Annotated in this window: 53 protein-coding genes (1 of these 53 only partly in view); 36 read left to right on the top strand and 17 right to left on the bottom strand. The window is 57.2% G+C overall.

The features are described from left to right. From ileS to RCH93_RS05780, 16 genes are all read left to right on the top strand, one after another. On the top strand, positions 1–991 hold the final stretch of the coding sequence (ileS, locus tag RCH93_RS05855; protein ID WP_306547393.1) for an isoleucine--tRNA ligase. Its footprint begins 1,820 nt before the window's first position; only the last 991 of its 2,811 coding nucleotides appear in the window; its start codon lies beyond the left edge, outside the window; it ends in the stop codon at positions 989–991. Beyond that, positions 988–1,488 (top strand): signal peptidase II, encoded by a 501-nt coding sequence (lspA, locus tag RCH93_RS05850; protein ID WP_306547392.1) that lies wholly within the window; start codon positions 988–990, stop codon positions 1,486–1,488. The genes ileS and lspA overlap by 4 nt, the downstream gene beginning before the upstream one ends. A gap of 20 nt (positions 1,489–1,508) precedes the next feature. Further along, complete coding sequence (gene fabD / locus RCH93_RS05845) at positions 1,509–2,456, top strand: ACP S-malonyltransferase (protein ID WP_306547391.1); 948 nt, start codon at positions 1,509–1,511, stop codon at positions 2,454–2,456. A gap of 145 nt (positions 2,457–2,601) precedes the next feature. Next, entirely contained in the window at positions 2,602–3,951 is a 1,350-nt protein-coding gene (ffh, locus tag RCH93_RS05840; protein ID WP_306547390.1) for a signal recognition particle protein, read from the top strand. A 75-nt stretch (positions 3,952–4,026) separates the two neighbouring features. Then, entirely contained in the window at positions 4,027–4,284 is a 258-nt protein-coding gene (gene rpsP / locus RCH93_RS05835; protein ID WP_306547389.1) for a 30S ribosomal protein S16, read from the top strand. Next, positions 4,285–4,515 (top strand): KH domain-containing protein, encoded by a 231-nt coding sequence (locus RCH93_RS05830; protein ID WP_306547388.1) that lies wholly within the window; start codon positions 4,285–4,287, stop codon positions 4,513–4,515. Continuing rightward, the gene (gene rimM, locus RCH93_RS05825; protein ID WP_306547387.1) at positions 4,515–5,054 is read left to right on the top strand and encodes a ribosome maturation factor RimM; all 540 of its coding nucleotides are present in this window, start codon (positions 4,515–4,517) and stop codon (positions 5,052–5,054) included. Before RCH93_RS05830 ends, rimM begins: the two co-directional genes overlap by 1 nt. A 16-nt stretch (positions 5,055–5,070) precedes the next feature. Further along, entirely contained in the window at positions 5,071–5,853 is a 783-nt protein-coding gene (gene trmD / locus RCH93_RS05820) for a tRNA (guanosine(37)-N1)-methyltransferase TrmD (RefSeq protein ID WP_306547386.1), read from the top strand. After that, positions 5,843–6,457 (top strand): RNA methyltransferase, encoded by a 615-nt coding sequence (locus RCH93_RS05815; RefSeq protein ID WP_306547385.1) that lies wholly within the window; start codon positions 5,843–5,845, stop codon positions 6,455–6,457. The genes trmD and RCH93_RS05815 overlap by 11 nt, the downstream gene beginning before the upstream one ends. Positions 6,458–6,554: 97 nt before the next feature. Continuing rightward, complete coding sequence (gene rplS, locus RCH93_RS05810) at positions 6,555–6,902, top strand: 50S ribosomal protein L19 (protein ID WP_306547384.1); 348 nt, start codon at positions 6,555–6,557, stop codon at positions 6,900–6,902. A gap of 171 nt (positions 6,903–7,073) precedes the next feature. After that, a complete protein-coding gene (locus tag RCH93_RS05805) occupies positions 7,074–7,784 on the top strand; it encodes a ribonuclease HII (RefSeq protein ID WP_306547383.1) in 711 nt (236 codons plus the stop codon). Between the two features lie 36 nt (positions 7,785–7,820). Next, complete coding sequence (locus tag RCH93_RS05800) at positions 7,821–8,204, top strand: YraN family protein (RefSeq protein WP_306547382.1); 384 nt, start codon at positions 7,821–7,823, stop codon at positions 8,202–8,204. 8 nt (positions 8,205–8,212) lie between these two features. Then, a complete protein-coding gene (gene pdxA, locus RCH93_RS05795; RefSeq protein WP_306547381.1) occupies positions 8,213–9,235 on the top strand; it encodes a 4-hydroxythreonine-4-phosphate dehydrogenase PdxA in 1,023 nt (340 codons plus the stop codon). Further along, a complete protein-coding gene (tmk, locus tag RCH93_RS05790) occupies positions 9,232–9,852 on the top strand; it encodes a dTMP kinase (protein ID WP_306547380.1) in 621 nt (206 codons plus the stop codon). The genes pdxA and tmk overlap by 4 nt, the downstream gene beginning before the upstream one ends. Next, positions 9,840–11,594, top strand: a complete 1,755-nt coding sequence (locus RCH93_RS05785; RefSeq protein WP_306547379.1) for a tetratricopeptide repeat protein — start codon at positions 9,840–9,842, stop codon at positions 11,592–11,594. Before tmk ends, RCH93_RS05785 begins: the two co-directional genes overlap by 13 nt. Next, positions 11,594–12,403 (top strand): hypothetical protein, encoded by an 810-nt coding sequence (locus RCH93_RS05780; RefSeq protein WP_306547378.1) that lies wholly within the window; start codon positions 11,594–11,596, stop codon positions 12,401–12,403. Before RCH93_RS05785 ends, RCH93_RS05780 begins: the two co-directional genes overlap by 1 nt. A gap of 3 nt (positions 12,404–12,406) precedes the next feature. On the opposite strand, the gene RCH93_RS05775 is transcribed toward RCH93_RS05780, so the two are convergent. Then, complete coding sequence (locus RCH93_RS05775) at positions 12,407–13,795, bottom strand: AMIN domain-containing protein (protein ID WP_306547377.1); 1,389 nt, start codon at positions 13,793–13,795, stop codon at positions 12,407–12,409. A 242-nt stretch (positions 13,796–14,037) separates the two neighbouring features. On the opposite strand from RCH93_RS05775, the gene RCH93_RS05770 reads away from it, so the two are divergent. From RCH93_RS05770 to RCH93_RS05755, 4 genes are all read left to right on the top strand, one after another. Further along, positions 14,038–16,590, top strand: coding sequence for a TIGR03960 family B12-binding radical SAM protein (locus RCH93_RS05770; RefSeq protein WP_306547376.1), 2,553 nt, complete (start codon positions 14,038–14,040; stop codon positions 16,588–16,590). A gap of 153 nt (positions 16,591–16,743) precedes the next feature. Further along, positions 16,744–18,087 (top strand): TrpB-like pyridoxal phosphate-dependent enzyme, encoded by a 1,344-nt coding sequence (locus RCH93_RS05765; protein ID WP_306547375.1) that lies wholly within the window; start codon positions 16,744–16,746, stop codon positions 18,085–18,087. After that, positions 18,080–19,390, top strand: coding sequence for a D-alanyl-D-alanine carboxypeptidase/D-alanyl-D-alanine-endopeptidase (locus RCH93_RS05760; protein ID WP_306547374.1), 1,311 nt, complete (start codon positions 18,080–18,082; stop codon positions 19,388–19,390). The genes RCH93_RS05765 and RCH93_RS05760 overlap by 8 nt, the downstream gene beginning before the upstream one ends. Before the next feature lie 104 nt (positions 19,391–19,494). Beyond that, on the top strand, positions 19,495–20,436 hold the full coding sequence (locus RCH93_RS05755) for a DnaJ C-terminal domain-containing protein (protein ID WP_306547373.1): 942 nt from the start codon (positions 19,495–19,497) through the stop codon (positions 20,434–20,436). A 133-nt stretch (positions 20,437–20,569) separates the two neighbouring features. Here the strand turns inward: RCH93_RS05755 and RCH93_RS05750 are convergent, their stop codons facing one another. The 5 genes from RCH93_RS05750 to RCH93_RS05730 form a co-directional block, all read right to left on the bottom strand. Beyond that, entirely contained in the window at positions 20,570–20,860 is a 291-nt protein-coding gene (locus RCH93_RS05750; RefSeq protein WP_306547372.1) for a hypothetical protein, read from the bottom strand. A gap of 20 nt (positions 20,861–20,880) precedes the next feature. Continuing rightward, on the bottom strand, positions 20,881–22,059 hold the full coding sequence (locus tag RCH93_RS05745; RefSeq protein WP_306547371.1) for a PLP-dependent aminotransferase family protein: 1,179 nt from the start codon (positions 22,057–22,059) through the stop codon (positions 20,881–20,883). A 114-nt stretch (positions 22,060–22,173) separates the two neighbouring features. Next, on the bottom strand, positions 22,174–22,944 hold the full coding sequence (trpA, locus tag RCH93_RS05740; RefSeq protein WP_306547370.1) for a tryptophan synthase subunit alpha: 771 nt from the start codon (positions 22,942–22,944) through the stop codon (positions 22,174–22,176). Positions 22,945–22,998: 54 nt separating this feature from the next. Beyond that, entirely contained in the window at positions 22,999–24,225 is a 1,227-nt protein-coding gene (gene trpB, locus RCH93_RS05735) for a tryptophan synthase subunit beta (protein ID WP_306547369.1), read from the bottom strand. A 147-nt stretch (positions 24,226–24,372) separates the two neighbouring features. Beyond that, positions 24,373–25,965 (bottom strand): hypothetical protein, encoded by a 1,593-nt coding sequence (locus RCH93_RS05730; protein WP_306547368.1) that lies wholly within the window; start codon positions 25,963–25,965, stop codon positions 24,373–24,375. A 162-nt stretch (positions 25,966–26,127) separates the two neighbouring features. Between RCH93_RS05730 and RCH93_RS05725 the strand changes: the two genes are divergently transcribed. The 4 genes from RCH93_RS05725 to RCH93_RS05710 all read left to right on the top strand — a co-directional run bounded on the left by RCH93_RS05725 (position 26,128) and on the right by RCH93_RS05710 (position 31,335). After that, positions 26,128–27,222, top strand: a complete 1,095-nt coding sequence (locus tag RCH93_RS05725) for a cyclic nucleotide-binding domain-containing protein (RefSeq protein WP_306547367.1) — start codon at positions 26,128–26,130, stop codon at positions 27,220–27,222. Between the two features lie 585 nt (positions 27,223–27,807). Next, positions 27,808–28,464 carry a succinate dehydrogenase cytochrome b subunit gene (locus tag RCH93_RS05720; protein ID WP_306547366.1) on the top strand — a complete coding sequence of 219 codons (657 nt, stop codon included), beginning with the start codon at positions 27,808–27,810 and terminating at the stop codon, positions 28,462–28,464. A 112-nt stretch (positions 28,465–28,576) separates the two neighbouring features. After that, the gene (locus RCH93_RS05715) at positions 28,577–30,502 is read left to right on the top strand and encodes a fumarate reductase/succinate dehydrogenase flavoprotein subunit (protein ID WP_306547365.1); all 1,926 of its coding nucleotides are present in this window, start codon (positions 28,577–28,579) and stop codon (positions 30,500–30,502) included. Positions 30,503–30,570: 68 nt separating this feature from the next. Then, the gene (locus RCH93_RS05710; RefSeq protein WP_306547364.1) at positions 30,571–31,335 is read left to right on the top strand and encodes a succinate dehydrogenase/fumarate reductase iron-sulfur subunit; all 765 of its coding nucleotides are present in this window, start codon (positions 30,571–30,573) and stop codon (positions 31,333–31,335) included. Positions 31,336–31,416: 81 nt separating this feature from the next. Here the strand turns inward: RCH93_RS05710 and RCH93_RS05705 are convergent, their stop codons facing one another. After that, on the bottom strand, positions 31,417–31,674 hold the full coding sequence (locus RCH93_RS05705; protein ID WP_306547363.1) for a hypothetical protein: 258 nt from the start codon (positions 31,672–31,674) through the stop codon (positions 31,417–31,419). A 78-nt stretch (positions 31,675–31,752) separates the two neighbouring features. Here RCH93_RS05705 and RCH93_RS05700 point away from each other — a divergent pair, with 78 nt between their 5' ends. The 6 genes from RCH93_RS05700 to RCH93_RS05675 all read left to right on the top strand — a co-directional run bounded on the left by RCH93_RS05700 (position 31,753) and on the right by RCH93_RS05675 (position 39,050). Next, entirely contained in the window at positions 31,753–32,760 is a 1,008-nt protein-coding gene (locus tag RCH93_RS05700; RefSeq protein ID WP_306547362.1) for a TRAP transporter substrate-binding protein, read from the top strand. Positions 32,761–32,838: 78 nt separating this feature from the next. Next, positions 32,839–33,483 carry a TRAP transporter small permease gene (locus RCH93_RS05695; RefSeq protein ID WP_306547361.1) on the top strand — a complete coding sequence of 215 codons (645 nt, stop codon included), beginning with the start codon at positions 32,839–32,841 and terminating at the stop codon, positions 33,481–33,483. Next, entirely contained in the window at positions 33,480–34,763 is a 1,284-nt protein-coding gene (locus RCH93_RS05690) for a TRAP transporter large permease (RefSeq protein WP_306547360.1), read from the top strand. Before RCH93_RS05695 ends, RCH93_RS05690 begins: the two co-directional genes overlap by 4 nt. 95 nt (positions 34,764–34,858) lie before the next feature. After that, complete coding sequence (locus RCH93_RS05685) at positions 34,859–35,890, top strand: KamA family radical SAM protein (protein ID WP_306547359.1); 1,032 nt, start codon at positions 34,859–34,861, stop codon at positions 35,888–35,890. Positions 35,891–36,056: 166 nt separating this feature from the next. Then, positions 36,057–37,640 (top strand): GGDEF domain-containing protein, encoded by a 1,584-nt coding sequence (locus tag RCH93_RS05680; protein WP_306547358.1) that lies wholly within the window; start codon positions 36,057–36,059, stop codon positions 37,638–37,640. A gap of 495 nt (positions 37,641–38,135) precedes the next feature. Then, positions 38,136–39,050 carry a CoA ester lyase gene (locus RCH93_RS05675; RefSeq protein WP_306547357.1) on the top strand — a complete coding sequence of 305 codons (915 nt, stop codon included), beginning with the start codon at positions 38,136–38,138 and terminating at the stop codon, positions 39,048–39,050. A 106-nt stretch (positions 39,051–39,156) separates the two neighbouring features. Here RCH93_RS05675 and RCH93_RS05670 read toward each other — a convergent pair whose 3' ends face one another. The 7 genes from RCH93_RS05670 to RCH93_RS05640 all read right to left on the bottom strand — a co-directional run bounded on the left by RCH93_RS05670 (position 39,157) and on the right by RCH93_RS05640 (position 49,255). After that, on the bottom strand, positions 39,157–41,142 hold the full coding sequence (locus RCH93_RS05670) for a pyruvate carboxylase subunit B (RefSeq protein WP_306547356.1): 1,986 nt from the start codon (positions 41,140–41,142) through the stop codon (positions 39,157–39,159). A 54-nt stretch (positions 41,143–41,196) separates the two neighbouring features. Beyond that, on the bottom strand, positions 41,197–41,391 hold the full coding sequence (locus tag RCH93_RS05665) for a hypothetical protein (RefSeq protein WP_306547355.1): 195 nt from the start codon (positions 41,389–41,391) through the stop codon (positions 41,197–41,199). Positions 41,392–41,451: 60 nt separating this feature from the next. Continuing rightward, entirely contained in the window at positions 41,452–43,002 is a 1,551-nt protein-coding gene (locus RCH93_RS05660; protein ID WP_306547354.1) for an acyl-CoA carboxylase subunit beta, read from the bottom strand. Positions 43,003–43,106: 104 nt separating this feature from the next. After that, entirely contained in the window at positions 43,107–43,982 is an 876-nt protein-coding gene (gene sucD / locus RCH93_RS05655; RefSeq protein ID WP_306547353.1) for a succinate--CoA ligase subunit alpha, read from the bottom strand. Positions 43,983–44,147: 165 nt separating this feature from the next. Continuing rightward, the gene (sucC, locus tag RCH93_RS05650; RefSeq protein WP_306547352.1) at positions 44,148–45,305 is read right to left on the bottom strand and encodes an ADP-forming succinate--CoA ligase subunit beta; all 1,158 of its coding nucleotides are present in this window, start codon (positions 45,303–45,305) and stop codon (positions 44,148–44,150) included. Positions 45,306–46,385: 1,080 nt separating this feature from the next. Further along, positions 46,386–47,357, bottom strand: a complete 972-nt coding sequence (locus RCH93_RS05645; protein ID WP_306547351.1) for a hypothetical protein — start codon at positions 47,355–47,357, stop codon at positions 46,386–46,388. A gap of 92 nt (positions 47,358–47,449) precedes the next feature. Beyond that, positions 47,450–49,255 (bottom strand): extracellular solute-binding protein, encoded by a 1,806-nt coding sequence (locus RCH93_RS05640; protein ID WP_306547350.1) that lies wholly within the window; start codon positions 49,253–49,255, stop codon positions 47,450–47,452. 288 nt (positions 49,256–49,543) lie between these two features. Here RCH93_RS05640 and RCH93_RS05635 point away from each other — a divergent pair, with 288 nt between their 5' ends. The 5 genes from RCH93_RS05635 (at position 49,544) to RCH93_RS05615 (ending at position 54,169) form a co-directional block, all read left to right on the top strand. Further along, positions 49,544–50,830, top strand: a complete 1,287-nt coding sequence (locus tag RCH93_RS05635; protein WP_306547349.1) for a 3-isopropylmalate dehydratase large subunit — start codon at positions 49,544–49,546, stop codon at positions 50,828–50,830. Positions 50,831–50,993: 163 nt separating this feature from the next. After that, positions 50,994–51,521 carry a 3-isopropylmalate dehydratase small subunit 2 gene (locus tag RCH93_RS05630; RefSeq protein ID WP_306547348.1) on the top strand — a complete coding sequence of 176 codons (528 nt, stop codon included), beginning with the start codon at positions 50,994–50,996 and terminating at the stop codon, positions 51,519–51,521. Continuing rightward, positions 51,518–51,691, top strand: a complete 174-nt coding sequence (locus RCH93_RS05625; RefSeq protein WP_306547347.1) for a hypothetical protein — start codon at positions 51,518–51,520, stop codon at positions 51,689–51,691. Before RCH93_RS05630 ends, RCH93_RS05625 begins: the two co-directional genes overlap by 4 nt. A 107-nt stretch (positions 51,692–51,798) precedes the next feature. After that, entirely contained in the window at positions 51,799–52,230 is a 432-nt protein-coding gene (locus RCH93_RS05620) for a hotdog fold thioesterase (protein ID WP_306547346.1), read from the top strand. A 163-nt stretch (positions 52,231–52,393) separates the two neighbouring features. Beyond that, a complete protein-coding gene (locus RCH93_RS05615; protein ID WP_306547345.1) occupies positions 52,394–54,169 on the top strand; it encodes a M3 family oligoendopeptidase in 1,776 nt (591 codons plus the stop codon). A 74-nt stretch (positions 54,170–54,243) separates the two neighbouring features. On the opposite strand, the gene RCH93_RS05610 is transcribed toward RCH93_RS05615, so the two are convergent. From RCH93_RS05610 to rsmI, 3 genes are read right to left on the bottom strand one after another with little or no spacing between them, the layout of a single operon-like run. Continuing rightward, entirely contained in the window at positions 54,244–55,182 is a 939-nt protein-coding gene (locus RCH93_RS05610; protein WP_306547344.1) for a DMT family transporter, read from the bottom strand. After that, positions 55,179–55,994, bottom strand: a complete 816-nt coding sequence (locus tag RCH93_RS05605; protein WP_306547343.1) for an inositol monophosphatase family protein — start codon at positions 55,992–55,994, stop codon at positions 55,179–55,181. The genes RCH93_RS05610 and RCH93_RS05605 overlap by 4 nt, the downstream gene beginning before the upstream one ends. A gap of 25 nt (positions 55,995–56,019) precedes the next feature. Beyond that, positions 56,020–56,922 (bottom strand): 16S rRNA (cytidine(1402)-2'-O)-methyltransferase, encoded by a 903-nt coding sequence (rsmI, locus tag RCH93_RS05600; protein ID WP_306547342.1) that lies wholly within the window; start codon positions 56,920–56,922, stop codon positions 56,020–56,022. Between the two features lie 143 nt (positions 56,923–57,065). On the opposite strand from rsmI, the gene RCH93_RS05595 reads away from it, so the two are divergent. After that, positions 57,066–57,393 (top strand): hypothetical protein (locus RCH93_RS05595; RefSeq protein WP_306547341.1); only part of this gene is annotated, 328 nt, incomplete at its 3' end.

The following is a 57,393-nucleotide window of genomic DNA, read 5'->3' as shown; positions in this document are numbered from 1 at the left end:
CAACGTTGTTGCGCCGCAGGAGGTGATTGATCAGTACGGGGCCGAGGTGCTGCGTCTGTGGGTGGCCAGCGAAAATTACCAGGACGACGTCAAGGTCTCGGACGAGATTCTCAGGCACGTCTCCGACGCCTACCGCAAGATGCGCAACACCCTGCGGTTTCTGCTGAGCAATCTCTATGATTTTGATCCGGCCAAGGACAGCGTTGCCCCTTCTGCCCTGCAGGAGATGGATCGTTGGGCCCTGACCAAGTTTGCCGAACTGAGCGGGCGCATCACCAGCGCCTACGAGCGCTACGAATTCCACGCGGTCTATCATGGCCTGCACAATTTCTGCGGGGCCACCATCTCCAGCTTATACATGGACGTGCTCAAGGATCGGCTCTACTGCTCTGCCCCAGCCGGGCCGGAGCGCCGCGCCGCCCAGACCGTGATTTACCGGATTCTTGACGGACTGTTGCGCCTGATGTCGCCGATCCTCTGTTTCACCACCGCCGAGGCCTGGGAGCATCTCCATGACCTGCCCCAGGACGCGCCCCTGGAACGATCCATCTTCTTTGCCGATTTCGCGCCTGTGGCCGACATTGTTGAAGACGAGGCGTTTCAGGGCCGCTGGGACAAACTGCTGATCCTGCGCTCCGCCATTACCCGCGTGCTCGAAGGCGCGCGTCGCGACAAGGTCATTGGTTTGTCCCTGGATGCGGAGGTGGTGATCAAGGTCAACGGCGAATGGGCCGATTTTCTCTCTGGCAGCCTGGAACAGTTGCGCGAACTCTGCATCGTTTCCGGTCTGCGTCTGACCCGAGATGGAGAGGACGGGAACCTCGCCTTTGTCGAGGCCGAAGCCCTGCCGGGCGTGGAGATTGCGGTCGGGCCCGCGCCGGGCGTCAAGTGCGAGCGGTGTTGGACCATTGCCACCTCGGTTGGCGACGATCAGGAGCACCCCGCGCTCTGCGCCCGTTGCGCTGCGGTGGTTCGGCAGCTGACGGCATGAGTCGCCGCCTCCTGATGTCGGCTTTTTTCCCGGTGATCCTTGCGGTTGTCGCTATCGATCAGGCAACCAAGGTATGGATCATGCGCCATTTTTCCCTGTATGAGAGCAAGGTGGTGATTGCCGATCTGTTCAATCTCACCTACCTGACCAACAACGGCGCCGCGTTCAGCATCCTGGCCGGGCAACCGGCGGTGTGGCGGCAGCTTTTTTTTATCGGGGCCGCCGGCGCAGCCCTGGTGTTCATCTGGATCGCACAGCGGAGTTTTGGCCGCAACAGCGTTGTGTACAGTTTGTCCTTGGCCTTGATCGCCGGCGGGGCCATCGGCAACCTTATTGATCGGATTCGGTACGGATTTGTGGTCGATTTTCTCGATGTTTACGTTGGCGCCCATCACTGGCCGGCGTTTAACATCGCCGATTCCGCAATCACCATTGGCGTCATTCTTTTTATCATCAAAAATCTCCTGTTTGAACGGCAACAGCCGGCGCAGGCGTAACAACCTTTCGCAGTCGAAATATGAAAAAAACAGCAATTCTCTTTCCGGGACAAGGGTCCCAGTTTATTGGCATGGGCCAGGAATTCGTCGATCAGGATCCGGACGCCTCGGCCCTGATGGATCTGGCCGAAAAAATTTCCGGTTTTCCCCTGCGCGCGCTCTGTTTTGAAGGGCCGATGGAAGACCTTACCCGGGTGCTGTACCTGCAGCCGGCGTTGACGGTGATCAATCTGATCTGCTGGCAGCAGTTGCTCAAGCTTGTGCCCGGCTTTCAACCCTCTTTTCTGGCGGGGCACAGCCTAGGCGAGTACTCGGCCCTCCACGGCGCGGGCGTATTGACCCTGGAGGACACCTTGTCCTTGGTCACCAAGCGCGGCGAGTTGATGGAGCGCGAAGGGGCCTTGCATCCCGGCGGCATGCGGGCGGTGGTGGGATTGGGCGTTGAAGAGGTTGAGGCAGTGCTGCAGGGGTTTTCCGGCCCAGGCGTTGCGGTCGTGGCCAACCACAACACCGCTTCCCAGATTGTGCTTTCTGGAGATGCGGCAGGGCTCGACGCGGTCGGCGCCCAATGCGCCGCCAAAGGCGCCAAGGTGATCCCGCTGAAGGTCAGCGTGGCCAATCACAGTCCGTTGGTTGCCGGCGCAGTCGACGACTTTGCCGCCTATATGGACGGCATCGCTTTCAACCCGCCCCGGATTCCGGTGTTGTTCAACGTTACCGGCGGCTACGAACAGGGCCCGGCCGAGATGAAGGCGATCATGGCCCGGCAGATTGCCTCCAGGGTGCGCTGGTTGACCATTGTCGAACAAATGATCGCCGAAGGGGTCGAGGTGATTGTCGAGTTGGGGCCAAAGAATGTCCTGAGCGGCATGATGAAGAAAATTTTGCCGAAAAATTCAGCGATTACCTGTCTGCAGGCCGACAGCCCCGAGTCCCTGGCCAAGGTCGCCGAGGCGCTGATTGCGTGATAAGAGCCCGGACCACCATGTTTTTCTTCTCGCTTGACAAGAAGGGGCATGTCGGGTATTAATCGCAATTTTCCTGAACGCATAATCAGAGACGGGCGTATTTCGGCGTTTGCCTGCATTCATTGCCTATTGAGCACCGTATATCATGTTTGAGAATTTAACCGACCGCCTTGAAAGCGCGTTTAAGAAGTTACGCGGCCACGGCAGGCTGACTGAAGAAAACATTCAGGAAGCCATGGGCGAGGTGCGCACGGCGCTGCTCGAGGCGGACGTCAACTTCGGCGTCGTCAAGGAATTCATTGCCGCGGTCAGCGAAAAGGCCGTTGGCCGGGAAGTGCTCTCCAGTTTGTCCCCTGGTCAACAGGTGGTCAAGGTGGTGCACGACGAGTTGGTCGAACTGCTTGGCAGCCAGGCCCAACCGCTCAAGCTCGACGGGCGGCAGCCGGTGGTGATTATGCTTGCCGGGCTCCAGGGCTCGGGAAAGACCACCACCGCCGCCAAGCTGGCCCGGCAGCTCAAGGAAAAAGGCCGGTCGCCTTTCCTGGTTCCCGCCGACGTTTATCGGCCGGCAGCCATTGAGCAGTTGCAAGTGTTGGGCGAGCAGGTCGGCGTGCCGGTCTTTGCCTCCACCACCGAACAGAAGCCGGTGGACATTGCCCGTCGGGCGGTTGCCGAAGCAACGGCCAATCAGTACGACACCGTTATTATAGACACCGCAGGCCGTCTCCACGTTGACGAGGCCCTCATGGGCGAGTTGCAGGAGATCAGCCGGGCCGTCTCGTTGAGCGAGGTGCTGTTTGTCGCCGACGCCATGACCGGTCAGGACGCGGTCACTGTGGCTGAAAAGTTCAACGCCGATCTGGAAATCACCGGCGTCATCCTCACCAAGATGGAAGGCGACGCCCGCGGCGGCGCGGCCCTCTCGGTGAAGAAGGTGACCGGCAAGCCGATTAAATTCGTCGGCGTCGGCGAATCGGTCGAAGCTCTGGAGATCTTTCATCCTGATCGGGCGGCTTCCCGCATCCTTGGCATGGGCGACGTGCTGTCGCTGATTGAGAAGGCGGAAGCGGTTGTCGATCAGAAAAACGCCGAACGGTTGGCGAAAAAGATCCAGAAAAACGCCTTCACCCTGGAAGATTTTCTCGATCAGATCCAGCAAATCAAAAAGATGGGCAGCTTGGAGCAGATCATGGACATGATTCCAGGGATCAACAAGCTCAAGCAGTTGAAGGACGCGCCCAAGCCGGATCAGAAAGAATTGGTCAAAACCGAGGCAATTATTCGCTCCATGACCCTCAAGGAGCGGCGCAACCACAGAATTATTGACGCCAGTCGGCGGGTGCGCATCGCCAAGGGGTCGGGCACCTCTGTCAACGAGGTGAACCGGGTTTTGAAAAGTTACACCATGATGCTGAAAATGATGAAGAATTTGAAGGGCAAGGGCATCGTGAGCGGCGGCAAACGCCGCAAGCTCCCCAAAGGGCTCGTTCGATAAACAACCCCAATTTATTACTAAGCAAGGCCCGGCAGTCTGCACTGTGGGGCAATATCCACCGGAGGATAGAAAATAATGGCAGTTCATATTCGTTTGACCAGAAAGGGCCGGAAAAAACAACCGTTTTACCGGATCATCGTTGCCGACAGCCAAGCCCCGCGCGACGGCAAGTTTCTTGACATCGTTGGCACCTATGATCCGATGCAAAATCCTGCGGCGATCAGCATTGACAACGAAAAACTCGAAACCTGGATGAAAAAGGGCGCCAAACCGACGGAAACCGTTGAGAGCCTGATTAAGAAGTGTGTTCCAGGAGTGGTTGTAGCGGCGTAAATGAAAGAGCTGATTGAGTTCATCGCCGGCAAACTGGTGGATCAGCCCGAGCTTATCACTGTGTCGCAACAGGAGGATGAGGAGAACCTCACCATTGAGTTGCGGGTCGCCCAAGAGGATCTGGGCAAAGTGATCGGCAAACAGGGGCGGACGGCCAGGGCGATGCGTGCGGTGCTTGCCGTTTCATTGACCGGGGACAACAGGCGCACCCGGCTTGAAATCGTCGAATAGTGAATCCGTCTGAAGCGACGCCGGATAAAAACTTTGTCCTGCTTGGCGTGGTCAGTCGACCACATGGCATCCGGGGCGAGTTAAAGGTCCGGCCTTTTACTGAACATCCCGAAAATCTCAGGCTGTATCGGCGGTTGTATCTGGCTGCCGAAGGGGATTTAACAAAGGTCGAGTTCACTAACGAACAGGTCCGGACCAACGGCAACACGGTTATTCTCAAACTCAAAGAGTGCACGGATCGAAGTCGGGCCGAGCAGCTTGCCGGAATGGGCATCTGGTTGCCCGCCAGCGAATTGCCGCCCCTGGCCGAGGGAGAGTTTTACCTTCACAGTTTGGTCGGCAAACGAGCTAGGACACAGGCCGGACAGTTCCTTGGCACGGTCACGGCTCTGCTGGCTGGCGGCGGGCAGGACATTCTGGTTATCCGCGATGGCGAGGAAGAATATCTCGTGCCCATGGCGCCGGAGTTTGTCGTTGCCATTAATGAGGCTGAAATCACACTCGATCTGCCGCCCGGATTGCTTGACATTAACCGGTAAATCCAGCAGGCGGTTGATGATTTTTGACATTCTGACGATTTTTCCCGAATTCTTCGCCTCGCCTTTGCAGGAAGGCGTCATTCGCCGGGCATTGATGGAGGGAAAAATAAAAGTCGGGGTTCACAACATTCGCGCTTTTGCCGTGGATCGTCACCAGATGACCGATGACCGTCCCTTTGGCGGCGGCGAGGGCATGGTGATGAAACCCGAACCCTTGGCGGCCTGCTTGAAAGCCTTGGGCAATCGGCCTGCCGCCTCCCGGGTGATTTTATTGTCGCCCAAGGGGGAACGATTCAACCAACAGGCAGCGCAGCGGTTGGCGGAATTTGAACAGTTGATTTTTATTTGTGGGCGTTACGAAGGGGTGGACGAGCGTTTTCGCGATAAGTACGTCGATGAAGAGCTGTCCATCGGCGACTATGTGCTCACCGGCGGCGAACTGGCGGCCCTTGTGGCGTTGGACGCGATCAGTCGCCTGCTTCCTGGGGTGCTTGGATGCGAACATTCCGCCCCCAACGACAGTTTTAGTTGCGGTTTGCTGAAGCACAAGCAGTACACCCGGCCGCGGGTTTTTGAAGGAACGGCGGCCCCGGAGGTGTTGTTGTCCGGGGATCACGCCGCCATCGCCCGCCATCGATTTGTTGAATCGGTGGAATTGACCCTGGAGCGCCGCCCCGATCTGTTGCATGACGTCCAATTTACACCGGATGAACGAAAAATTTTACGAAAGTCGGGGTTGCTTGGCCGCATTGAAACCCTGGTCAACAGCCAGAGGAATGATAGCCGCCATGAAGGTTGACGTAGCGCTGGTGCATCATCCTGTGGTCAACCGGATTGGCGAGACCATCGGGTCGGCAGTCACCAATCTCGATCTGCACGACATCGCCCGGGCCGGCAAGACCTACGGCGTCTCCACCTACTGGGTGGTCACGCCCTTCAGCGAGCAGCAACAGTTGGCCGGGCAGATCGTTGGTCACTGGACGGACGGCTACGGCGGCAGCGTCAACCCGGACCGGGGCAACGCCTTGTCGATTGTCTCGATCTGTTCAACGGTTGAGGAGGCGGTGGCCGGAGCCGCTGAGAAATTTGGCGAAAAGCCGTTGGTGTTGGCCACCTGCGCCAGGTGGCAAGCCAACACTCTGGGATACGCCGAAATCCGGGAACGGATACGGCGAGACCAGCCGGTGTTGTTGATGTTCGGCACCGCTTGGGGACTGTGCCCCGAGGTATTGGCGATGGCGGACGGGGTGTTGCCCCCTCTGTGCGGCGCATCCGGATTTAACCATCTTTCGGTGCGTTCGGCGGCCTCAATCATCCTGGATCGGCTGCTTGCCGCGCCAGATGAAGTTGTGCTTGGCAATGCAATGAACAGGGGCTCGGCAACGGACTCCTGTCTTCGATAAATTGAGCGTTAGACATTATTTCCCGGATGATTTGGAGGCATCCTTCGGCAGGGCGACATGAACAGCGGAAGCCCGCCGTAAAGCAATGAATATGGCTATGAATATTTTAGATAAAATCGATCTGGAGCAGATGCGTTTCGACATCCCGGAGTTTCGTTCGGGCGACACCGTCAAAGTCCATATCCGGATCGTCGAGGGCAACAAAGAGCGGATTCAGGTGTATCAAGGCGTGGTCATCAAACGGAAGCGCGGCACCATGAACGCCACCTTCTCTGTTCGCAAGATTTCCCACGGCGTTGGCGTTGAAAAAACCTTTGCCTTGCACTCGCCGAAAATCGAGAAGATCGAAGTGGTCACCCTTGGTCGGGTTCGCCGGTCCCGTCTGTACTACCTGCGCGAGCGTCGCGGCAAAGCCGCCCGTATCCGTGAGCGGGGCATCATCTAAGGCGAGAGTCGACGCCTGTGGACGGTTGCTGCCGTCAGGGCGAGGTTCGACCTCTGATCGGATGGAGACGCCCAGTCATTGCGACAATGACTGGGCGTCTGTTTCACCGTCTGCCTGCCGCTTTTTTTTCTCGTTCTCTCCGATTCTCGCCGGACTGCATGGACTGGCGCCATGAAGCATAGCTCCGCTTCTGTTCTTCCTCTTGCTCCTGACCGTTTGCCCGACACCTTTGCGCTGGAGCGTCATCTGACCATCCAGGGGTACGCCAGGGTGGCCGGCGTCGACGAAGCTGGTCGCGGCCCCCTTGCCGGGCCGGTGGTGGCCGCCTGCGTGGTGCTGCCGCCTGATTGCGACTTTGCGGTCTTTCAAGATTCCAAAAAATTGACGGCTCGCCGTCGCCAAGCCTTGTTTGATATTCTTGCTGCAAATGGGGCGGTGATTGGCGTGGGCATGGCCGGGCCGGAGGAAATTGAGCAGCTCAATATTCTCCAGGCCTCATTGTTGGCCATGAATCGGGCTATGGATGCCTGCGTTCCGCATCACGGCGGCCTATCGCCTGATTTCCTTCTGGTGGACGGCAAATTTCAAGTGCCGGCTCCTGTTGAGCAGTGGACGCTGATCAAGGGCGAATCCAAGAGCGCCTCCATTGCCGCTGCCTCCATTATCGCCAAGGTGACCCGTGATCGGATCATGGCCGAAGCGCATATCCGTTTTCCCCAATACGGGTTCGCGCGTCATCAAGGCTATCCCACCCAAAGCCACCGTGAAGCGATTCAACGTCACGGTCCCTGTGTGCTTCATCGCCGCACGTTTCGCGGCGTACGCGAACATCTTGCCAATGACGCCTTGCTGGCCGCCTTCAAGGCAGACGAAACGCCATGATCATCCTTGCAACCTCGGCTCTTCTTACGGCACAGTATGTTGTTTAAAAAGAAAGCTACCGCCGCGACCGGACATCAGGGGGAAGCCCTGGCACTCGCCTATTTGCTCGGACAGCAGTACGCCATTGTCGAAAAAAATTATCGAAAGGCCTGCGGCGAGGTCGACATTATCGCCAAGGACCGCGACACCCTGGTCTTTGTCGAGGTCAAAAGCCGTACCTCAAAGGCGTTCGGCACGCCTTTCGAAGCGGTGGACGCCCGCAAACAGCGACAGCTCTCGCGCATAGCCCACGAATATCTGCACACCCATCAACTGGGCGAGGCATCGGCCCGGTTTGACGTTATTGCGGTGCTTCTCCATCCCGACAATCGACCGGCGACCATTGAGCATATAAAAAACGCCTTTGATTTTAACCTGTAGGGTCAACAATGAGCCAGTATCCACACCAGGCGCCAGCCCCGGCGGCCATCACTATGGGCTGCCCGGCGGGCATCGGTCCGGAGATTATTTGTCGTCTGTTTCGCCGCAGCGATATGCCTGGGGCCGGGCGGATTATTGTGGTCGGCGACGGCGAGGTCTTGCGTCAGGCCGCCGCGCGACTTGGGCAAACGCTCGTGATCGAATCGTGGCGTCCTGGAAAACCCGTCAAGCCGGGAACCCTGCCGGTGGTTCAAGTGGGCGCCCCCTGGACTGAGCCGGCGCCATGGGGACGGCCCGACGCTGCCACGGGCAAGGCCATGGGGCGGTATATTGAAGAGGCGGTGGGATTGATCGCGGCCGGCCACTGCAGCGCCCTGGTCACCTGTCCGATCAGCAAGAAGAGTCTGCATCAAGCTGGCTATCCGTACCCAGGGCACACGGAGATGCTGGCCGCGCTCACCCACACCCCCAAGGTGCGGATGATGATGGCTGGTCCTCGTCTGAAGGTGGTGCTGGTCACCATTCACGTGCCCCTGCGTCAAGTCGGCGAACTCCTCACGCAACAAGAGATTGCAGACTGCATCGAGACGACGCGAACCTCCCTGCAACGCGATTTTGGCGTGGCCGCGCCCCGAATTGCCGTGGCTGGATTGAACCCCCACGGCGGCGAAGACGGTCTCTTTGGCGACGAGGAAGCCCGGCTGATCGCGCCGGCCGTGCAGCAAAGCGTCGGTTGCGGCGAAGTCAGCGGCCCGTGGCCCCCGGACACAATTTTTCACAAGGCCGCGGCCGGCCATTTTGACGCGGTGATTGCCATGTACCATGATCAGGGGTTGATCCCCTTCAAATTGCTCCATTTTGCCGACGGGGTCAACGTCACCCTGGGGCTGCCGCTGGTGCGCACTTCGGTCGACCACGGCACCGCCTACGACATCGCCGGACAAAACCTGGCCGATCCTTCGAGCCTGGCGGCGGCGGTGGACATGGCGCAGGCCATCGTCGGCCATCGTAACGCATGGGGTGGGGCATGAACCCCGGGTTTTTGATCGCCTTTGAGGGCATCGACGGCACCGGCAAGTCAACCCAATTGCCCATGCTGGCCGCTTACCTGCGCGGCGAGGGATATGGTGTTGTTGAAACCAGGGAACCCACCGACGGCCCCTATGGCCGGCAGATTCGCGCCCTGTACAGCAACCGCAGTCAGGTCACGCCGGAGCAGGAACTGGAGTTGTTTTTGCTCGATCGGCGCCAGCACGTCGAGCAGTGCGTCAACCCCGCTCTGCGTCAAGGGATGATTGTGCTCACCGACCGCTATTACTTTTCCACCGCCGCCTACCAGGGCGCGGCCGGGTGCGATCCTGCGGCTATTTTTGCCTGCCACGATTTCGCCCCGGAACCCGATATGGTGGTGTTGCTTGTCCAGACGCCTGCGGAGAGCGTGGCCAGGATCCAAAATCTGCGCGGCGAGACGCTCAACGATTTTGAGCAACAGGAGCAACTGGAAAAAGTGGCGGCTCTCTTTGCATCCTTTTCCCATGACTGTATAGTGCGCATTCAGGCCGCCCGACCGGTTGCCGAGGTGCAAGCCTCCATCCGCGCGGCGGTTCGGCAATTGCTTGCAAAAAAAGGTGTGCGATGCTCTGGCTGACGTTTTTCCCCGCTCTTCGACAGTTGGTTGCTCTGAGTTGTGTGGCGCTCCTGATCTGCGGCTGCGAGGCCAAAGACAAGTCGCCGACCGCCGACGAGCAGGTACGGCAGGTCACGGCTGCGGGCGACAGCGACGCCGACCGCAGTTGCTCCTACTTCCATTTTCTTTGGGGACGCCACGCCGAATTGATGCTTCGCTTTGACGAAGCCCTGGAGTTTTACCAGAAGGCCCTGATTTGTGACGAAAAGGCTGATTTTATCAGCGAAAAGGTGCCGATCCTGTTGCTCCGCCTGGAGCGGACCGACGAGGCGGCAATCTGGCTGCACAACTATCTGCTCACCCATCCCGACAAAACCGGGATGCGCATGCTCTACGCCAAGGTGCTGCTGCGGCAGAAAAAAAACACCGAGGCCATGCGCCAGTATCAGCTGATCAGCGACCGTCATCCCGACGATCCGGCCATTCTCCTGCTGCTGGCCGAGATGTACCTCACCGCCAACCAGCCCGACAAGGCCGAACCCCTGCTGACCCGCATTCTCGACCGTGATCCCGCCTCCTATCCCGGCCACATCCTCATGGCCCGTCTGCGTCAGGTGCAGGAGCGAACCGACGAGGCGGCGGAGCATTACACCAAAGCGTTGGAGCGGAACTGGTCCAGCGAGCTGCAGATGGAACTGGGCGAATTGTACGTCAAGGCGGGCCGCTACGAAGAGGCGGCCAGCCTGTACCAAGCCGTCATTGAGCGGGACGCGCAGAATGAGGGCGCTCAGGTGGCCCTGATCCATGTGTATTTGTTGCAGAAAAAGGACGGGCAAGCCCTGGCCGCGCTTAACCGGCTGAAATCCTTTGCCGAACAGCCGCAACGGGTGGATTTGACCATTGCCCGGCTCTACGCCAAGCAGAAGCACTACGACAAAGCGGTCGCGGTGACCGAAAAAATTCTTGAAAAAGAGGATCTGCCCGAGGCCCGGTATTTTCTCGCCGTGCTCCTGGTGCAGCAGGAAAAATACGCTCGGGCCTTGAAACAGGCGCGGCGAATTGATCGCAAGGCCCCAGAATATCGCGACGCGCTGTTTCTTCAGGTGCGTATCCTGCGTGAGCAGAACAAGCTCGAAGAGGCCAAACAACTGCTGGAGGAACATATCGGGGCCGCTGACACGCGCAGCGCCGAGCTGTTCGTCACCCTCGCCGCCCTGCACCAGATGGAGGGGCGGGACGACCTGAGCAAGGCGGTGCTGCTCCAGGGGATCGACGCCTTTCCTGACGACGAAAACCTGCTTTATGAGTATGGGCTGATGCTGGAAAGCAGTGGCGATCACGCTGCGGCGTTGGCGGTTATGGAGAAAATCATTGAAATCAAGCCGGACAACGCTGCCGCCTTGAATTTTGTGGGATACAGTTGGGCTGAAAAAAAGATCAATCTTGATCAGGCCTTGGACTACATCCAGCGGGCCATCGAGCTCAAACCCGACAACGGTTTTATCCGTGACAGTCTGGGATGGGTGTTTTTCCGCTTGGGCAAGATCGATCAGGCCATCAAAGAGTTGGAGGCGGCGGTGCGGTTGTCGCCGGACGACCCCGCCATTCTCGACCATCTCGGCGACGCCTATCTGGAAAGCGGCCGGGTGCGCGAAGCCCTGCAGACCTACAAAAAGGCGCTGAAACACGCGATGGACGACGAACAGGAAAAGAACCGGATTGTCGAGAAAATCCGCATCCTGGAAAAACAGGGAACCTATTGATGCGGCGACAAAGTTTCTGTGGGCTGCTGGCCTCCGCAGTCTGCTGCCTGTTGTTTTTCGCCGGATGCGCCGGCAAACTGCCGAAAACCCTGCCGCTTTCCCCGCTCGAAACGCAGGAGGCGAGCCAGTTGTGGTCCGCGTTTCTCAAGAATAAACGACCGACCGCTGTGGACGCCGACATCCGCCTGAGCTGGGACGTGCTCGGCAGCAAGGGCGGCATAGGCGGAACACTCCAGGCTCAGCGACCGGCCCTGCTCCGTTTTGCCGCCACCGACCCCTTGGGCCGCTCGCTCATTCTGGCCGTTTCCGACGGCCGCACCTTTACCCTGGTGGACAACCGCAGCGGCCACGTCTACCAGGGGCGCACCGATTCAGAATATTGGCGATCCTATGTGCCGGAAACGGTCGAGTCCGAGGACCTGCTGCCGTTTCTCGGCGGTTTTCTCCGCGAAGGCGAGGCACTGGGCGTCAAACCGGCGCAGGATGAGGATAGCGGGGGGTTCTGGTACGTCTGGCGGGACGCGCGGTCGATCAGCCACCATGTGCTGGTGGAGAGGAAAAGCGGCGAGATGCGGCGGCATCTGCTGGTCGACCTGCAGGGAGCGCAGGTCCTTGATCTGCGCTATGCCGACTATCAAAGGGACGCCAAGAGCGGGGTGGTCTGGCCCAGGCGTCTGCAGATCAGCGGCGAGGCCGTCACTGGCGACCTCGCCATCCAGGTGGAACAGATGTATTCGCACGCGCCCCAGGGCGCGGCAGTGTATCGGCTGACGCCGCCCGCTCACTTCACCGTCGAGCAAGTCCCCTGAAGGCTATTTTTTCACCGTGTTGACGATGATCACAAACAGGTTGTCGTCCTTGAAGAACACCTGCTGCAGATCGTAGCTGCGGTTTGGCTCCAGGTCGATCACCACCCGCACCTTCTCCGGTTTCTTGGTTTTTGAGGTGCGAATCATCTTGACGAATTTCCCGTTCGCCTTGATGGTGTTTTTGCCCGAATCAAGCAGCTTGGTGTTGTTAAAGTCGCACACCACTCGCGGGATGCCTTCCTCAACCCCGTGAACCGCAGGCGGATGGAACCCGTTGAGCTTGAACAGCACCATCTCGCCCTTGGGTGAATTGGGGTCAAATTTGACGTATTCCAGCTGCGGCCCTTCTTCGCCTTTTGCAGGCGTTTCGGATTTTGCTTTTTCAGCCTTGGCGTCGGCTTTGCTCGCCTCTGCCGGCGGCGGAGTCTTGGCGGTCTTGTCAGCCTTTTTTTCTTCCTGCTTCGCGTCGGCAACGGCCGGCGCGGTCGGTGCTGTTTTGCCTTCCTTGGCGGCGTCAACGACTGGGGGCGGCGTGCTTGGGGCCTCCGGCTTGGCGGCAACGGTCGCGGTTTCCTTGGGAGCCGGGACAGCCGGTTGCGGCGGGACCTCCGCCTTCTTTTCAGCAGCCGTTGTTTGCGGTTTGGCTTGTTCGGCCTGGGGCGCCGGCGCCGGTGGCGTTGGGGCCGGCGGCTCGATAGCAGGCGTCGTGGGCTGCGCCGGCGCGGCGGGTTGTTGTTGGGCGGGCTTCTCGGATGCAGCGGCAACAGCCTCTTCCTGCGCACTTGTTTTTGCCGCTGGTTCGGTCGTTGTTGTCTCAGGCTGGGTGGCCGCAGGTGCTTCTGGAACCGTGGGCGCGCTTGTCGCCGGGGTTTCCTGGACGGCTTCGGCTTGGGTCTCTGCGGTGACAGCTTGCTCCGCCGCTTTGTCTTGTTGTTTGCGTTGGGCTACGGTTTTCTTGGTTTCAGCCGTCTTGCCCGGTCCGGTGAACCGCAGGGTCAGGGTTGAGGTTTTCTCGTCAAAGCTTTGGGTGTAATCGACGTTCTTCAGGGTGGCGAGGTCAAAGACAACCCGTGTTTTCGGCGAATCGTCGGCGTGCATGCCCACCCGCACCCGTTTGATGATTGAGCCGTTGGTGGTGGTGATGCTTTTGATCTCCCTGCTGTGGGTCATGTCGGCAAAATCCAAAATCACCCGGGGTGATTCGCCTTTCAATGTGAATATTTTTGGACTATAGGAGCCGTTGAGCTGCAGGGTCACCTCCTCGGCGCCAGACGAGACCGCCGTGTACTTGAGCTTCTCCAGTTGAGGCGTTTCTTCGGCGGCGGCAATTCCGTAGGCGAACAGCAGGGCAAGCAGCGAGCGTGAGATCAAGGCAATGGTATGCTTCTTCATGTTTCTTTCCGGTGTTTCGGTGAGAGAGGGAAAGGGCGTGCAAGCGTTCCTGCACAGTTTTTTAAAATGATGCAAGAGTCGAACCGATATTCCATGCGGTCTGCATAAAAAGTAACGCACTGCGTTCCCTGGTGCAACAAGGGGGGCCAAGCGAGATGTACTACCGGGCTTTTCTTGCTATTTTAATCGGTTATAATTGATCCTTTTTTTTCTCTTCTTTTCCTCTTCTCCCCAAAACACCTATGGTCACACCTACACCCCTTGATCTTGGTCCGATTCTTCCTCTGGTGCGCAAGCCGGGTCAATATGTCGGCGGCGAACTCCATGCGGTCAGCGGCCGCATGGACGCCGACAGCCTCAATTTCTGCCTAGTTTTTCCTGATCTCTATGAGATCGGCATGTCCCACCAGGGGCTGCAGATTCTTTATCATATCCTCAACGGGCAGGATCACGTCGCCGCCCATCGCGCCTATGCCCCTGACGTGGACATGGAGCAGGAGCTGCGCGCCCAGGGATTGCCGCTCTTTTCCCTGGAGGCCAAGGTCGCGCTTTCGGCCTACGACGTTCTCGGCATTACCCTGCCCTACGAACTTTGCTACACCAACATTCTCACCGTGCTGAATCTGGGCGGGCTGCCCCTGCGCGCCGCAGCCCGCAGCGAGGAGCATCCCTTGGTGCTGGGCGGCGGTTCCTGCTCGCTGAACCCGGAACCGGTCGCTGATTTTTTTGACGCCATTGTGCTCGGCGACGGCGAGGAAATTATTATTGAAATCGCCGACCTGCTGCTGCAGGCCAAGGTGGAGCAGTGGAACCGGAACCTTGTGCTCGAACGGCTGGCCCAGATTGCCGGCGTTTATGTGCCCGCCTTTTTCCGCCCGCATTATCAACAGGGCCGCCTGACCGCCATTGAACCCCTGCGCCCCGACTATCCTTGGGTCCGCAAACGGGTGCTGCCGCAGTTGTCCGCCGCGCCCTATCTGCATCAGCCTCTGGTTCCGGTGGTCAGTCCGGTGCACGACCGGCTTGGGTTGGAGATTGCCCGCGGCTGCACCCGCGGCTGCCGTTTCTGCCAGGCCGGCATCACCTACCGCCCGGTGCGGGAGCGGACCCTGGAAGAGATTATGGAGTTGGCCAACCAGGGCATTGCCTCAAGCGGTTTCGAGGAACTGGCCCTGCTGTCGCTGTCCACCGGCGATTTTTCCTGTCTGGGTGAGTTGATGGGCGCCCTGATGGACCGCTTTGCCGACAACTTTGTTTCCGTGTCCATGCCGTCGATGCGGGTCGGAACTTTGACACCAGAGATCATGGAGCAGATCAAACGCGTCAGAAAAACCGGCTTCACCGTGGCCCCCGAGGCCGGCACCGACCGGTTGCGCGAAGTGATCAACAAGGGCATCACCGAGGAGGCCCTGCTGGCCACCTGCCGCGACGCCTTTTCCCTGGGCTGGAAGCTGATCAAGCTCTATTTCATGGTGGGACTGCCGACCGAAACCGAAGAGGACGTCGAAGGCATTGTCCATCTGGCGAAAAAGGCTCGCTATCAGGCCGGGCAGGGCAGAGGGCGGCCGGTCCAGGTCAATCTTGGCGTGGCCACCTTCATCCCCAAGCCGCACACCCCGTTTCAATGGGAGCCGCAGATCAGCCTTGAGGAATCGAAACGACGGATCAACCGGTTGAAACAACTCCTGCCTCGCCAGGGCTTTAAGCTCAAATGGCACGATCCTGAGCAATCGCTGCTGGAAGGCGTGTTTTCCCGGGGAGATCGCCGCTTGTCGCGGTTGCTGGAAACCGCCTGGAAGGACGGCGCCCGGCTCGACAGCTGGTCCGAACACTTCAGCCTGGAGCAGTGGCGGCGGGCCGCAACCGCATGCGAGCTTGACCTGGAAGGCTACCTGCGACGGCGGGAAGTCGGCGAGACCCTGCCCTGGGAGCATCTGCGCAGCGGGGTGGAGCGCGCCTTTCTGGAGGCCGAATACGCCAAGGCCCTGCAGCGGGAGTACACCCCGGATTGCCGCAACCACGGCTGTCAGGGATGCGGACTCTGCGATTTCAAGACCGTGCAGCCGGTGATCCATGCGCGTCCCGCGTCCTCCGCGCCGCCGCCCGCCGTCCCGTCGCCCCGGTCGGACCGAGAGGAACAGAAACAGCCCCAGCCGGGCCACAGCTACCGCGTCTCCTATTCGCGCCTGGGCGACAGCCGATTTTACGGCCATTTGGAGTTATTGCAGATGGTGTTCCGCGTTCTGCAGCGGGCTGGCCTGCCGGTGCTCTTTTCCAGCGGCTTCAACCCCACGCCCCGGGTCTCCTTCAGCCAGGCCCTGCCAGTGGGCGTCGAAAGTCTGGCCGAATCCTTTGACATGGATTTGGCCCAGCCGTTGGCCTCCATGGAAGAGACCGTGGCCCTGCTCAACAGTCAGTTGCCGGAAACCATCCGGGTGACTGGGGTCAGCTTTGCGCCGCGCGCCGTGGCCAGAAGCAGCGTCCTCAAGTACACCATCAGTTCGCAGGTCTACCCGGACGACCTGCGCCAGCGGATCAAGCATTTCCTCAGCCAGGAGACGTTCGTCATTGATCGTTTTCGTAAGAACCGGCACAAAGACCTGGATCTGCGGCCCTTGGTCAGCCGTCTGGAGTTCACGGACAATCTGCTGCTGCTCGATCTGCTCGGTCACCAGGGCCAACCGGCAACCAATCCCCGAGAGATGCTGGAAAAGGTGCTGGGTTTTTCCGAACGCGAGGCCCTGCAGGTCAGGATAATGAAGACCGGGGTCGAGGAAATGACGTCCCTATCTTGAGAATTTTGCAGGAGTGCTGTAGATAATGCCGACTGATCCTTGTCCGGCGAAAAAAGTCCCGGAACGATCAGGATGCGACCAAACCAAGGAGTCCGGCGTTTGTCCCGACAAACGCGGCCACGCCTTTAACCATTTGCCAACAAAGGAGTAATCATGAAGAAGATCGTTCTGCGCGAAGATCAGATGCCGACCAGCTGGTACAATGTTGTTCCCGACATCCCAGGGGGGCTGCAGCCGCCGCTTGATCCCGTAACTCACCAGCCGATGGGGCCGGAAAAACTGGCTGCGGTGTTTCCCATGGCCCTGCTGGAGCAGGAGATGAGCCAGGAGCGGTTCATTGAAATCCCGCAGGAGGTCATGGAGGTCTACAAAATCTGGCGGCCTTCGCCTTTGGTTCGCGCCAACAAACTGGAAGAGGCGCTGGGCACCAAGGCCAAGATCTTCTTCAAAAACGAGGGCGTCAGCCCGGTGGGCAGCCACAAACCCAACTCCGCCGTGCCGCAGGCCTATTACAACAAGCGGGAAGGGGTCAAACGGTTGACCACCGAAACCGGCGCCGGCCAGTGGGGCTCGGCCCTGTCCTTGGCCACCTCGAAGTTCGGCCTGGAGTGCAAGGTCTACATGGTCCGGATTTCCTATGACCAGAAGCCCTACCGCAAATTCATCATGCAGGCCTACGGCGGTTCGGTTGTCGCCAGCCCCAGCATGGACACTAAAACCGGCCGCGAGATCCTGGCCCGCGACCCCAACACCCCAGGCGCGCTCGGCATGGCCATTTCCGAGGCCCTGGAAGACGCGTCCAGCCGCAAGGACACCAACTACGCCTTGGGCTCGGTGCTCAACCATGTGGTCCTGCACCAGTCGATCATTGGCCTGGAAGCCAAAAAGCAGATGGAGATCGCCGGCGAGTACCCCGACGTGGTGATTGGCTGTTGCGGCGGCGGCTCCAACTTTGCCGGCTTGATTGCGCCTTTTGTCCCCGATTATCTTGACGGCAAGAAAATTGAATTTATCGGCTACGAGCCGGCCTCCTGCCCGTCGATGACCGGCGGCAAGCTGGCCTACGACTGCGGCGACGTGGCCATGATGACCCCGCTGCTCTACATGTACACCCTGGGGCACGACTTTGTGCCGCCCGGCATTCACGCCGGCGGCCTGCGCTACCACGGCATGGCGCCGATCATCTCGGCCCTGGTCCGCGACGGCATTGTCACCCCCAAATCGGTGCATCAGATGGAGTGTTTCGAGGCCGGCATCCTCTTCGCCCGGACCGAGGGCATCATCCCCGCCCCCGAGACCACCCACGCCATCCGCGGCGCGATCATCGAGGCCATGAAGGATCCCAACGAGCCGAAGACCATCCTTTTCAATTTCTCCGGCACCGGTTTGATCGACATGCCGTCCTACGACAACTATCTGAGCGGCAAGTTAAGCGATTACGCCTATCCGCAGGAGCAGATAGACGCCTCGCTGGCCCGTCTGCCCAAGATTGGCTGAGCCGGTCGCGGCAAGGGCGCGACAGACGCCGGGGGCGGGACGCATCCTCCTCTGGCTGCTGGCGCTCTTGCCGATGTTGTGTTCCATGGAGCGGCAGGTCGGGTATGCGACCTGCCGCTCCATTGCCGATCTGTCCGCCCAGGGGGCCTACGGGGTTGCCGACCCCGGCGGCCAGATCGTCGATTCCTGCAATGTTGACCGTTCCCTGGTTCCGGCCAGCGTGCTCAAGATTGCCACCGTCTCGGCGGCCTTGGCCATCCTTGGCCCGGACCACCGCTTCCGCACCGAATTTTACCTCGACGACCGCGACAACCTCTATCTCAAGGGATTTGGCGATCCCACCCTCGTTTCCGAGGAGATCATTGCCATTGGCGAGCAACTGCGCCTGAAGGGGCTGCGCCGGGTGCAGACCCTGTACGTCGATCCGTCCGCCTTTGCCCTGACCACGCAGGTCCCAGGGCAGGAAGACAGCGACAATCCCTACGACGCCCCGGTCGGGCCGCTGTCGGTCAATTTCAACTCTGTGCCGATCGACAAGGACGCGGCAGGACGAATCGTCTCCGGCGAAGCCCTGACGCCGACCCTGCCGATCATGATTGAGTTGGGTCAACGTCGCCCGGCGGGTCGGTTTCGGGTCAACATCTGCGCCCAGGGGTGCAACCCCGATGTCCGCATGGCGCAACACGCCGGCGAACTCTTTCGCGCCCTGCTGCAACAGGGCGGAACGCCGGTGGCGGCGCTGGGCGGAGTCCGTTCGGTTCCGGCGCAGGGGGCTCGCCTGTTTTACACCCACCAGAGCCGCCAGACCCTGACCGAGGTCAGCCGTTCCACCCTGCAGTATTCTTCCAATTTCATGGCCAACCTGATGTTTCTGGCCTGCGGGGCCAAGGAATTTGGCTATCCCGCCACCTGGAAGAAGGCCGAACAGGCCGTGCACCGGGAGTTGGCGAGCCAGTTGGGCGAGGCGACCGCCGATGCGATTGTCCAGGTGGAAGGGGCCGGCCTGTCGCGGGACAACCGCGTCACCGCGCGGGCCATGCTCCAGTTGCTGACCCGCTTCCGTCCCCAGCTCGAGCTGCTGAAAAAGGAGCGCGGCGCGGCCGTCAAAACCGGCACCCTGACCGGGGTGTACAATCTTGCCGGCTACCTCCCGGGCGGCCAGGCCTTTGTCGTCCTCCTCAACCAGCAGGTCAATAACCGCGCCGCAGTGTTGGATCGGCTCAGCCGACAGTTCGGTGCCTCTTCGCCGGCGCCAAGTCGGCAAACCGTCAGTGTCCGCTCCCGCCTTGGGACGGAAAAATGACCTGCACGGCTCAGGCTCAATAGACAATGCGCGCTTTGATCTTATAGTAGTCCCACATCAGGGACTGTTTCTCAACTAACCACTTTTTCGTACACAAGAGCGTTATGGAGTACTACCAGATTCTTGGCGTCGCCAAGACCGCCACCGCCGACGAGATAAAAAAGGCTTATCGCAAACTGGCCCTTAAATATCATCCGGACAAAAACCAGGGCGACAAGGCGGCGGAGGAAAAATTCAAAGAGATCAGCGAGGCCTACGCCGTGCTCTCCGACCAGGAAAAACGGCAGCAGTACGACGCCTACGGGTCGGCGGGCTTTCGCCAGCGTTATTCCCAGGAGGACATCTTCCGCAACTTCGATCTTAACGACATCCTCCGTCAGTTCGGTTTTGGCGGCGGGTTTCGTAATGCGGGGGGATTTAACGCCGGCAACTTCCGTTCAACCGGCGGCGGATCTTTTGACAATATTTTTGGACAGACAGGGGCGCGCGGCGGTTGCGGCGGCGGGTGCGGACCGCAACCGACGCCAGGCAACGATCTGACCTATGAGATGACCGTCACCCTGGAGGATGTCCTGCATGGAACAGAGAAGACCGTCAGCCTGCGCCAGAACGGGCAGACCCAGAACGTCTCGGTGAAGATTCCCAAAGGCATCGAGGACGGCAAGCGGCTGCGTTTGAGCGGCAAAGGAGCGCCTTCGTCCTCCGGCGGCCCGGCGGGCGATCTCTATCTGAAGGTGCATGTTGCCGAGCACCCGGTGTTTCAGCGGGAAGAGGACGATCTGGTGGTGGAGCACCGCATTCCTTTCAGCGAAACCTGTCTTGGCGCCGCCATTGAAGTCGCCACCTTGGACGGCAAAAAATTCAACGTCAAGGTGCCCGCAGGCGTCCAGCAGGAGGCCAAGCTCCGCATCAAGGGACACGGGCTGCCGGCGGGTCCCATCGGGCATCGCGGCGATTTGTTGGTGAAGATTGCGGTCCGAATCCCCAAAACCCTCACTCCTGAGCAGGAAGAGGCGGTCAAGGCATTGGCAGAGGTGGGTTTGTGAAAGCGGGCCTGATGGGCGCGTCGCGGACGCTGCCCCAGGGTTGAGAACGCGTCGCGCAGACGCTTTTACAGCAGGTGGTGTGCAACGAAGAAACGCGCCGTGCAGCGCGTTTCTTCGTTGGTGTTTTCGGCAATCAACATCCTTCCAGTCTCTTTTTTTCCTTGCCGCCGGCTTCCGGGGCCGCTGGCTGCAAGGCGCCGGCCGCATCCTTGGTGGCCTGGTTTGCCCCTGTCTCCGCCTGAGCCGCCTTGCGAGCCTCTGCAAGCGGTTTCTGCACCGACTGCGCCGCATCTTGACCGAGTTGCTGTTGCACGGTCGGTGTTTTTTTCTCCTGTTTTTTCTCTTGATCTCCCGAACATCCCCAAAGCGTCAGTAAGCAGAGGGCCAAGCCCGCGAAGGCAACGACGAGTTTTTTTGCGCGCATATCCTGTGTGTCTCCTGTGGTTAAAATAGTGCTTTGATGGAATCGCCCAAACGCCTGATGCCCTCGACAATGGTCGGTTCGTCCGAGCAGGAGAAATTGAGGCGCAGGGTGTTGCTGTCCTTGCGGTCCACGTAAAATGGCGTGCCCGGCACAAAGGCCACCTTCTTTTTGATGGCCGCCTCAAAGAGCGCCATGGACGAGGTCCCTTCGGGCAGGGTCACCCACAAAAACATGCCGCCCTCCGGGTTAGTGTGTTGCACGCCGGCCGGGAAAAAATCCTTGATGGCGCCGATCATGGCCTCTTTCTGTTTGCCGTACTGGCGGATGATGGCGGCGATGTGCGCGTCGAGATCGTTGTCGCAGAGGTATCGGTGGAGGATGCGCTGGGCCAGATAATCGGTGTGCAGATCCGACGCCTGCTTGGCGATCACCAGTTTGTCCATGATCAGCGGCGGCGCAACCAGCCAGCCCAGCCGCATTGCCGGGGCCACGGTTTTGGAGAACGAACCGAGCAGGACCGTGTTGGCCGGTAGAAGGTGTTTGAAGGAAATCTTGCGGCTCCCGGAAAAACGCAAATCGCCGTAGGGATCGTCTTGAATGATCAGGCAGGAACTGCCGCGCAGCAGATCAGCCACCGCCCGCCGGTTGTCGTCGCTGTAGCTGACGCCGCTGGGATTTTGAAAGTTGGTAACCGTGTAGAGCAGTTTCGGCTGCCGCTCGCTCAGCACCCGACCAAGCGCGGCCGTGTCCATGCCGCCCTCGCTCACCGGAACCGGATGAAAGCGGGGCCGATACATGGCAAAGGCCTGAATCGCCCCGAGGTAGCCGGGTTCCTCGATGATCAGGTCGTCGCCCTCGTTGAGAAAGGTTTTGCCCAGCAAATCCAGCCCCTGCTGCGAACCGGTGGTGATCAGGATGTCCTCCACCGGAATCTCCAGTCCTTCCTGTTTGCGGTACCGGTCGGCGATGAACTGCCGCAGGCCCAGGTACCCCTCGGAGTTGGCGTACTGGAGAATCTCGGCGCCAGCCTCTTCAAAGACGTCAAAGGCGGCCTTTTGCAGGGCCTTGACCGGGAAGAAAAGCCGATTGGGCAGGCCGCCGGCAAAGGAGATGATCGAGGAATCGATGGTGACTTTGAGGATTTCCCGGATAAAGGACTTGGGCACGTCGGTGATTCTGTCGGAGAATGCGTTTTCCATGGGATTGTCTCTTGGACCTCGGGAAGAGGTTGCGTCGATGGGTTGAACAAGACGAGCGAAGGGCGCGGCCTCGAAGGATAGCAAGGCGCGCCGCAAAGAAGGTTGCGCCGGCGTCTACAGCCCGGCGATAAACGGTCCCACCGCTTCTGGCCCTTGGGCGTCGACCAGTTTGATCGTGGCGGTGCCGATCACCGCCATATCGGCCTTGCCGACCAACAGGGCCACATCGGCGCGGTTGCTGATGCCAAATCCCACCGCCAGCGGCAGGTCGGTGGCTCTGCGACAGCGGGCCAGGTAGTGATCGAGGTTGTCGTCAAAGGTGGTCTGCTGGCCGGTGACCCCGCGTCGGGCCACGCAGTAAACAAAGCCCGCGCCTTGGGCCGCCACCTCCCGCATCCGTTCCTCGGACGAGGTGGGGGTGAAAAACTGCACCGGCGCCAAGCCTAGAGCCTTGCTGGTTGCCAGATAGGTCTGCCCTTCTTCGGGAGGCAGGTCGGGCACGATGGTTCCGCAAAAACCAATGTCCTTGGTCCGGCGGAGAAAAGCTTCCTCGCCGTATTTGAAAACGATGTTGTAATAGGTCATGAAAAGAAAGCGGACCGCCGGGTAGTGCGCCGCCATTTCCTGGCCAAACGTAAAGCATTCCTCCACGCTGATGCCGTTTTTTAGGCTCTCTTGGCTGGCCTTGAGGATCACCGGGCCGTCGGCAATGGGCTCGGAGAAGGGAATTTGCAGTTCAATGCAGTCCACGCCGTTGGCCGCCATCTGCCGGATCACCTCGCGGTTGACCGCAAGCGAGGGGTAGCCCAGCACCAGATGGGTCATCAGCAGGATGGGTTTGCTGTTCAGTCGATTTTTCAGTTCTTGTTCCAGATTGCTGCTCACGTCACACCTCTGTTCCACACGGTCCGGCTCGCAACAGCGGGCCTGCCGACATGCTTATCTGTATGCTTCCGCCCGTTTGACGATGAATTCTTTCCAGGAGGGATCGTCAAAGGCGTGGGCGATGGTGAAGATGTCCTTGTCGCCGCGTCCGGACATATTGATGATGATCGCCTGGTCCTGGCGCATGGTCGGGGCTTCCTTGATGGCCTGGACAAAGGCGTGCGAGGACTCCATGGCCGGAATCAGTCCCTCGGTGCGCATGGCCAGACTCAGGGCCTCAATCACTTCGCGGTCGGTGGCGGATGCAAAGCGCACCCGGCCTTTTTCGCCGAGATCAGCCAGGATCGGCGAGACGCCGACGTAATCCAACCCGGCGGCGATGGAATGGGTGTCGAGCATCTGCCCTTCGGCGCTCTGCAGGAATCTGGTTTTGTATCCCTGGGCCACGCCGGGGGTGGCACCGCTGCCTTCAACCATGCGCGAGGCGTGCTTGCCGGTGTCGATTCCCAGCCCTCCGGCCTCCACGCCTATCAACTCCACGCCCGGTTCGTCCAGGAAACCCTGAAAGATGCCCATGGCGTTGGAGCCGCCGCCAACGCAGGCGTACACCCGGTCGGGCATGCGGCCATGCTGGGCCAGGATCTGGCGGTGCGCCTCGATGCCGATAATCGATTGAAACCAGGCCACCATCTCTGGAAAGGGGTGCGGACCGCAGACCGTGCCTATGACGTAGTGGGTGTCGTCCATGGAACTCACCCAATCGCGGAAGGCCTCGTTCATGGCGTCCTTGAGGGTGCGGGAGCCGTCGGTCACCGGAACCACTGTTGCTCCGAGCTTCTCCATCCAGAAGACGTTGGGCCGCTGGCGGGCTACATCTTCCTCGCCCATGTAGATGGTGCAGCTCAAGCCAAATCGGGCCGCCATGGTGGCGGTGGCAACGCCGTGCTGGCCGGCGCCGGTTTCGGCGATCACCCGCTTCTTGCCCATGCGTCTGACCAAGAGGCCCTGGCCCATGACGTTGTTGGCCTTGTGGGCCCCGGTGTGGTTGAGGTCTTCGCGCTTGATATAAATTTTGGCCCCGCCGAGATGACGGGTGAGGTTCTCCGCGTAGGTCAGCGGGGTGGGCCTGCAGGAATAGTTGCCCATCAGCTCGACGTACTCCTGCCAGAAGGAGGCGTCGGCGCGGGCCGCTTCATAGGCCCGGTTCAAATCGGCAAAGGTCGCCTGGAGGACTTCCGGTATGAAAGCCCCGCCCCACTGTCCGTAATATCCTTTTTTCATTGCTGTTCTGTCCGTAGGTTAATCCTGACGCGGCCGATCTGTCCGCGCCTGATGGTTGGTCTTGCTGCGGTAGGCCAACCCGCATGTTGTAGCACGTCGTCGGCCATTCTTCAGTCCTTTTCTGCGGACCGGCCGGGAAAATTCCGCTCACTTTAATTGGCGGCGGCAGGCGACGGCAAAATCTTCGGGATAGTGGCCCAGGATGGAGCGCTCCTGCGCCTCGCTGAAGCCGCCCATGGACCAGGGAAGTTTGGGCAGAAAGGCGTAGAGAAGCCGTTGGCCGTTGTTCACTCCGATCCGTTTGGAATATTCGATCGAGGTCACCATCGCGGCGCCCAACCCGGCCAGAACCTGTTGGGCCTTGAGGATGCCGGCGTCGAGCGAGCGCCGGACCGCCGCGTCCGCCTCAAACACGTTGCCCACCGGCGCGTCGCCGCAGTTGGCGGTGGCCATCAGCTGCAGTTCCCACTGCGACGTCTGCGCCTTGGGTACAAAGAGCAGCGCGTTGGCGTCCTGCCAGACAATCAGCGACTGTTCGCCCGGTCCTCCGTCGGTACGGGTATTGCTCACGATGGCTCTCAGGTAATCGTCAAAAAAATCCGAGTGATAGTCCTGCCGATAGCGCTCGGCCACATCCGCCGCCAGATCGCCGCAGCAGTAGGCGGGAGTCCTGCCGCCGGTTGTGTCGTCCACCCATTGCGGGGCCATGGCGTACTGCTGATGGATCATTTGATGCGAGGCGTGCAGTCGGTATCCAGAACCGGAAAAATCGTAGCCAAAATTCCAGCCCCAGAGAGTGGCCAACGCTTCCACGGGCCTGTCCTGGCGCGTCAGTGCTGCGTGAATGCGCAATCGGAGGTCTTCCAGTTCCTCCGGCGTCAACTGTCGCCTGCGAATGTCCGGGGCTATGCCAAGTTTTGCGGCCACGGTGCAATACATTCGTTGATAATAGAGATGCCGCAACCCGGTCATGTCGGCCGGGGTGAGATCGGCAATGCGGTAGCGGATGCAGGTGTGGGCGAAATTAGCGGCAAAATGCCCCCAGGGGATGTAGGAGTTGCCGCGCAGATATTCGAAAATTTCAGCGCCGTCCTGGCGATAATCGCCGACGATCTCGCTGTCGCCTTGCACGCCGGGCCGAAGCACCATCACGATTTTATACGGGTCGGGCAGATGGGGATTGTTGGCAATGGTCTCGAACAGTTCAAAATCATCAATTATTGCCTGGCGGCGGCCGTTGTGTTCGCGGTAACGCAAGCCCACGGGCGCGCCTAGGTCGTCATAGAGCATGCTGCAGCAGGACTGGGCCAGCCAGACCAGCTCTTCTGGATCGGTCGAGGTCGCCGCCAATGCATAACGCAGGGGCATGGGCAACTGGGTGATGATCGCCTGAACTGCGGCGCCTTGCCCCTGTGCGCCGAGCAGCGACCGCAGACTGACGGCCTCGGGAGCGGGTATGGCAATCAGTCCCGGATCGGCGGCGCGGGCGCTGGCCCATCCGGAATCAATATAGGTGCAACCGCGAAAGGGCAGGGGGTTACGAATCTCGTAAATGGGGCGCGCCTGGGCTACGGTTATGTCGTGATCGGGAAAATTGGTTTGATTGTCGACGGCGGCGTCGTTGGGCAGGAAACCAAGCGTGCAGCGATGGTCCTGGGCGCGCAAATTAGTCACTTGATAGGACGGCGCATGTTTACCGACCCGGAAACGGCCTTCCGGGGTTACTGAGGTGTGCAGCATACGATTTTCTCCTGTGGAAAACGCGGCAAGCGTTGGCGGCGGGATAGTGGCCGGCTCCAGGATTCGCTTGTTTCCATGGTCCATTTCGAGCATAATACAGAGCAGTCGAGAAAGGAAAATAGCACTCGCGTCGCTTTTTGTAAATTGTTCCAGGAGTTTTCCATGGGCTTCCCCAAAATCAGTTTCCGTGTTTGCGAGACCAGGCACTGCCCGCTCTTCCGTTACGGCGACGTGTTTCAGATTTCCGGCATTGCCATCAATATGGAGAGCAATGGGGAAAATTCCTTCATCAACACCACCATGGTGCACTCGCCGCCCCACCGCGGCGCCTGCAAAATTCTCAACGCGGATCTGACCAAAATCATTATCGAATACGAACGGGCCGATCAGATTCCCGACTGCATGATTTCGTGCAGCGGCTGCACGGGTTCAATCCGTTTGGAACATTTTCGCCACATGGTTGCCGCGCCGGAATTTGACGGGGTTGACGATCAATTGGGCGGCATCCTCCATTTGTTGGGCAATTTTTCTTTTTTCAAGAGCATCGACCACCACAACCTGAACAGCGTGGTCAAGTATTTCAAAGTGCGGACGTGCAAGAAAAATGAGTTTATCCTTCGCAAGGGCGACGCTGGCGGTTTTTTCTACGTCGTTGTCTCGGGCCAAGTCGATATTTTGAACGACGCCGGCATTCCCATTTCCAGCTTGAAAGCCGGCGAGGTCTTCGGCGAAATGAGCCTGATTTGCGAAGAAAACGTCGGCGCTACGGTGCAGGCCAATTGCGAATGCCAACTGCTCTACATCGGCCACAATCACCTCAAGGCAATTTTGCAGAAGCATCCGGCCCTACAGAACTATTTCACTCGCTTGCTGGCCAAGCGCCTGACCGATTCAAACCGAGTGCGGTCCGATGATTACGCCTCGGGCATGATCGGCAAACTCGAGGAAATTCCCCCGGAGGCGCTGTTTCAAACTCTGAACGCCAACCATAAGACCGGCATTCTCACCATTACCCAGCTGCTAAAAGGAACCGCCAGATTTTCTCTGCGACAGGGCGCCCTGATCAAGGCCACCTACGCCGGTGCCAAGAACGAGGCCGCCTTCTACGAAGTGTTGCGCGAGAAACACGGCCGGTTCAAATTCACCCCAGGTCTTCCTCCTGAAGATTTCGACGTCCCTGAAATCGGCTATTTCATGAAACTGCTCATGGAAGGGCTGCAGCGCATTGACGAGCGGCCGACGCCCCTTGTCAACTGACCAGGTTTTCTCCCGCTCTATCGGCTGCAGCTCTGTCGGCTAAGCTATGCCGGCGGCTGCATTTCCACGGTTTGTTGAGATTATTTTTAGCGCGGTTGCGTTTGGCGCCAAGTGATGGATTTGGGTTGAGCTAAAACGGTGAAGCCCAGGATTGCCCCTCCGGTTCCGCAGGGGGCCAAGGGCGGCGTTGCTTGAGCGCCCTGCACGAGAAGGCATAAGTCACCCCTGAAATGCACAATATGTTTATGCAAAGTGTGCGTGTTGCGGCTATGCGACTTGTATTTTGCGCCCATTGTCGCATCTGCCGATCATAATTCCACAGCGTTTCAAAAAGTCCCGCTCTTTTTCCTCTAAGGGTTGTTTTGACCCGAATATATTTTGCACAATTCGCCTATTTTTTTCAGGTGGGCGTTACTGCGACCTACCGAAAATGCTTGGAATTACAAGGCCCTTTTTTTTCTTGACAGAAAAGACGGCAGGCTGGTAATGAATGACCGTTCAGTTTGATTTTTTCAAATCTGAATATGGTTTCATTGGCGTATCAACGGTTTTACTCTTTTTAACTCTCATTCAGGAATGGTAATTATGTCGTGGTTCATTCAAACTTGTCGATCATCGTTGGGCAAAAAGTACATCATGGCTTTTACTGGGTTTATGTTGGGCGGGTTCTTGCTCGTGCACACCATAGGCAACAGTACAATTTTCTGGGGGAGAAGCGCGTTTAATGCCTACGCGCATCATCTTCACTCTCTAGGCATTTTTGTACCTATCTTTGAAATCGGTCTGTATTCCATCTTTTTCTTGCACGTTATCACCGGAATTATCCTGTTCCTTGAAAACCGTAAAGCAAGAGGCAGCAAATACGCTGTTGAAACCAGCGCCGGCGGCCGCACCTTGGGCTCCAAAACCATGCCCTACACTGGCATTGCAATTTTTGTATTCATCCTGATCCACCTTGCCAATTTTCATTTTGTTGAAAAAACCGAGGTTAAGACGATTTCTGATTTCGTCACCGAGGTTCTGAACAACCCCTTCTTTACCCTTATTTACGGAGCAGGTATGTGTCTCCTTTTCGTCCATGTAAGCCATGGCTTTTGGTCGTTGCTTCAGACCTATGGAATCAGCCATCCCAAATATGACAACCCGTTGCGCATTGTGACCTGGGCGCTTGCGGGTCTCATGGGCGGGGTGTTCCTGCTGATTACGTTCCTTATGGTCATCTCTCAGAATCAATTGCTCTAATTACAGTACAGTTCGACAAGAGACGCTAGAAGATTCTTCAAAGATATTGCGCTTATGACGGATCTTCTTAACAAGCTTTATTCCTATTCACCTACAGCGAAAAGAAAAGACTATGCAGCTTGACTCAAAAATACCTGAAGGACCTCTGGCAGAAAAATGGGATAAGTGCCGTTTTTCCAACAAACTCGTCAACCCTGCTAACAAACGGAAATACGAAGTCATTATCGTAGGCACCGGTTTGGCGGGCGCTTCCGCAGCCGCTACCTTGGGAGAGCTGGGATACAACGTCAAATCGTTCTGCATCCAGGACAGCCCACGCCGCGCGCACTCCATCGCAGCCCAGGGCGGCATCAACGCCGCTAAAAATTACCAGAACGACGGCGACTCCATATTCCGCCTGTTCTACGACACCGTCAAAGGCGGCGACTTCCGCGCCCGTGAGGCCAACGTCTATCGCTTGGCCCAGGTTGCCAACAACATTATCGATCAATGTGTAGCTCAGGGCGTGCCTTTTGCCCGTGAGTACGGCGGAACCCTGGCCAACCGTTCGTTCGGCGGCGCCCAGGTTTCGCGTACTTTTTATGCGCGCGGCCAGACGGGTCAGCAGCTTCTGCTTGGCGCCTATACCGCCATGATGCGCCAGGTCGGCGCCGGCAAGGTGAAAATGTACACCCGCCGTGAGATGATGGATCTGGTTGTGGCTGACGGCGTTGCCAAGGGCATCATCTGTCGCAATCTGGTGACCGGCGAGATCGAAAAATACTCTGCGCATGCGGTTGTGCTTGCGACAGGCGGTTACGGCAACGTGTACTTCTTGTCCACCAACGCCATGGCTTCCAACGTCACCGCAGCATGGCGCGCCTACAAGCGCGGCGCTGGTTTTGCCAACCCGTGTTTTGTTCAGATTCACCCGACCTGCATTCCTGTGCACGGCGACTTCCAATCCAAACTGACCCTCATGAGCGAGAGCCTGCGCAACGACGGTCGCGTCTGGGTTCCGAAGAAAGTCGGCGACACCAGAAAGGCCGCCGACATCCCAATCGAAGAGCGCGATTACTATCTTGAGCGCAAATATCCGTCGTTCGGCAACTTGGTGCCCCGCGACGTTGCCTCCCGCAACGCTAAAGAAGCCTGCGACGAGGGCAGGGGCGTCGGCGAGACCAAACTCGGCGTCTACCTTGACTTCTCCGACGCCATCAAGCGCGACGGTCTGGATGTGATCATGCGGAAGTACGGCAACCTCTTTCACATGTACCAGAAGATCACTGACAGCGATCCGACCAAAGAGCCGATGATGATCTATCCTGCCATCCATTACACCATGGGTGGATTGTGGGTTGATTATAATCTGATGACCACCGTCCCTGGTCTGTACGCTACCGGCGAGTGCAACTTCTCTGATCACGGCGCTAACCGTCTGGGCGCTTCGGCGTTGATGCAGGGCTTGGCCGACGGCTATTTTGTTCTGCCCTACACCATCGGCAATTACCTGGCCACGGTTCCACCGGTGCCGACCAGCACCGATCATCCGGCCTTTGAGGCTGCCGCCAATGAGGTTCGCGAGCAAACCGCCAAACTGTTGAAAAACACCAAGAGCGGCAAGGGCGGACAGACCGTCGATCACTTCCACAAAGAACTTGGCAAGGTCATGTGGGACAACTGCGGTATGGCCCGTAATAAGGCCGGTCTCGAGTTGGCTCTCAAGCGGATTCCTGAAATTCGCGCCGAGTTTTGGGAGAATGTTGTGGTGCCCGGTTCTGGCCAGGAACTCAACCAGTCGCTGGAGCGGGCCGGACGTGTTGCTGACTTCCTTGAATTTGGCGAGTTGCTGGCGCTTGACGCCCTCAATCGTGCTGAATCCTGCGGTGGTCACTTCAGAGAAGAAAGCCAGACAGAGGAAAATGAAGCCAAGCGTGACGATGCGAATTTCTGCTACTCTGCGGTTTGGGAGTACAAGGGCCTGGGCACTGCCCCTGAGTTGCACAAAGAGCAGCTGGTCTTTGAAAACGTTACACCTTCGCAGCGCAGTTATAAGTAACGCACATCTGTACTCTTGTATAAACTGATTCATCACTGAAGTTTAAAATACAACGCAGAAGAAAGCTTATGTCATCGAAATCGATAAATATAATAGTAAAAATCTGGCGACAGAATGGTCCTCTGGCTAAAGGCGCTTTTGAGGAGCATGCTCTCAAGGACATCAGCACCGACAGTTCCTTCCTGGAAATGATTGACGTGTTGAATGAATGGCTCACCATCAAAGGGCAGGAGCCCGTTGCGTTTGACCACGATTGCCGCGAAGGCATCTGCGGTATGTGCGGCGCAGTTGTTAATGGAACGGCTCATGGGCCGGACAAGGAAACAACCCTGTGCCAGCTGCACATGCGTCGCTTCAAAAACGGCGACACCATCGTGATCGAACCGTTCCGCTCTCAAGGATTCCCGGTCGTCAAAGACCTGATTGTTGACCGCTCTGCCCTTGACCGCATCATTGCGGCCGGTGGGTATGTTTCCGTCAACACGGGTTCCCCGCAGGACGGCAACAACATCCTGATTCCGCAGCATGTGGCCGAGCAGGCCATGGACGCTGCGGCGTGCATCGGTTGCGGCGCTTGCGCGGCAGCCTGCCCGAACGGCACCCCGATGTTGTTCCTTGGCGCTAAAGTGTCGCAGTTTGCACTGCTGCCCCAGGGGGAACCGGAAGCCAAGAAACGGGCCATTTCCATGGTCCTGCAGATGGACAAGGAAGGGTTCGGCAACTGCGGCAACGAGCGCGAGTGTGAGAATGTATGTCCGAAGGGCATTACCATCCGCAACATTGCTCGTTTGAACAGAGAATTCCTGAAGGCGTCTTTCACCATTGATCATTGATGGTTGATCGCTGATCTTTTCGAAATCTGTTGTTTTAGAAGGACTGTCGCCTTGAAATTTGGCGACAGTCCTTTTTTTATTTTAACCGGCTGTTGTTTCGTCGGATAATTTTTGCAGAGGCCTTGTCGCCGCATTGTTTTTTTGCATGGTTGCTGGCGTTGGTTTTTCATTCCTGCAGTATTGGCGCAATGTTGCATGGTCATACATCGTGGCGCCTTTGTTTTTCTTCCAATAACGGAAACCCTCCCGAAATAGCTTGTCTCGCAACGATTTGCATTTGGTCGCGAGCATTTCTGCTTGGTCTTTATTTTGCGATAGTTTAAAGTGTGCCGGTTTCAAGTCGTTGTTTCCGTGGCATGGGTTCAAGCTGCAGATGCGTACGGGGGCAAGGTTAATCCATTAACGCAAGGGGGATGTATGATGTTAGGAAAGATGACCAAGACATTGGCTACGCTGGCGGTTGCTTCACTCTTTTTTGCCGGCGCTGCGCTGGCGGAGCCCATCGTGATCAAATTCAGCCATGTGGTGGCAGTCGACACGCCCAAGGGCTTAGCGGCCGACTTTTTCAAGAAGCGCGCCGAGGAGTTGACCAAGGGCCAGGTGAAGGTGGAAGTGTACCCCAACAGCCAACTCTACAAGGACAAGGAAGAGATGGAGGCCCTGCAGCTTGGCGCTGTCCAGATGCTCGCTCCGTCATTGGCCAAGTTCGGCCCGCTAGGCGTCAAGGAATTTGAATTGTTTGACCTGCCCTATATCTTCAACGACTATGCAGCGCTACACACCGTCACCAAAGGCGCAGTCGGCCAGCAGCTGTTCGCCAAGCTTGAGCCCAAGGGCATCAAGGGGCTTGCCTATTGGGACAATGGATTTAAATCTTTTTCCGCAAACACTCCCATCAAAACCCCTGCTGATCTGAAGGGGAAAAAGCTTCGCATCCAATCCTCCAAAGTGTTGGAAGCGCAAATGAAAGCCTTGAAAGCCATTCCCCAGACCATGGCCTTCTCAGAAGTATACCAAGCCTTGCAGACGGGCGTTGTTGACGGCACAGAGAACCCCATTTCCAATTTCTACACCCAGAAAATGCACGAAGTGCAGAAATATCTGGCGGTTTCCGATCATGGCTACCTGGGCTACGCCGTTATCGTCAATAAAAAATTCTGGGACGGCCTGCCGGCTGAGCTTCGCGGTCAGCTTGAGACTGCCATGATCGAGGCCACTGATTACGCCAACAAAATTGCAAAAGAGAAAAACGATCAAGATCTCGAGGCGGTTCGCAAATCGGGCAAGACCGAAGTTACGGTGTTAAACGCGGCCGAACGTGCCGAATTCAAAAAAGCATTGGTTCCGGTACATGAAGAGATGGAAAGCCGGATCGGTAAAGACATCCTTGAGGCCACCTACAAGGCCACCGGCTTTACCAAATAAGAGCAACCGGCAGCAGCGTCACGAGGGGCGGATTTACCAATAATCCGCCCCCTTTTTTGTTTGGAGGATACGGTACCAATGAAATTTCTTAATCATCTTGAGGAATGGTTCATTACATTCCTCATGGGGGGGGCAACCGGCATTATCTTTCTGGCCGTTGTTCACCGCTATGCAGCCGGTCTGCCCATTCCTCTTGTTCAGGACTGGTTGTTGGGCCTTAATTTTAGTTGGGCGCAGGAATTGTGCATTATCATGTTTGTCTGGATGGCCAAATTCGGCGCCGCCTATGGCGTTCGCACCGGCATTCATGTGGGCGTTGACGTCCTGATCAACAGCCTCAACAAACGCACCCGCTTCAAATTTGTCGTCTTCGGCCTGCTCGCCGGAGCCCTGTTCACCGCCATTGTCGGCACTTTGGGCGCGCGGTTCGTTTGGGAAAACGGCATGCACTATTCTGTGTTTTCCTTGCTCGGGCTGACCATGGGCGATCTGTATCAAGGGCCGACCACCCCTGACCTTGAATGGCCGACCTGGATCGTCTACAGCGCCGTGCCCCTTGGTTCGTCGTTGATGTGTTTTCGATTTTTGCAAGTAACGGTGCAATTCATCAAAACCGGCGACCTGCCGCACCATGATCACGGCCATGTCGACGGTGTGGTGGAAGAAAAACTGCCGACTGACGGCGGCCCAACCGCAGGCAATCGCAAGGAGGCCCAAGCATGAGTGCAGCAGTCATCTTTGGTATCCTTCTGGCGTTAATGCTGACCGGGATGCCGATTTCCATTTCGTTGGGTTTAACCGTTCTCTCCTTTCTCTTTACCATGACCCAGGTGCCGCTGGAATCTGTGGCCCTGAAGCTGTTCACCGGCATTGAAAAGTTCGAGATCATGGCCATCCCCTTTTTCATTCTTGCCGGCAATTTTCTCACCCACGGGGGTGTGGCCCGGCGAATGATCAATTTCGCCACCTCCATGGTCGGCCATTGGTACGGTGGGCTCGCCTTGTCCGGCGTTATGGCTTGCGCCCTTTTTGCCGCAGTTTCCGGCTCCTCGCCGGCCACGGTTGTCGCCATCGGCTCCATTTTGCTCCCCGGCATGGTCAAGGCCGGATTCCCCATGCGATTCGGCGCCGGCGTCATCACCACCTCCGGGGCCCTGGGCATTTTGATTCCGCCTTCGATCGTCATGGTGATGTATTCCGTGGCCACCAACACCTCGGTGGGGGCCCTGTTCATGGCCGGCGTTGTTCCCGGCCTGATGCTGGCCACCATGCTCGGCGGCGTCACCTGGTATCGCGCCCGCAAATACAACTATCCTCGCCAGCCCAAGGCCTCCTGGGTAACGCGATTACGGACCTTTCGCGAATCCTTTTGGGGACTGTTCCTGATTGTCGTTGTCATGGGCGGCATCTATACCGGAACCTTCACGCCCACTGAAGCCGCCGCCATGAGCGCGGTCTATGCCTGTTTTGTGGCCGTGTTCGTCTATAAGGATCTGGGCGTCAAGGACATTCCCAGGGTGTTGCTCAACTCGGCCAACATGTCGGCGATGTTGCTGTACATCATTACCAATGCGGTTATGTTTTCTTTCATTCTCACCAATGAGAACATCCCGCAAGTCCTGGCCAGTTGGATGCTTGCCAAAGGATTTGGCGAAATCGCCTTTTTGTTGGCGGTCAACATCCTGTTGCTGGCTGCCGGCAACTTCATGGAACCCTCGTCCATCATGCTGATTTTCGCGCCGATTCTGTTCCCGGTGGCGATGCAGCTCGGCATTGATCCGGTGCATTTCGGCATCATGATGACGGTCAATATGGAGGTGGGCATGTGCCATCCGCCGGTGGGCCTGAATCTGTACGTGGCTTCGGGCATCACCAAGATGGGCATCACCGAACTCACGGTGGCGGTCTGGCCCTGGTTGCTGACCATGCTGGTCTTTTTGGCGGTGGTTACCTACTGGCCGACTCTGTCGATTTGGCTGCCGCGCATGTTAGGGATGATGTAGCCTGTTGTTCGTTGGCAGTTCTCCGGGCGTCGTCATTCAGCGAGTGACGACGCCCGGTTTTTTTTCACCGTGTCCGCTATCCGTGGAGTGCCGTCATGCCGTCTAACACCTTTGTTGCAACGCCCAAGCAACTTGCCGAGGCCTTGGGCATCCCCCGTGAACCGCTTGAGGCGGTGCATGCCGTTTATCCCCTGAGAATCAGCCGCTACTATCTTGATTTGATCAAGAAAACAGGGCTGCCACTGTGGAAGCAAGCGGTCCCCGACGTCCTAGAACTGGAAGATGAAAGTGGATTGGTTGATCCCCTTGACGAAGAAAATCTTAGCCCCGTACCCTGTTTGGTGCATAAGTATCCGGACCGCGCTCTGTTTCTCGTTTGCAGCGAATGCGCGATGTACTGCCGGTTTTGCACTCGCAAGCGCAAGGTCGGCAAAGCGGACATGGTCGTCAACGACGCCACCATTGCCGCCGGCCTAGCCTATCTGCAACGCACCCCGACCATTTCCGACGTGTTGTTGTCCGGCGGCGATCCATTCATGCTGCCGATTGCACGCCTGGATCAAATTTTAACGTCCTTGCGGGCTATCCCCTCCATCGCCACGATTCGCATCGGCACCAGGGTCCCCTGCACCCTGCCCAGCCGCGTAACTGCCCGGTTGGCTGCAATGCTAAAGAAGCATCACCCTTTATACATCAATACCCATTTCAATCATCCCGCTGAAATTACCCCGGAAGCGGAACGGGCCTGCGCGCGACTGGCTGACGCCGGCATTCCTTTGGGTTGTCAGACGGTGCTGTTGCGCGGCGTCAACGACTCCCCGGAAATCATGCGGCAATTAATGTATCGTCTGGTGCAGATTCGGGTAAAACCTTACTATCTTTTTCAAGCCGATTTGACGCGCGGCGCCGGCCATTTCAGGACCACCGTCGACACCGGCGTCGCGATTATGCGAAGCCTTATTGGACATATTTCCGGCATGGCCGTGCCCACCTATGCGCTCGACGCCCCTGGCGGCGGCGGGAAAATTCCTCTGACCCCCAACTATATTGCCAAGTTGGGAGAAACTTTGGACTTCTCTACCTACAAGCAACTGCCGTGCTCCTATCCCAACACCATCCTCCCGTGACCCGTGAGTCTTTTTTCCGCTCCGCCCTTGGATGAACCAAGAAAACATTATATACTGCTGCATATCGTAGTTATCGAGGCATGCGTGATTTTGCACGCCGACTTGTTCTTCCTCCCGCTCCAGCCAAAGCATCAAACCCCATGAAGTGCACGTCGAGGTGTTCGCAATGACCAAGTCCCCGGAAATCGTCCTACAGGACGTACTTGCTTCCAAAGAGCTGCCGACCTTGCCCGTCATTGCGAGCAAATTACTGGCGTTGACCGCCCGGGAAGAGACCACCCTCAACGACATCGCTGGACTCATCTCCCAGGACATGGCCTTGTCGATTAAAGTCCTTCGCGTGGCCAATTCCTCTTTTTATAGTTTTCCCCAACAGATATCCTCGATCAATCAGGCGGTTTCTATTCTCGGAATCAACGCGGTGCGCAGTCTGGTGCTCAGCTTTTCATTCCTCTCGTTGGGGAAGAAACAAAAAAATTCTCTGTTTAATTTTGAGCTGTTCTGGGAACGTTCTTTAGTGGAAGCGGCCGGCGCTAAATTGATCCTTGAGCAGGTGTCCAGCAGCGATACGGAAGAGGCCTTCACCTGCGGCCTTTTGCAAAACATTGGTCAACTGGTCTTTGCCGCCACGCTGCACAATGAGTACGATCAGGTTTTGCGCTCCTTGGACTCCAATCCAGGCGATGCCGGCATCGACCGGGAGGAAAGGGAAAATCGGTTGGAGCAGGAGATGCTTGGCCTCACCCACACCGATATTGGGTATGAGGTGGCCAAGGTGTGGGGGCTTCCGGAAAATTTGCTGCTGCCGATCAAGTACCACCATCAACCGCAGGCCTATCAGGGCTCGAACATTCGTCTCAAACAGAATATTCGAGCCGCCTACCTCGCTGGTTTGCTCGCCAATATTTTTTATTCGGACACGCCTGAGCGATATCACAAACAATTTCGCAACGAGGCCAAGCAACTCCTTGGCCTCAAGGTGCTAGGCGTCAACACGGTCTTGAAAATGATCGACGTTGTTATTGATCAGTCGGCGCGATTTTTTGGTCTTAAAATCAATCCCGTCAAATCGGTGGCTGAAATTCTGCAAGAAGCAAATCTTCGTCTCAGTCTGATCAACCTCTCGTATGAGGAAATGAATCGTGAATTGATTAAATCCAAGATGGAGTTGGAGAAGTTGACCGAAGAGTTGGCGCAAAAGAATCGGCTTCTCGAAAATCTTGCCAATATTGACGGTCTAACAGAAATCAACAATCATCGATTTTTTCAAAATTTTCTTGAAGCTGAAATCAACCGCTCAATCCGCAACAATCGCACCCTTTCATTATTATTAGCGGACATTGATTACTTTAAAAAATTTAATGATGCATATGGCCACCAAACCGGAGATTTTATACTGAAGGAGTTTTGCCGGGTGACGAAAGAGGTGATCAGGGAGTACGATCTCATAGCCCGCTATGGCGGCGAGGAGTTTGTTTTTGTCCTCCCTGAAACTGGACAGGACGAGGCCTTGGCCGTGGCTGAAAAATTGCGCAAAACCATCGAAGAGTACCCCTTTGACGACGGCGCCAACACCTACCACGTCACTATCAGCATCGGCGTGGCCAGTGCGCATCCGGCGGCCAGTGAATTTCAAAAGAATGATTTTATCGGGTTGGCCGATGCGGCCCTGTATGAAGCGAAGAACGGCGGCAGAAATCGCGTGGCGCTTTGTTCCTCTAAGAAGAAAAAGAAATGGTTCGCCTTTTAAGCGCCCCTGTCAACGGCGCCGCCATTGTTGCGTTTCCTGTTTGCCAACGGTTGTCCGTCCCGACTGTTCGCATTGCCCAATTTCCGTGGTTATGCTTCGGTGCATAAGGCTCGGCTAACCTCTGGACTCATTCTTCCTTCTCTTTTTGCAATCTGCAAGCATCTCGGGGGCCCCTCTCAGGGCATTGTACAACGTTTGCCAAAAAGCATGACAGTGGTTGTTTGGCTCCCTTCTTTTGCTCCCGGATTGTAATTTCTCCTCGATTTGCTTCTCTGTCATAAGCCCGTCAACTCGAGAAAATGGCACGGTTGTAACGTGCCAAAGGGCGTTGCAGCCTCTGGCAGCTGCGCTCATCTATTTTTTTCGCTTTTGTCCAAAAATACGGTAAACAAAGACGGCTGAGCAGCTGATATGCCGATAGAGTGCATGTCTCTCGTTTTGCTCAAGCAAGCATTGCTCACTAACAACCACACACCCTTTGCCCCAGGAGGTTGCATGAAACCACGACGATCCAATTTGTCCGTTCCCGGTCATCTCAAGAAGATGCACGACAAGGCCTGCGAAAGCCAAGCTGATGTGATCATGCTCGACCTTGAAGACAGCGTTCCGGTTGAAGAGAAGATCAAGGCTCGTGAACAGGTCATTGATTCACTCCTTTCGCTGGATTGGCGTCGAAAAACTGTAACCGTCCGCATCAACTCGCTCGACACGCCCTTTGCCCATCGCGATCTCCTTGAAGTGGCGGAACGTGCGGGCCATGTGATTGACGCCGTTGTCATCCCCAAGGTGAATCACCCCGGCGACGTCTATTTTGCGGATCGGATGTTAAGCGGGATTGAAATGCAGGTTGGGACATCCAGCGCAATTGGCATTGAGGCCTCGATTGAGACCGCCGAGGGGTTGCTGCGCGCCACGGAGATTGTCCAGGCCAGTGATCGGGTGAAAACCCTAGTGTTCGGCATCGCCGATTATTCTGCCTCCATCGGCGCGCGTCTGGTTTCCATTTCCGGGCATGGTGAAAAAGAAGAGGAGTTGTATCCTGGTCACCGTTGGCACTTTGCCATCAGCAACATGGTAATGCACGCCAAAGCAGGCGGCGCGCTGGCCATTGACGCGCCTTACGGGAATTTTAAAGATTTAGACGGATTGCGTCGCTTCGCCGTGATGGCGTGCGCCCTTGGCTGCGACGGCAAATGGGCTATTCATCCTTCCCAGATCGAGGTTATTAACGAGGTGTTTACTCCCTCTAAAGAGGACATTGCCCTGGCGGCCAAGGTTATTGAGGCAAACAACCAAGCCAAAAGCGAAGGCAAAGGCGCCATCGCCGTTGAAGGCCGGATGGTTGATCAAGCGACGGTGCGCCTGGCCTCCAAACTCTGGGAGCAAGCCAAATATCTGCAATTGGTGTGAAACAGATAGGGCTACTGTAACGATCTTCTCCGCGCTAGTTAGCGCATAAAAAAGGGGCGCGCCACAACAGTGGCGCGCCCCTTAGTGCTTAACGGTTACGAGAAGATTAACCGATTACTGCAAGGACGGTGTCTTTGGCTACCGAATCACCGGATCCGAAGCAAAGCGCCTTGACGGTGCCGTCGCACGGCGCGCCCAAGGAGTTTTCCATCTTCATGGCTTCAAGGATGACCACTGCGTCGCCAGCTTTAACACTGTCGCCAACATTGACGACGTTTTTGACGATCATGCCAGGCATAGGCGCCAGCAGCGGGGTGCCGCCTTCGACAACCGGAGCAGGAGCAGCAGCTGCAGCAGCGGCTTTAGGAGCGGCAGGGGCGGCAGGGGCGGCAGCGGCCTTAGGAGCAGCGGCGGCGGCAGGCGCTGCAGCGCGAGGCGCGGCAGACACCATAGGCTGGAAGTCGCCGGTCGGATCAACCTCAACGTTGAAGTACTCGTTGTCAACAAAGACGTTGAAGGTACGGACATTGGCGGATTTCTCCGGAGCTTCGGATTTCCGTTCAAAGAGCTTGCCGGCTTTGGCTTTGGCCACCAATTCGTCGCGTTTCTTAACGTCGTCGAGGGTGATGGGCATAACTTCAGGCGGAGCCGGGGTCTTGCCGTACTTCCACTCGAGGAACTTCTTACCGGTGACCGGGTAGATGGCATAGAGTACGAGATCGTCGATGTCTTTGGCCAAATCGCCAATCTCTTTCTTTGCCTTCTCCATTTCCGGCTCAAGAACCTCTGCCGGACGGCAGGTGATCGGGGTTTCGCCGCGGGCATAGCCCTTCAAAGCCTTCTTCTGCACTTCGGCGTTGATCGGTACAGCGGTTTTGCCGTAGAGGCCGTAGCACAGATCTTTTACCTGAGCGGTGATCATCTTGTAGCGCTCATCCGGGGTGTCGAACAATACGTTGTTGACGGTCTGGATGCCGACGATCTGGCTGGTCGGGGTGACCAACGGAATCTGGCCAAGGTCTTTACGCACTTTGGGCAGCTCTTTGTAGACCTGATCGATCTTGTCAAGAGCGTCCATCTCGCGCAACTGGTTGACCAAGTTGGAAAGCATGCCGCCCGGGGTCTGGTGAAGCAGAACGTTGATGTCGATGATCGAGCACTTGGAGTCATCCATAAGGTGCTTGTACTTCGGCATAACTTCTTTTTCCAGAACCTCGTTGATCGCGAACAGCTTCTTGATGTCGAAGCCAGTGTCGCGATTGGTGCCAAGCAGCGACATGACCAACGGCTCAACGGCCGGATGCGCGGTGCGGTAAGCATACGGGGTCATGCAGGTGTCGATGATGTCGCAACCAGCCTCAATGGCCTTGAGGTGACTCATCGGCGCCATGCCGGAGGTGAAGTGGCTGTGAAGATGGATCGGGGTCTTGGTGACTTCCTTGATGGCCTTGACAATCGCGTAGGCGTCATAAGGAGCAATCAAGCCGGCCATATCCTTAATACAAATGGAATCGGCACCCATGTCGTCAAGGGCTTTGGCTCTGTCGACATAGTACTTCAGATCATATACGTCGCCGCCCAGACGCGGTTCGGTCAGAGAGTAGCAGATACAACCCTGGAAATGCTTGCCGCTCTTCTTGATCTGCTTAACAACGGTCTCGAAGTTGCGGTAGTCGTTGAGCGCGTCAAAGGTACGGAAAACGTCCATGCCGTTCTCGGCGGCGCGATCAACAAAGGCGGTGGCCAAATCGTCGGCGTAGTTGCGGTAGCCAACCAGATTCTGCGCACGCAGCAACATGGAGAAAGGGGTCTTCTTGATGTAGCGTTTCAGGGTGCGCAGGCGCTCCCACGGATCCTCATTGAGGAAGCGGTGCATGGTGTCAAAGGTGGCGCCGCCCCAGGTCTCAATGGCCCAGAAGCCGACTTCGTCCATCATTTCAGCTACAGGAATCATGTCCTCGGTCCGCCCGCGGGTGGCGAAAAGAGACTGATGGCCGTCACGAAGGCTCAAGTCCATAATCTTGACCGGATTTTCAGCTGCAGGCCGGTCGTTTGCGTAATTCATGGCGGTCATCTTTACTTGGTCGCTCATTGTCAATATCTCCTGTTGTACGTTGTCGTTAAACGTCTATTGGTAGGAAAAGCCTTAGAATGCTTTCAGCTGAATCAGCCGGCGGAAATTCATGATGTCCTGACGGCCGGCGATTGCCCATAAACTCGGCCCGGTCGCGGCGGGCTTGGCGGCAGCCAGCTGCGCCTGATAAGCGGCTTCCTCTTCCTGCTGCATATAGGCATTAACAGCTGCAAGGGCCGCAGCCATCTTTTTTTTCACATCTGCCATTATGTCGTCCTCTTCGTCTATTAGTCGGGACCAAACGGTTTCCGGCCATTATGAAAATGCTTACAGCGGGATATTGCCGTGTTTCTTCATCGGGATGGTGTCGCGTTTCCCTTGAATCGACTCAAACGCGTTGATGATGCGGTAACGAGTTTCAGCAGGTTCGATGACGTCGTCGATATAACCGCGTTCTGCAGCGCAATAGGGATTGGAGAATTGTTCATTGTACTCCTTCTCTTTTTCCACCAGAAAGGCCTTGGGATCATCGGAGGCTTTGGCGCCTCTGGCGTGCAGGACTTCGACCGCGCCCTTGGACCCCATAACCGCGATTTCACCGGTCGGCCAGGAGTAGTTGATATCAGTTCGCAGGTGCTTGGACGACATAGCGCAGTAGGCGCCGCCGTAGGATTTACGGGTAATAATCGTTACCTTTGGCACCGTCGATTCAGCATAGGCATACAGCATCTTGGCGCCGTTGCGGATGACGCCGCCGAATTCCTGTGCGGTGCCGGGCAGGAAGCCTGGAACATCAACAAAAGTCAGGACCGGGATGTTGAAGCAGTCACAGAAGCGGATGAAGCGGGCACCCTTGATCGAGGAATCGATGTCGAGAACGCCGGCGTAGTAGGACGGCTGGTTGGCGACAATACCGATTGCCTTGCCACCGTAACGGGCAAAACCGATGACGATGTTCGGAGCGAAATTCTTCTTGATTTCAAAGAACACGCCGTTGTCTGCCGTCTCGGTGATGACCTTCTTCATGTCATAGGCGGCGTTGGGATTATCCGGGATGATCTCATTAAGCAGTGCAGATTTCCGGGTAATCGGATCGTCGCAGGGAGCGTCAGGAGGATTCTCCATGTTGTTCTGCGGCAGATAGCTCATCAAATCCTTGATGTACTGAATGGCGTCGTCTTCGTTCTCGGCAGCATAGTCGGTGACGCCGGACTTGGTGGTATGCATGGACGCGCCACCCAACTGCTCGGTGGTGACGTCCTCGTTCAACACCGTTTTAACGACCTTGGGACCGGTCAGGAACATGTAGGACTGGATCTTGACCTGGATAATAAAGTCGGTCAAGGCAGGGGAGTACACGGCACCACCGGCGCAGGGTCCGAAAACACCGGAAATTTGGGGAACAACACCGGAAGACAAGACGTTGCGGGTAAAGATTTCGGTATATCCGGCAAGGGCTTCGATGCCCTCTTGGATGCGCGCGCCGCCGGAATCGTTGAGTCCGATGACCGGCATGCCGTTTTTCATGCCCAGGTCCATCACCTTGCAGATCTTTTCAGCAAGCGTGCCGGAAAGCGATCCAGCCAGTACCGAGAAGTCCTGAGCGTACAGATACACGCCGCGGCCATTGATCTTTCCGTAGCCGGTGATGATGCCGTCGCCGAAAAACTTGGTTTTCTCCATGCCAAAGTTGTAGCAGCGATGGAGTTTGAAGGCGTCGTATTCCTCGAAGGTTCCAGGATCAAGCAGAGCATGAATGCGCTCGCGAGCCGTTTTTTTGCCTTTCTCGTGAATCTTGTCTATTTTGTCCTGACCGCCGCCTAACAAGGCTTTGGCCCGCTTTTGCTGCAACTGCTCTAATTTTTCCTTTGTACTCATGCTGTCTCCTTGCGGCAGAATTCAGTAGAAATTCCGTGCTCGATTATGAAAGAGCCGTGCTGCCGCCGGATGGAGCACATCCGGCGGCAGCACTCAGCGGCTTATCAACCTTTATAGACTTGCTTGCACAGTTCGCCCATCTTGCCGAGGTTCTGGCAGTGATGCACGCCGCTGGCCTTCATGGCGGCGATTTTGGCTTCAGCTGTACCCTTGCCGCCGCTGACGATGGCGCCGGCGTGGCCCATGCGGCGGCCAGGAGGAGCGGTCAGGCCGGCGATGAAACCGACAACCGGCTTCGTCATATTGGCCTTGATCCATTCGCAGGCGTCTTCCTCGGCGTTGCCGCCGATCTCGCCGATCATAATCACGGCCTTGGTGTCCGGATCAGCGTTGAAAGCTTTGAGGCAATCAATGAAGTTGGTGCCGTTGATCGGGTCACCGCCAATGCCGATAACCGTGGTCTGGCCGAAACCTACCTGGGTCAGCTGATGAACAGCCTCGTAGGTGAGCGTTCCAGAGCGGGACACAACGCCCCAAGGTCCGCCGGGTTTGTGCATCGGTCCAGGCATGATGCCGATCTTGCACTCGCCGGGGGTGATGATGCCGGGGCAGTTCGGGCCGATCAGACGGGTGGTCTTGGTGGCCAGATAATTTTTTACCCGCATCATGTCCATGACCGGGATACCCTCGGTGATGCAGACAACCAGCTCAATGCCGGCGTCGGCAGCTTCCAGGATGGCGTCGGCGGCAAATGGCGGCGGCACCAGGATCATAGAGGCGTTGCAGCCGGTTTTCTCTCTCGCGTCCTTCACGCTGTTGAAAATCGGAACCTCGTCCATTTTCTGGCCGCCCTTGCCGGGAGTAACGCCGGCAACAACGTTGGTGCCGTAGGCGATGCAGGATCGGGTGTGGAACTGGCCTTCCTGGCCGGTAATGCCTTGTACAACTAACCGAGTATTTTTATTAACGAAAACGCTCATTATCTTCCTCTTTGGGTATAAGTTTTTTTGCCTCTGAAATCTGAGTCTTCAATATCCAGTGGTCGCGACTGACGATTCAAGGCAGGCTTCAAGCCGTGACGCGGGCACATCGCGCCTAGTTTCACGGCTTGAAACGAATTGCTGTCAATCTGAACTCATCTTTCATCAGGAAACGATCTTGGCCACCTTCTCAGCTGCATCAGCCAAGTCTTTGGCATTGATCAGGTCAAGTCCGGACTCGGCGAGGATTCTCCGGCCTTCATCGACATTGGTGCCTTCCATGCGGACAACAACAGGAACGGCGAGTTTAAGTTTTGTAGCGGCCTGAACAACGCCCTTGGCCAGAATGTCGCAGCGCAGGATGCCGCCGAACACGTTAATCAGGATGCCTTTGACTTTCGGATCCTTCATGATGAGACGGAAACCGTTCTCAATGGCCTCGGCGTTTGCTCCGCCTCCGACGTCAAGGAAGTTGGCGGGCGAAGCGCCTGCCATCTTGACGATGTCCATGGTGGCCATAGCCAAACCGGCGCCGTTGACGATGTTGCCGACGTTGCCGTCAAGGTTGATGTAGTTCAGGCCATACTGGGCGGCCTCTGCCTCGACCGGATCTTCCTCTTCGATGTCCCGCATTTCTTTGACGTCGGGGTGGCGGAACATGGCGTTGCCGTCGATGTCCATCTTGGCGTCCAAAGCAAGGATCTGGCCCTCGGCGGTGATGATCAACGGGTTGATCTCAACCATGGAGCAATCGTAGGCGACAAACAGTTCGTAGAGATTCTTGGCCACCGCAGACATTTGCTTCTGCAGGTCTTTTTCGATCTCAAGGCCAAAGCAGATTTTACGGGCGTGGAAGGGCTGGAATCCTGTAACCGGGCTGACGTTGACGGAAATGATGCGCTCAGGAGTCTTGGCGGCCACTTCCTCGATGTCCATACCGCCGTCCTGGCTGCAAACGAAGGTCACGGTAGAGGTTTCACGATCAGGAATAACGGAGAGATAAAGCTCTTTTTTGATGTTCAGGCCTTGCTCAACCAGAACTTTTCTTACTTTCTTGCCCTGGGCCCCGGTCTGCTTGGTGACCAAGGTCATGCCGATGATTGAATCGGAAACCGGTTTCACGTCGGCTGCGGTTTTTGCCAGCTTTACGCCGCCGCCCTTGCCGCGACCGCCTGCATGGACCTGGGCCTTGACAACCACCGGGTAGCCGAATTCTTCAGCAATTTTTGCTACTTCGTCCGAGGTGAGGGCGAGTTTGCCTTTAGGGGTTGGTACATTGTATTTTCGGAATAGTTCCTTGGCCTGATACTCATGAATTTTCATAGACGCATCCTTTTGCGGCAAACCTCACACGGGTTGTGCGCGATCCGCCAGAGAAGTAAAATGTTAATTCAAGTCCCTGTTTACTAACAATTTGTTACTGCGTGGCGCTACAAGCGACAAGCACTCTTTTCCGGGGATGGGTTGCGCAAAAAGCAAGAAGAAATTCGCTGGCCGGTCCAGCTGGATGCCGGTCTGCACTCTAGAGCTCCAAACGCTTTTACAGAACCCTCCCGAAACGATGTGCACTCCTTTCACACCACAAAAAACTTTATAAAATGATGGCGTTCAACGCCCAGCAAGATACGAGTTACATGTTAGGGAGAAAGTGACGAGCAGTCACGTTTCCGGGAGAGGTAGGACAAGGGGTGCGGAGGAGAGACTGTACGCAAAGAAAACGTACGGCTCCCTGATTCAACATACGTTACCAACCGCATGGTGAATTTGGGATTCTTCCGTGAGCACCGAATGTCGCTGCCATTTCCGAAAAAACCACTCAAACTCTGCCCACTGCATAAAATGGCAGAACGTGAATCAAGCGATGTTCAGAGGGGACTGGGGAGTGAAGGAAAGAGATTTTCCGGCTGGTCTGGCGGAGGGAGTTGTATTGGGGCAATTTCGTACCTACGGCTAAAAAATCTGCCTCAGATACGCTCTAGAGGCCCTGAAATACGCCCTAAAACCATTCCGACAACAACATTCACTACAGCCACTTCCGAAAAAACCACTCAAAACTCAGGACTTATAACAAGACAGTTTGCCAAGAGTCAAGCGATAATTATTCGCTGAGTCGGCTCCACAACCTCTCGGTTGAGTCGAACCTGTTGACTACCTGCGGAAATTGCGCATTCAGAGAAAAAGAAGGGTAAAAATGCCAGCCGTTATAAAGGCCTGCAGTAGTTCCGCTGAGGGGCTATTCAGCCGCTCTGCAACTGCAAATTTGAAGCGGGGCCGTTTGAGACGACAAAAACGTAGAGCAGGCGAAAATAGGGAGGAAAGGGGAGGGCGGAAAACAGGGAGCGCGATGACGGCAACAACCACATTCTGAACGCTGGAGTCGCAACCGCGCAACAAAACGGCGCGCTATTTTTTGGGCTTTTTCTTGGGCTCTTGTTTGCGTTGCGAGATGTTGTCGATGGCGATTTCGAGATGGTCAATGATGATGCCGGTGAACTTTTGGATGTTGTTGAGGATGTAATTGCGCAGCTCGTGCAATTCACCGGTCAGAGTTTTGCCGAAGGGCACGTCAATGAACAGATCAATGCCGTAGCCGGAGCGGCTCAGCTTGACCTTGATTTTTCGCACCAGGATCTCGCCGTCGTATTCGTCGATGCAGTGGAGGATCATTTGGGTCAGGGCCGCTTCGGAGATGGTCACGGTGCCGCCCACTCCTTTGTCGTGATACTCGGGTTGAACCACCGATTTTTCAAAAAAACGGGATTGCCGAACGCCGTCCTTGTCCTTGCCGCCCTTGAAAAAGATGCGGATCGAGTCGGAAAGGATCTGGGCGTAATCCCTTTTGACCTCGATGGCCGGCACCGGAATGACGTGCTTGCCCTCTTCGAAGCGTGACTTGATCGCGTTTTCAATATCCTTCTGGCTGGCGATTTCTTCGATTTTGATGATCTGGGTGATGGGCGGCAATTCAAGCGCCTCGGCCAGTCGGGTCACCATTTTCTCAGAGGTGCCCAACAGAAGAATCTTTTTGATTTTCTTTTTCTCGATCATCTGCACCACGCTCTTGCGGTGCTCGTCGTCGGCAAACAGGGCCGTTTTGATGGCGCTGATGTAGTTCTTCTCCTGTTTGGCCGATTTGCCGGCCAGGATGGCGTTGTCGTGGATCAACAGGCCGTCGTCGACAATGTAGGGCACGCCGATCTTCTCGGCCAGCAGCTTGGCGCGGAAACTCTTGCCGGTGCCGCTCTTGCCCACCAGGGCGTAGACGTGCATTCCCTGCAGCCGGCCTTTGATCCGGCTGTAAAATTGATAGATCTCCTTTCCTGTCAGGTAGATCCATTGATGCTCTTTGTTGCTTTTTTCCGTGGACGTCGTCATGCAGTGTTCAAAGAAAGTCGTTCTGGGGCGAAGGGAGAAAACCCGTCAACTTTAGGGGAATTGCCCGGAAAAAACAACGAAAACCGCGCGGCTCATTCGATCCACCAGGCGTCAAGCCATTGATCGTAGCTGTAATAGAGCGGCAGTTGTTCGGGGTGTTTGAGTTTGGCGGCATAGGCCAGGCGATGGTTGGCAAGGTACCAATTCGGGGTCAGGTAATACCCGTGCCAGAGCGCCCGATCCAGCGCTCGGCAGGCGGTGGTAAGCGCTTCCTGGGTGTCGGCGTAGATGACGGCGTCCACCAGCGCGTCCACTGCGGGATTTTTAATGCCGGCCACATTCTTGGAACCCTTGCGGTCGGCGGCCGCAGAGGTCCAGTAATCACGCTGTTCGTTGCCGGGCGACTGCGACTGCCCGTAGGTGGTGACCACCATGTCGTAATCGAAATTTTTCACCCGATCAGCGTACAGGGCCGGATCAATGGTTCGATAGCTCACCTCGATGCCGAGTTTGTTGAGATTGGCGGCATACGGGGCAATGACCCGCTCAAAGGCGCCGTCGGCCAGCAGAATGTCAAAGTGGAATCGTTCCCCCTGGGCATTGACCAGTCGGCCGTCCTTGATGGTCCACCCGGCCTGTTGCAGCAGCGTCTTGGCCTCCTGCATGTTGGCGCGCAGGCTGGAGGGCGAATTAGTGGACGGCGGCGTCAACGGCTGGGTGAACACCTCTGGCGGCAATTGGTCGCGGTGGGGTTTCAGCAGTTTGAGTTCGTCGACGTTGGGCAGGCCTTTGGCGGCAAAATCCGAGTTGGAGAAGAAGGAGTTGTTGCGGGTGTACTGGGAGAAAAACAGGGTTTTGTTGGTCCATTCAAAATCAAAGGCCAGGCCCAGCGCCCTGCGCACCTGTCGGTCGCTGAACAGCGGTCTGCGGGTGTTGAAGGCAAAGCCCTGCATGCCGGCATTGTTTTTGTGGGGGAAGGTCTGCTTGATCAGTTCACCGGAATCAAAGCGGCGGCCGGTCAGGTCGCGGTTCCACTGTTTGGAGATGTTGACCATCATGAAGTCGAACTCGCCGGCCTTGAAGGCCTCAATGCTGACCACCGGATCTTTGAAATATTTGATCACAATGGTCTCGAAATTGAACATCCCCTTGCGCACCGCCAGATCCTTGGCCCAATAATTCGGATTCTTTTTATAGGTGATCGACTTGCCCGGCAGCACCTCGGCCACCAGATACGGGCCGGTGCCCACAGGCACGGTCATGGCCTCTTTGCCGTCGGTCGGGTTGAAGGGGTTGCGGGTGTAAAATTGTTTGCTCAACACCGGCAACTGGGTGGCGATCATGTGCAGTTCCCGATTTGGCTTGGAAAAATGAAAGCGGACCTTCAACGCGCCGAGGATTTCAGCCCGTTCAATGTCGTGAAAATACATCTGGTAGAAGGGGTGGGCCTGTTCGCTTTTCAGGGTGTCGAGGGAAAACTTGACGTCTTCGGCGGTCACCGGCGTTCCGTCGGAAAATCGGGCCTTGGGATTAAGGGTAAAATCGACCGATTTCTTGTCTTTGGCCAGTTCGATGTCTTCGGCGATCAACCCGTACTCGGCAAAGGGCTCGTCAAGACTCGGCACGGCCAGGGTTTCAAAGACATAGGGCGAAAGCCCTTGCGGGGCCGACCCCTTGAGCGTAAACGGATTCATCTTTTCAAAGCCGCCCAGGTCGTGGAGCACCAGCGTCCCGCCGCTGCGGGCCTGGGGCGAGGTGTAGGCAAACCGTTCAAAGCCCTTGGGGTATTTCAGCGAGCCGTCAATGCTGACCCCATGGGCGGCATGGGACAAGCTTGGCAGACCGGCAAGCAGCAGGCAACAGAAGGTGACACATTGTGCCAGGAGAGTGAAGGTCATGGTTTCGCTCTTTGAGTGTGGAAGATCAAGGACAGTGCGGCCGGCCACGTCGCGCGGCCGGGGAAAACCACGGCAGTATAAGCAATCGATTTGATAAAGTACAGTTGTTCCACGCCTGCCGGTGGCCGCCGCCTCCAGCCGCCCGGCGTGGCGATTCCTCAAAAAAATTGACGAACCTGGCCGGCAGGTGTAATAAATCGATTTCATCGCCAGAACCGGCAAGTCGCCGTGTGCCGTTGCTTGCCCGTTTTTCCTCTTTTTTGTTTCCACCCACTCTGGAGTTGCTCAATGGGACAGACCATCACTGAAAAAATCTTTGCCGCCCACCTGCGGGACACCCCGACATCGGGCAACATGGTGCTTGATATCGACGTCATCATGTGCCACGAAATCACCACGCCCATTGCCATCATGGACCTCATGGAAAAGGGCATGGACCGGGTCTGCGATCCCTCCCGAATCAAGGCGGTGATTGACCACGTGACCCCGCCCAAGGACTCCAAGACCGCCGCCCAGGCCAAGATCATGCGCGACTGGGCGCGGCGGCACAACATCAAGGATTTTTTTGACATCGGCCGCAACGGCGTCTGCCATGCGCTCTTTCCGGAAAAGGGATTCATTCGGCCGGGCAACACCGTGATCATGGGCGATTCGCACACCTGCACCCACGGGGCCTTTGGCGCCTTTGCCGCCGGCGTCGGCACCACCGACCTGGAAGTGGGCATCCTCAAAGGGGTGTGCGCCTTCCGCGCCCCAAAATCCTTGAAGATTGAGGCGGTTGGCGCCCTGCCCAAGGGTGTGGTGGCCAAGGACATCATCCTTAATATTATCAAGCAGCTGACCGTCAACGGCGGCACTGACATGGTGATCGAATTTTGCGGGCCGGTGATCGACGCCATGAACATGTCCTCGCGGATGACCCTGTGCAACATGGCGGTCGAGGCCGGCGCCACCTCCGGCGTCTGTCAGCCGGATCTGACCACCGCCCAGTACCTCTGGCCCTTTATCAAGGACGAGTACGCCAGCCCGGAGGCCGCCTCAGAATCTTTTGCCTGCTGGCGTTCCGACGCCGACGCCCACTACGAGCGCGTTTTGACCCTTGACGTCAGCACCCTGGCGCCGCAGGTCACCTTTGGTTTTAAGCCAGACAACGTCAAGGACGTTAGCGAGCTGGAAGGCTCCAAGGTGGATCAGGTGTATATCGGTTCCTGCACCAACGGCCGCATCGAGGACATCCGCGAGGCCGCCGCCATTATCAAGGGCAAGACCATCGCAGCATCGGTGCGCGGCATCCTGGTACCGGCCACTCCGGCCATCTATTCGCAGGCGCTGGAAGAAGGGCTGATCAAAATCTTTATGGATAGCGGCTTCTGCGTGCTCAACCCGACCTGCGGGGCCTGTCTGGGCATGAGCAGCGGCGTGCTGGCGGACGGCGAGGTCTGCGCCTCGACCACCAACCGTAATTTCAACGGCCGCATGGGCAAGGGCGGCATGGTCCACCTGATGAGTCCGGCCAGCGCCGCCGCGGCCGCGGTCACCGGCGAGATCACTGATCCTCGCCGTTTTCTGAATTAAGACAGCACGTTTAGCCTGGCAAGTGTTTCCAGGCGGCCCTTTCGAGCACAGCGAGAAATTTCCATCCGGGTTGAGATTTCTCGTTACTGCGCTCCTCGAAATGACCAAACCGACGTCTTCCCAGAACAACATGCCCTGACTTGAACCCGAAAAAGGAATTGCTATGAAACAGTTTGGCGGCCCTGCGGCCTTTATCGATAGAAACGACATCAACACCGACGAGATTATTCCCGCCAAGTATCTGACGGAGATCACCAAGAAGGCCCTTGCGCCGCACCTGCTGGAGGACCTGCATTTGGAGGGCCAGCAGTTTGATCCGCACTCTGCGGTGATGCAGGCGGCTCAGGTGCTGATCACTCGCTCCAACTTCGGCTGCGGCTCTTCCCGCGAGCACGCGGTCTGGGCGCTTGAGGTCAACGACATCAACGTGGTTATTGGCGAGAGCTTTGCCCGCATCTTCCGCCAGAATATGTTCAACTGCGGCATCCTGGCCGTGGAGTTGAGCAAGGCTGATTTGGACCGCCTTTTTGCCCTCAAGGGGCAGGTGACGGTGGCGGTTGATCTGGCGGCGGAGAAATTGACCGCAACCAGCGGCGACGCCACGGTGGAGTGCGCTTTCAGCTTGAATGCTTTTGACAAAAAACTGATCGGCGCCGGCGGCTGGTTGGCGTTTGCGGATGCAAATTATTGAAGTTTTTGATTGCGGCGGGCACCGCTGAGTGCCCGCCCAGTTCTATTTTTAAGAAGCCTTCTGAATTCCAAAATTATGGCCAGCGCCAGCCGATTCAATGCATCGGCTGGGCTATTTTCACCGTGGTCGCCTCATGGCCCACCGACGTGCCCGGAGAAGCCAAAATGTAATCGGGGTCAATTTCGCGGGGGCATGCATTTTCCCGGATTGTGTTCCACGCCGTTCGGGCTGCGCATTGAGCCTGCGCAACCAACCTGCCCCATCCCAAATTCGCGCTATGATCAACCCTGAGATTGCTTCCCACATTCGAAAAGATCCCTATGCCAACTGGCTGGGTGCGACCATTGAAACCATTGAGCCGGGCTACAGCCGGGTGTCGCTGGTGGTCAGCGAATCGATGCTCAGCTTCCACGGCATGGGCCATGGCGGGTTGGTGTTCAGCCTGGGCGACATCGCCTTTGCCGCAGCCAGCAACTCGCACGGTCAAACCGCGCTGGCCCTCAATGTTGCGGTCAACTTTCTTCGGGCCACGGCACTCGGCGATCATCTTGTCGCTGAAGCAACAGAGGTGCGTCTTGGCGGGGCCACCGCCTTGTACGATATCGTGGTTACCGAAAAAATAGTCAACAGCTGGTCGCCAAAAGTCAGGCCACGGTCTATCTTAAGCGCGAAACCTTTGTCTGAGTTGGAGCAGGGGCCGGGCCTCTAGGCCCATTCCCATGGGCCAGTCAACACCGACCCCGTTGGCAAGGCTCTGGTTCACGATCAACGATCCTCCTGAAAACGATCTTTTTCACCCAACCGTTGCCCGCTCTGTTTCCTGTGCGGGCCAGACTCGCCTTTCATCCTTTCACTGAAGAGCAACCGGAACCATGACAACAGACATCAATCAAGACCTGGGCACAACCGCAGTTCTGTGGGATCTGCGCGCGCTTTACCCGGCTGCGGATGCGCCGGAGATTCAGCAGGACATGCAGCGCTGCCGGCGCCTGGCCGAGCAGTTGGCCGCCGAGTTTGCGGGCCGGGTGGCGGAGCTGGACGCTGGGGCAATCAACCAGACGGTTGAGCGCCTGGAATCCCTGGACACTCTGCTGGCGCGACTGGGCGCTTTTGCCTTTCTCCATTTCATCACCCAAACCGGAGATGCCGGCGGGTCGGCCCTGCTCCAGCAGGTGGAGGAGCTTGAAGCTGCGGTCGGCAGGCTGACTGTCTTTTTCCGTCTCGAATGGAACCAGCTTGACGAGGCAACGGCCATGCGGCGTCTGCAGCAACCGGAGTTGCATCGCTATCGCCATTATCTGCAGACCCTGCGGCAGTTTGCGCCGCATCAGCTGAGCGCCAAGGAAGAAGAGTTGTTACAGGATCTTCGGCCGGTGGGGCGGAGCGCCTGGAACCTGTTGTTTGAAAAACTGCTGGGGCAGATGCGCTTTGGCGCCGGTCAACGGACCGAGGAAGAGGTGTTGAGCGATCTTCACCACCCGGAGAGGGAGGTCCGGCGCAACGGGGCTGCTGAACTGACCGCCGGGTTGCGGGACAATTTGCACATCCTTACCCACATTTTCAACACTCTGGCGGCGGAAAAGATGATTGACGACCGGTTGCGCCGCTATCCGTCCTGGGACAGCGCCATCAACCTGGCCAACGAGTTACGCGACCAGACCGTCGAAACCCTGGTTGCGGCGGTCACCTCCCGCAACGACCTGGTTCATCGCTATTACATCCTGAAAAAACAGCTGCTTGGCTATGACGAGCTGTTTGATTATGATCGCTACGCGCCTGTGACCGGAGGCGATGAGGCTCCGGTTCCCTGGGAGCAATGCCGGTGGATCGTGCTTGACGCCTTTGCCGGTTTTTCTCCGCAAATGGCCGAGATCGCGGAGCGGTTTTTCACCGAAAACTGGATCCACGCCCCGATTCTGCAAGGCAAGCGGGGCGGGGCCTTTGCCCACCCCTGTGTTCCCGAGGCAAACCCATATATCCTGGTGAACTACACCGGCAACATGCGCGACGTGTCCACCGTGGCCCACGAGTTGGGTCACGGCGTGCATCAGGTGCTGGCGGCAGGGCAGGGGTTCTACAACAGCGACACGCCCTTGGTGCTGGCCGAGACAGCTTCAGTTTTCGCCGAACTGCTGGTGTTCAAGGCCCAGATGCAGCTTTTGAACACGCCGCAGGCCCGGCGGGCCTTTATCTGTCAAAAGCTGGAATCCGTTTTTGCCACCGTGTTTCGCCAGGTGGCGATGAATCGGTTCGAGGCGGCGATGCACAACCAGCGGCGGCAACACGGCGAATTGTCGGCGGAGCGTCTGTCGGCCCTGTGGATGGAGACCCAGCAGCCGATGTTTGGCGATTCGGTGACCCTGCGCGACGACTATGCCGTTTGGTGGGCCTACATCTCCCATTTCCTTGGCACGCCGGGGTATGTGTATTCCTACGCGTTTGGCGAGCTGCTGGTGTTGGCGCTCTATGCCCGTTACCAGGCGGAGGGTGAGGCCTTTGTTGAGCGCTACCTCGGCTTGTTGCGCGCCGGCGGCAATGGTTCGCCCTACGAGTTGCTGCAGCCGTTTGGCGTTGATCTTGACGACGCCGCGTTCTGGCAGGGCGGTCTGGAGCTGATTGATCAGATGCTGGCGGAAATTGCGTTGTGAGCGAGTGTGTGGTGCAATGGGGCGCGTGAGGCTGGGTGGTCTGACGGACAAGCCCCAAACGGATCGGTTTCCGGTTAGTGAGTGTTCACTGTTGGCGATGAGATGGTTTTGCCCCGCTGGACAATGAACATCGCGGGAAGGATGATCACGATGCCGACGAGGCTCGCCAAGTGGGGGAGGCTGCGATGCAGCACCCACTCGATCAACACGATCAGCGGCGGGTAGAGGTAAGAGTAGGCCATGACCCTCGTCGGTCCAAGGTGCAAGGTCGCCCACTGGGAGATGAAAAAGGTGACAATGGTGGTGAACAGGGCAAGGTAGGCGATGCCGAGCCAGACCTTGGCGGGGATTGCTGTCCAGGGCACGCTGGGCAATTTGACGGCCGCTAAAAGCAGCAGCCAGGCGCTGCCGGTCACCAGAACCCACAAGGTCATCACCGCCATGGGCTCGCCTCGGTGCAGCAGTTTCACCAGCGGCATATACAGTGCCATCAACAGGCAGCCGCCAAAAAAGAGCAGGTCGCCGCTGTTGAGTTGCATCCGCAACAATCGATCCATATCCCCTTCAAAAATCACCCACAACGCGCCGACCATAGCCAGGATCAACGCGGCAATGCGATAACCGCCGAGTCGCTCCCGAAGCAGGAACCAGCTGTAGAGTCCTGATATCCCCGGCACTGTGGTAAAGATGACGCCGGTGTTGAGCGGATTGGTGATTCGCAGCGATTGGAACATCAGCCAGAAAAATCCGACCAGGGCCGCGCTGATCAGGCTGTAACGCAGCAGCGCAGCAACGCCTGGAAAAGACAATCCGAAAGTGCGGCGGACATAGGGGGCAAACAGCAAGGTGGCCAGCAGAAAGCGGATCAAGGTGAGCGCCGCCGGGTCCATGAAGGGGGTGATGGCCTTGCCCACAGTGAACGAAGTGGAGACGAGAAAGGCCGACAACAGCATGGCGCCGTGAAGCAACCCAAGCGAGGGGGCGCGATGTGCGCCGTTGGCAAGCAATCTCACAGCAAGTGCAACAGGGCCTGTTGCAGCCTGCCGTTGCTGGCCAGCGTTTGCGGAACAAAAGGCGAGAACGGCGCGCCGGAGAAGTCGCTGAGGCGGCCTCCCGCTTCTTCGACCAGCAGCCAGCCTGCGGCTGTGTCCCAGGGTTGCAGGTTCATTTCATAAAAGCCGTCAAGGCGTCCGCAGGCCACATAGGCGAGGTCAAGGGCCGCTGCGCCTGCACGCCGGATGTCTCGGACCTTGGGCAGCATGGCGGCGAGTTGGCGCATGACGTCCGCCAGGGTATGCTCTACTTCGTAAGGAAATCCAGTGCCAATCAGAGCGTTGATCAGTTGCTCGGTCTCGGTGACCCTGATGGGGCAATCGTTGAGCCATGCGCCTCCCCCCAGGCTTGCGCAGAAAAGCTCGTCAAGCATCGGCTGATAGATGGCGGCAACCAGCGGCCGGCCCTGATCGACCAAGGCGATGGAAACCGCAAAATGCGGAAATCCGTGGGCAAAATTGGTGGTTCCGTCCAGGGGATCAACAATCCAGATCGGGTGGGCGTCGGTCAGTTGATGGGTGCTTGCCGATTCCTCGGCCATAACCGGAATCCCAGGAGCTTCCTGCGCCAGACAAGCCAAAATCGCGGCCTCGGCGGCGAGATCCGTCTCGGTGACAAGATTAATGGCCCCCTTCATGGCGATGTCGTGAGGTTGGGTGTAACGGCTTTTGATGAGTTGGCCGGCTTCTAGGGCCGCACGGCAGGCTGCTGTCAGGAGTTGGCCGCGCGTGACGTCGGTGCAATGATGAAGAGCGTGAGATATTCTGTGCATCAGCAATAATAATTGGTGGGTGGGTTTAATCGATTGGTGGGATTGGGGAGTCCGTGGAATCCGCGTCCCGCCAGACGGAAAGCGCTAGTTTGTACACTTGGGAGCGCGGAAGGTCAAGGTCGGCGGCAATACTGGCGACAGCGTCCTTGAGGCTGGAGCCAAGCTGGTCGCGATGCCACAGCAGAAGTTCATCAAGGTTGTCGGGCTGTTCGGCGGCAATGGGCGTCGCCCCTTGAACAATCAGCACCAGTTCGCCCTTGACCCCATTCTTGACCCGGTCACGTAATCCGGAAAGCGAACCTTCCATGCACTCTTCGTGAATTTTAGTCAGCTCACGAAACAGTTGGGCGGATCGATCGCCAAGGCAAAACTCGAGATCAGCGAGAGAGGCGCTGATTCGATGTGGAGATTCGTAAAAAACAAGGGTAAAGGGGAAGGGGGCCAGGGTACGCAGGAATTTGCGTCGGTCGCTTTTGTTGGAAGGAGGAAAGCCTCCGAAGAAAAAGGGCGTTTGCGAAAGCCCGGCCACGGACAATGCAGCGGCTAAGGCGGAAGGACCGGCTATGGCCACGATCTCAATGCCGGCCTGACGGGCCTTGCTGACCAGCACGGCGCCAGGATCAGAGATGGCTGGAGTGCCGGCGTCTGAAACGAGGGCGATGTGTTTGCCTTCCTGGAGCAGCGTGAGCAACTGTGCAGCTTTCTCCTGTTCTTTTTCGCGATAGTAACTGACGAGCGGGGTTGTGATGTTCAGGTGTCGGCAGAGATTTTTAGTGTGTCGAGTGTCTTCGCAGGCAATAATGTCAACGGTCGTCAATGTTTCGATGGCTCGAAGGCTGAGGTCGCCTAAATGGCCGATGGGGGTGGCAACCACATATAATCGACCGGAGTGATCAGTTGCGGAGTTTATATCGGGACGATTTTTCATGGAAGGTTGGTGACTAGGCGTGAAGGGAATGAGGGTGCGTTAGTGCTTATTGGTTAAAAAATTCTGTAACCACATTTGGACACGACTGGGGTGAGCCTGTCTTTGTGCGGCGAATATATTCGGAACGGATTTAAAAAACACGTATGAACAGTAGTGAACAACAGAAAGGGCTTAATACAGAGTCTTGCTATCAGGCAGCTTTTCTACATTCGAGTTTGCCAATGCTCTTGCTCGACGTTAGCGACGTTGGCAAAAAATGTAAAGAGCTCGAAGGGTTTGCGATCGATGATATCGACCGGTATCTGGCGGCGGAACTTTTTTTAAAAAAATATAGAGCGTCCTACATTCAAATGGTCGCTGCAAATAGGGCGCTTCTTAATTTATTTCAGGTGAGCTCTGAAAAAGATTTGTCACAAGGGAAATCTTGCGTGTATTTGAAATTGTATAGCAAGATATCAAATGAAATTATAA

The organism is Desulfobulbus sp., from assembly GCF_030824455.1.
In the GTDB taxonomy this organism is placed as follows: Bacteria; Desulfobacterota; Desulfobulbia; order Desulfobulbales; family Desulfobulbaceae; genus Desulfobulbus.
The sequence above is the reverse complement of the archived record's forward strand: the minus strand, read 5'-3'. Positions and strand labels throughout refer to the sequence as shown.

Bases quoted from the DNA above. Each gene is read 5' to 3' on its own strand.
- RCH93_RS05690 (WP_306547360.1), top strand. From the start codon at position 33,480: ATGAGTGCAGCAGTCATCTTTGGTATCCTTCTGGCGTTAATGCTGACC.
- RCH93_RS05630 (WP_306547348.1), top strand. From the start codon at position 50,994: ATGAAACAGTTTGGCGGCCCTGCGGCCTTTATCGATAGAAACGACATC.
- RCH93_RS05730 (WP_306547368.1), bottom strand. From the start codon at position 25,965: ATGCTGCACACCTCAGTAACCCCGGAAGGCCGTTTCCGGGTCGGTAAA.
- RCH93_RS05700 (WP_306547362.1), top strand. From the start codon at position 31,753: ATGATGTTAGGAAAGATGACCAAGACATTGGCTACGCTGGCGGTTGCT.
- RCH93_RS05665 (WP_306547355.1), bottom strand. From the start codon at position 41,391: ATGGCAGATGTGAAAAAAAAGATGGCTGCGGCCCTTGCAGCTGTTAAT.
- RCH93_RS05770 (WP_306547376.1), top strand. From the start codon at position 14,038: ATGGTCACACCTACACCCCTTGATCTTGGTCCGATTCTTCCTCTGGTG.
- RCH93_RS05605 (WP_306547343.1), bottom strand. From the start codon at position 55,994: ATGCACAGAATATCTCACGCTCTTCATCATTGCACCGACGTCACGCGC.
- RCH93_RS05805 (WP_306547383.1), top strand. From the start codon at position 7,074: ATGAAGCATAGCTCCGCTTCTGTTCTTCCTCTTGCTCCTGACCGTTTG.
- RCH93_RS05620 (WP_306547346.1), top strand. From the start codon at position 51,799: ATGATCAACCCTGAGATTGCTTCCCACATTCGAAAAGATCCCTATGCC.
- rpsP (WP_306547389.1), top strand. From the start codon at position 4,027: ATGGCAGTTCATATTCGTTTGACCAGAAAGGGCCGGAAAAAACAACCG.
- RCH93_RS05785 (WP_306547379.1), top strand. From the start codon at position 9,840: ATGCTCTGGCTGACGTTTTTCCCCGCTCTTCGACAGTTGGTTGCTCTG.
- rsmI (WP_306547342.1), bottom strand. From the start codon at position 56,922: ATGAAAAATCGTCCCGATATAAACTCCGCAACTGATCACTCCGGTCGA.
- trpB (WP_306547369.1), bottom strand. From the start codon at position 24,225: ATGAAAAAAGGATATTACGGACAGTGGGGCGGGGCTTTCATACCGGAA.
- RCH93_RS05645 (WP_306547351.1), bottom strand. From the start codon at position 47,357: ATGACGACGTCCACGGAAAAAAGCAACAAAGAGCATCAATGGATCTAC.
- tmk (WP_306547380.1), top strand. From the start codon at position 9,232: ATGAACCCCGGGTTTTTGATCGCCTTTGAGGGCATCGACGGCACCGGC.
- rplS (WP_306547384.1), top strand. From the start codon at position 6,555: ATGAATATTTTAGATAAAATCGATCTGGAGCAGATGCGTTTCGACATC.
- RCH93_RS05725 (WP_306547367.1), top strand. From the start codon at position 26,128: ATGGGCTTCCCCAAAATCAGTTTCCGTGTTTGCGAGACCAGGCACTGC.
- RCH93_RS05660 (WP_306547354.1), bottom strand. From the start codon at position 43,002: ATGAGTACAAAGGAAAAATTAGAGCAGTTGCAGCAAAAGCGGGCCAAA.
- RCH93_RS05715 (WP_306547365.1), top strand. From the start codon at position 28,577: ATGCAGCTTGACTCAAAAATACCTGAAGGACCTCTGGCAGAAAAATGG.
- RCH93_RS05670 (WP_306547356.1), bottom strand. From the start codon at position 41,142: ATGAGCGACCAAGTAAAGATGACCGCCATGAATTACGCAAACGACCGG.
- RCH93_RS05680 (WP_306547358.1), top strand. From the start codon at position 36,057: ATGACCAAGTCCCCGGAAATCGTCCTACAGGACGTACTTGCTTCCAAA.
- RCH93_RS05830 (WP_306547388.1), top strand. From the start codon at position 4,285: ATGAAAGAGCTGATTGAGTTCATCGCCGGCAAACTGGTGGATCAGCCC.
- RCH93_RS05745 (WP_306547371.1), bottom strand. From the start codon at position 22,059: ATGGAAAACGCATTCTCCGACAGAATCACCGACGTGCCCAAGTCCTTT.
- fabD (WP_306547391.1), top strand. From the start codon at position 1,509: ATGAAAAAAACAGCAATTCTCTTTCCGGGACAAGGGTCCCAGTTTATT.
- RCH93_RS05685 (WP_306547359.1), top strand. From the start codon at position 34,859: ATGCCGTCTAACACCTTTGTTGCAACGCCCAAGCAACTTGCCGAGGCC.
- lspA (WP_306547392.1), top strand. From the start codon at position 988: ATGAGTCGCCGCCTCCTGATGTCGGCTTTTTTCCCGGTGATCCTTGCG.
- RCH93_RS05640 (WP_306547350.1), bottom strand. From the start codon at position 49,255: ATGACCTTCACTCTCCTGGCACAATGTGTCACCTTCTGTTGCCTGCTG.
- RCH93_RS05780 (WP_306547378.1), top strand. From the start codon at position 11,594: ATGCGGCGACAAAGTTTCTGTGGGCTGCTGGCCTCCGCAGTCTGCTGC.
- RCH93_RS05815 (WP_306547385.1), top strand. From the start codon at position 5,843: ATGAAGGTTGACGTAGCGCTGGTGCATCATCCTGTGGTCAACCGGATT.
- RCH93_RS05675 (WP_306547357.1), top strand. From the start codon at position 38,136: ATGAAACCACGACGATCCAATTTGTCCGTTCCCGGTCATCTCAAGAAG.
- trmD (WP_306547386.1), top strand. From the start codon at position 5,071: ATGATTTTTGACATTCTGACGATTTTTCCCGAATTCTTCGCCTCGCCT.
- RCH93_RS05775 (WP_306547377.1), bottom strand. From the start codon at position 13,795: ATGAAGAAGCATACCATTGCCTTGATCTCACGCTCGCTGCTTGCCCTG.
- RCH93_RS05710 (WP_306547364.1), top strand. From the start codon at position 30,571: ATGTCATCGAAATCGATAAATATAATAGTAAAAATCTGGCGACAGAAT.
- pdxA (WP_306547381.1), top strand. From the start codon at position 8,213: ATGAGCCAGTATCCACACCAGGCGCCAGCCCCGGCGGCCATCACTATG.
- sucC (WP_306547352.1), bottom strand. From the start codon at position 45,305: ATGAAAATTCATGAGTATCAGGCCAAGGAACTATTCCGAAAATACAAT.
- RCH93_RS05765 (WP_306547375.1), top strand. From the start codon at position 16,744: ATGAAGAAGATCGTTCTGCGCGAAGATCAGATGCCGACCAGCTGGTAC.
- RCH93_RS05755 (WP_306547373.1), top strand. From the start codon at position 19,495: ATGGAGTACTACCAGATTCTTGGCGTCGCCAAGACCGCCACCGCCGAC.
- sucD (WP_306547353.1), bottom strand. From the start codon at position 43,982: ATGAGCGTTTTCGTTAATAAAAATACTCGGTTAGTTGTACAAGGCATT.
- RCH93_RS05615 (WP_306547345.1), top strand. From the start codon at position 52,394: ATGACAACAGACATCAATCAAGACCTGGGCACAACCGCAGTTCTGTGG.
- RCH93_RS05750 (WP_306547372.1), bottom strand. From the start codon at position 20,860: ATGCGCGCAAAAAAACTCGTCGTTGCCTTCGCGGGCTTGGCCCTCTGC.
- RCH93_RS05695 (WP_306547361.1), top strand. From the start codon at position 32,839: ATGAAATTTCTTAATCATCTTGAGGAATGGTTCATTACATTCCTCATG.
- RCH93_RS05635 (WP_306547349.1), top strand. From the start codon at position 49,544: ATGGGACAGACCATCACTGAAAAAATCTTTGCCGCCCACCTGCGGGAC.
- RCH93_RS05720 (WP_306547366.1), top strand. From the start codon at position 27,808: ATGTCGTGGTTCATTCAAACTTGTCGATCATCGTTGGGCAAAAAGTAC.
- ffh (WP_306547390.1), top strand. From the start codon at position 2,602: ATGTTTGAGAATTTAACCGACCGCCTTGAAAGCGCGTTTAAGAAGTTA.
- RCH93_RS05800 (WP_306547382.1), top strand. From the start codon at position 7,821: ATGTTGTTTAAAAAGAAAGCTACCGCCGCGACCGGACATCAGGGGGAA.